Origin of the sequence: Streptomyces sp. SM11 (assembly GCF_002910905.1) — a bacterium.
Lineage (GTDB): Bacteria > Actinomycetota > Actinomycetes > Streptomycetales > Streptomycetaceae > Streptomyces.
In genome coordinates this window covers 2208-59878 of record NZ_NEUE01000138.1, presented here as the reverse complement: position 1 = coordinate 59878, position 57671 = coordinate 2208, and the positions used below count along the sequence as shown (strand labels likewise).

51 protein-coding genes and 2 pseudogenes (1 of these 53 only partly in view) are annotated in these 57671 nt (G+C 71.0%); 35 read left to right on the top strand and 18 right to left on the bottom strand.

From position 1 onward, the window contains the following. Together B9S58_RS11220 and B9S58_RS11215 are read right to left on the bottom strand one after the other, a co-directional pair. Nucleotides 1–779, bottom strand: the 5' portion of a protein-coding gene (locus B9S58_RS11220) for an MIP/aquaporin family protein (RefSeq protein ID WP_103531969.1). Its footprint begins 13 nt before the window's first position; only the first 779 of its 792 coding nucleotides appear in the window; it begins with the start codon at nucleotides 777–779; its stop codon lies off the left edge, out of view. Between the two features lie 299 nt (nucleotides 780–1078). Continuing rightward, a complete protein-coding gene (locus B9S58_RS11215; protein WP_103531985.1) occupies nucleotides 1079–1843 on the bottom strand; it encodes an IclR family transcriptional regulator in 765 nt (254 codons plus the stop codon). A gap of 239 nt (nucleotides 1844–2082) precedes the next feature. On the opposite strand from B9S58_RS11215, the gene metH reads away from it, so the two are divergent. The 3 genes from metH to B9S58_RS11200 all read left to right on the top strand — a co-directional run bounded on the left by metH (nucleotide 2083) and on the right by B9S58_RS11200 (nucleotide 8371). Continuing rightward, the gene (gene metH / locus B9S58_RS11210; protein WP_103531968.1) at nucleotides 2083–5595 is read left to right on the top strand and encodes a methionine synthase; all 3513 of its coding nucleotides are present in this window, start codon (nucleotides 2083–2085) and stop codon (nucleotides 5593–5595) included. A gap of 143 nt (nucleotides 5596–5738) precedes the next feature. Then, the gene (locus tag B9S58_RS11205; RefSeq protein ID WP_103531967.1) at nucleotides 5739–6449 is read left to right on the top strand and encodes an HAD family phosphatase; all 711 of its coding nucleotides are present in this window, start codon (nucleotides 5739–5741) and stop codon (nucleotides 6447–6449) included. 323 nt (nucleotides 6450–6772) lie between these two features. Beyond that, nucleotides 6773–8371 carry an ABC transporter substrate-binding protein gene (locus B9S58_RS11200; RefSeq protein WP_103531966.1) on the top strand — a complete coding sequence of 533 codons (1599 nt, stop codon included), beginning with the start codon at nucleotides 6773–6775 and terminating at the stop codon, nucleotides 8369–8371. Between the two features lie 152 nt (nucleotides 8372–8523). Here the strand turns inward: B9S58_RS11200 and B9S58_RS11195 are convergent, their stop codons facing one another. Next, complete coding sequence (locus tag B9S58_RS11195) at nucleotides 8524–9195, bottom strand: response regulator transcription factor (RefSeq protein ID WP_003970158.1); 672 nt, start codon at nucleotides 9193–9195, stop codon at nucleotides 8524–8526. A gap of 9 nt (nucleotides 9196–9204) precedes the next feature. Next, nucleotides 9205–10050, bottom strand: a complete 846-nt coding sequence (locus B9S58_RS11190; protein WP_258044323.1) for a PD-(D/E)XK nuclease family protein — start codon at nucleotides 10048–10050, stop codon at nucleotides 9205–9207. A gap of 177 nt (nucleotides 10051–10227) precedes the next feature. Here B9S58_RS11190 and B9S58_RS11185 point away from each other — a divergent pair, with 177 nt between their 5' ends. From B9S58_RS11185 to B9S58_RS11175, 3 genes are all read left to right on the top strand, one after another. Next, the gene (locus B9S58_RS11185) at nucleotides 10228–11478 is read left to right on the top strand and encodes a site-2 protease family protein (RefSeq protein ID WP_103531964.1); all 1251 of its coding nucleotides are present in this window, start codon (nucleotides 10228–10230) and stop codon (nucleotides 11476–11478) included. Nucleotides 11479–11550: 72 nt separating this feature from the next. Further along, nucleotides 11551–12462, top strand: coding sequence for a tRNA (adenine-N1)-methyltransferase (locus B9S58_RS11180; RefSeq protein ID WP_103531963.1), 912 nt, complete (start codon nucleotides 11551–11553; stop codon nucleotides 12460–12462). Between the two features lie 124 nt (nucleotides 12463–12586). Further along, a complete protein-coding gene (locus B9S58_RS11175; RefSeq protein WP_103531962.1) occupies nucleotides 12587–13162 on the top strand; it encodes a hypothetical protein in 576 nt (191 codons plus the stop codon). Between the two features lie 50 nt (nucleotides 13163–13212). On the opposite strand, the gene B9S58_RS11170 is transcribed toward B9S58_RS11175, so the two are convergent. Further along, complete coding sequence (locus B9S58_RS11170; RefSeq protein ID WP_103531961.1) at nucleotides 13213–13524, bottom strand: ferredoxin; 312 nt, start codon at nucleotides 13522–13524, stop codon at nucleotides 13213–13215. Nucleotides 13525–13764: 240 nt separating this feature from the next. Between B9S58_RS11170 and arc the strand changes: the two genes are divergently transcribed. The 6 genes and pseudogenes from arc (at nucleotide 13765) to prcA (ending at nucleotide 19593) form a co-directional block, all read left to right on the top strand. Then, nucleotides 13765–15531 carry a proteasome ATPase gene (arc, locus tag B9S58_RS11165; RefSeq protein ID WP_103531960.1) on the top strand — a complete coding sequence of 589 codons (1767 nt, stop codon included), beginning with the start codon at nucleotides 13765–13767 and terminating at the stop codon, nucleotides 15529–15531. 235 nt (nucleotides 15532–15766) lie between these two features. Next, nucleotides 15767–17278 carry a depupylase/deamidase Dop gene (gene dop, locus B9S58_RS11160; protein WP_181009270.1) on the top strand — a complete coding sequence of 504 codons (1512 nt, stop codon included), beginning with the start codon at nucleotides 15767–15769 and terminating at the stop codon, nucleotides 17276–17278. 129 nt (nucleotides 17279–17407) lie between these two features. Next, nucleotides 17408–17626 (top strand): ubiquitin-like protein Pup, encoded by a 219-nt coding sequence (locus B9S58_RS11155; protein ID WP_030114141.1) that lies wholly within the window; start codon nucleotides 17408–17410, stop codon nucleotides 17624–17626. A 126-nt stretch (nucleotides 17627–17752) separates the two neighbouring features. After that, nucleotides 17753–17940 (top strand): annotated as a pseudogene (locus B9S58_RS38945) (endonuclease domain-containing protein); the annotation flags it as partial. After that, nucleotides 17892–18737 (top strand): proteasome subunit beta, encoded by an 846-nt coding sequence (gene prcB, locus B9S58_RS11145; RefSeq protein WP_103531958.1) that lies wholly within the window; start codon nucleotides 17892–17894, stop codon nucleotides 18735–18737. The pseudogene B9S58_RS38945 and the gene prcB, both read left to right, overlap by 49 nt. A 58-nt stretch (nucleotides 18738–18795) precedes the next feature. After that, entirely contained in the window at nucleotides 18796–19593 is a 798-nt protein-coding gene (gene prcA, locus B9S58_RS11140) for a proteasome subunit alpha (protein ID WP_103531957.1), read from the top strand. A 45-nt stretch (nucleotides 19594–19638) separates the two neighbouring features. Here the strand turns inward: prcA and B9S58_RS11135 are convergent, their stop codons facing one another. Further along, nucleotides 19639–20673, bottom strand: a complete 1035-nt coding sequence (locus B9S58_RS11135) for a LacI family DNA-binding transcriptional regulator (protein WP_103531956.1) — start codon at nucleotides 20671–20673, stop codon at nucleotides 19639–19641. 135 nt (nucleotides 20674–20808) lie between these two features. Between B9S58_RS11135 and B9S58_RS11130 the strand changes: the two genes are divergently transcribed. The 12 genes from B9S58_RS11130 (at nucleotide 20809) to B9S58_RS11075 (ending at nucleotide 33124) form a co-directional block, all read left to right on the top strand. Further along, nucleotides 20809–22068 (top strand): MFS transporter, encoded by a 1260-nt coding sequence (locus B9S58_RS11130; protein ID WP_103531955.1) that lies wholly within the window; start codon nucleotides 20809–20811, stop codon nucleotides 22066–22068. Nucleotides 22069–22077: 9 nt separating this feature from the next. After that, on the top strand, nucleotides 22078–23439 hold the full coding sequence (gene pafA, locus B9S58_RS11125; protein WP_030583618.1) for a Pup--protein ligase: 1362 nt from the start codon (nucleotides 22078–22080) through the stop codon (nucleotides 23437–23439). 180 nt (nucleotides 23440–23619) lie between these two features. Continuing rightward, the gene (locus tag B9S58_RS11120; protein WP_103531954.1) at nucleotides 23620–24600 is read left to right on the top strand and encodes an FKBP-type peptidyl-prolyl cis-trans isomerase; all 981 of its coding nucleotides are present in this window, start codon (nucleotides 23620–23622) and stop codon (nucleotides 24598–24600) included. A gap of 64 nt (nucleotides 24601–24664) precedes the next feature. Continuing rightward, entirely contained in the window at nucleotides 24665–25036 is a 372-nt protein-coding gene (locus tag B9S58_RS11115; RefSeq protein WP_103531953.1) for an FKBP-type peptidyl-prolyl cis-trans isomerase, read from the top strand. Between the two features lie 187 nt (nucleotides 25037–25223). Then, on the top strand, nucleotides 25224–26177 hold the full coding sequence (locus B9S58_RS11110; protein WP_103531952.1) for a YafY family protein: 954 nt from the start codon (nucleotides 25224–25226) through the stop codon (nucleotides 26175–26177). A gap of 14 nt (nucleotides 26178–26191) precedes the next feature. Continuing rightward, on the top strand, nucleotides 26192–27148 hold the full coding sequence (locus B9S58_RS11105; RefSeq protein ID WP_103531951.1) for a YafY family protein: 957 nt from the start codon (nucleotides 26192–26194) through the stop codon (nucleotides 27146–27148). A gap of 22 nt (nucleotides 27149–27170) precedes the next feature. Beyond that, nucleotides 27171–27482 carry a hypothetical protein gene (locus B9S58_RS11100; protein ID WP_181009269.1) on the top strand — a complete coding sequence of 104 codons (312 nt, stop codon included), beginning with the start codon at nucleotides 27171–27173 and terminating at the stop codon, nucleotides 27480–27482. Nucleotides 27483–27550: 68 nt separating this feature from the next. Continuing rightward, nucleotides 27551–27748, top strand: a complete 198-nt coding sequence (locus tag B9S58_RS11095) for a hypothetical protein (protein ID WP_103531950.1) — start codon at nucleotides 27551–27553, stop codon at nucleotides 27746–27748. Nucleotides 27749–27965: 217 nt separating this feature from the next. Further along, entirely contained in the window at nucleotides 27966–28262 is a 297-nt protein-coding gene (tatA, locus tag B9S58_RS11090; RefSeq protein ID WP_103531949.1) for a Sec-independent protein translocase subunit TatA, read from the top strand. Between the two features lie 49 nt (nucleotides 28263–28311). Then, on the top strand, nucleotides 28312–29277 hold the full coding sequence (tatC, locus tag B9S58_RS11085) for a twin-arginine translocase subunit TatC (protein ID WP_103531948.1): 966 nt from the start codon (nucleotides 28312–28314) through the stop codon (nucleotides 29275–29277). 19 nt (nucleotides 29278–29296) lie between these two features. Continuing rightward, nucleotides 29297–30190, top strand: a complete 894-nt coding sequence (locus tag B9S58_RS11080; protein WP_103531947.1) for a diacylglycerol kinase — start codon at nucleotides 29297–29299, stop codon at nucleotides 30188–30190. Nucleotides 30191–30283: 93 nt separating this feature from the next. Further along, nucleotides 30284–33124 (top strand): RNA helicase, encoded by a 2841-nt coding sequence (locus B9S58_RS11075; RefSeq protein WP_103531946.1) that lies wholly within the window; start codon nucleotides 30284–30286, stop codon nucleotides 33122–33124. Between the two features lie 231 nt (nucleotides 33125–33355). Here B9S58_RS11075 and B9S58_RS11070 read toward each other — a convergent pair whose 3' ends face one another. The 3 genes from B9S58_RS11070 to B9S58_RS11060 all read right to left on the bottom strand — a co-directional run bounded on the left by B9S58_RS11070 (nucleotide 33356) and on the right by B9S58_RS11060 (nucleotide 35626). Further along, the gene (locus tag B9S58_RS11070; protein WP_103531945.1) at nucleotides 33356–33793 is read right to left on the bottom strand and encodes an SPW repeat protein; all 438 of its coding nucleotides are present in this window, start codon (nucleotides 33791–33793) and stop codon (nucleotides 33356–33358) included. 130 nt (nucleotides 33794–33923) lie between these two features. Further along, a complete protein-coding gene (locus B9S58_RS11065; RefSeq protein WP_103531944.1) occupies nucleotides 33924–34883 on the bottom strand; it encodes an ADP-ribosylglycohydrolase family protein in 960 nt (319 codons plus the stop codon). Nucleotides 34884–34978: 95 nt separating this feature from the next. Continuing rightward, the gene (locus B9S58_RS11060) at nucleotides 34979–35626 is read right to left on the bottom strand and encodes a fasciclin domain-containing protein (protein WP_103531943.1); all 648 of its coding nucleotides are present in this window, start codon (nucleotides 35624–35626) and stop codon (nucleotides 34979–34981) included. A gap of 402 nt (nucleotides 35627–36028) precedes the next feature. On the opposite strand from B9S58_RS11060, the pseudogene B9S58_RS11055 reads away from it, so the two are divergent. From B9S58_RS11055 to B9S58_RS11040, 4 genes and pseudogenes are all read left to right on the top strand, one after another. Then, nucleotides 36029–37302: pseudogene (locus B9S58_RS11055) on the top strand (NAD(P)/FAD-dependent oxidoreductase). Then, entirely contained in the window at nucleotides 37296–38021 is a 726-nt protein-coding gene (locus B9S58_RS11050) for a DUF1365 domain-containing protein (protein ID WP_103531942.1), read from the top strand. The pseudogene B9S58_RS11055 and the gene B9S58_RS11050 overlap by 7 nt, the downstream one beginning before the upstream one ends. Then, nucleotides 38018–39283 carry a cyclopropane-fatty-acyl-phospholipid synthase family protein gene (locus B9S58_RS11045; RefSeq protein ID WP_103531941.1) on the top strand — a complete coding sequence of 422 codons (1266 nt, stop codon included), beginning with the start codon at nucleotides 38018–38020 and terminating at the stop codon, nucleotides 39281–39283. Before B9S58_RS11050 ends, B9S58_RS11045 begins: the two co-directional genes overlap by 4 nt. 147 nt (nucleotides 39284–39430) lie before the next feature. Further along, a complete protein-coding gene (locus tag B9S58_RS11040) occupies nucleotides 39431–40234 on the top strand; it encodes a DUF1295 domain-containing protein (RefSeq protein WP_103531940.1) in 804 nt (267 codons plus the stop codon). Between the two features lie 63 nt (nucleotides 40235–40297). Here the strand turns inward: B9S58_RS11040 and B9S58_RS11035 are convergent, their stop codons facing one another. The 5 genes from B9S58_RS11035 to B9S58_RS11015 form a co-directional block, all read right to left on the bottom strand. Then, a complete protein-coding gene (locus B9S58_RS11035) occupies nucleotides 40298–41650 on the bottom strand; it encodes a deoxyribodipyrimidine photo-lyase (protein ID WP_103531939.1) in 1353 nt (450 codons plus the stop codon). A 38-nt stretch (nucleotides 41651–41688) separates the two neighbouring features. After that, the gene (locus B9S58_RS11030) at nucleotides 41689–42441 is read right to left on the bottom strand and encodes an anti-sigma factor domain-containing protein (RefSeq protein WP_103531938.1); all 753 of its coding nucleotides are present in this window, start codon (nucleotides 42439–42441) and stop codon (nucleotides 41689–41691) included. Continuing rightward, nucleotides 42438–43022: a sigma-70 family RNA polymerase sigma factor gene (locus tag B9S58_RS11025; RefSeq protein ID WP_103531937.1), complete on the bottom strand. Its 585-nt coding sequence runs from the start codon at nucleotides 43020–43022 to the stop codon at nucleotides 42438–42440. Before B9S58_RS11025 ends, B9S58_RS11030 begins: the two co-directional genes overlap by 4 nt. Nucleotides 43023–43112: 90 nt before the next feature. Beyond that, the gene (locus tag B9S58_RS11020; RefSeq protein ID WP_103531936.1) at nucleotides 43113–43574 is read right to left on the bottom strand and encodes an ABA4-like family protein; all 462 of its coding nucleotides are present in this window, start codon (nucleotides 43572–43574) and stop codon (nucleotides 43113–43115) included. After that, nucleotides 43571–44488, bottom strand: a complete 918-nt coding sequence (locus B9S58_RS11015; RefSeq protein WP_181009272.1) for a hypothetical protein — start codon at nucleotides 44486–44488, stop codon at nucleotides 43571–43573. The genes B9S58_RS11020 and B9S58_RS11015 overlap by 4 nt, the downstream gene beginning before the upstream one ends. 167 nt (nucleotides 44489–44655) lie before the next feature. Between B9S58_RS11015 and B9S58_RS11010 the strand changes: the two genes are divergently transcribed. Next, complete coding sequence (locus B9S58_RS11010; RefSeq protein WP_103531934.1) at nucleotides 44656–45390, top strand: MerR family transcriptional regulator; 735 nt, start codon at nucleotides 44656–44658, stop codon at nucleotides 45388–45390. Nucleotides 45391–45560: 170 nt separating this feature from the next. Here B9S58_RS11010 and B9S58_RS11005 read toward each other — a convergent pair whose 3' ends face one another. After that, nucleotides 45561–46412, bottom strand: a complete 852-nt coding sequence (locus B9S58_RS11005; protein WP_103531933.1) for a siderophore-interacting protein — start codon at nucleotides 46410–46412, stop codon at nucleotides 45561–45563. A gap of 54 nt (nucleotides 46413–46466) precedes the next feature. After that, nucleotides 46467–47375 (bottom strand): 5'-3' exonuclease, encoded by a 909-nt coding sequence (locus B9S58_RS11000; RefSeq protein ID WP_181009271.1) that lies wholly within the window; start codon nucleotides 47373–47375, stop codon nucleotides 46467–46469. A gap of 321 nt (nucleotides 47376–47696) precedes the next feature. Between B9S58_RS11000 and B9S58_RS10995 the strand changes: the two genes are divergently transcribed. The 4 genes from B9S58_RS10995 (at nucleotide 47697) to B9S58_RS10980 (ending at nucleotide 52841) form a co-directional block, all read left to right on the top strand. Further along, nucleotides 47697–48773, top strand: coding sequence for a glycine betaine/L-proline ABC transporter ATP-binding protein (locus B9S58_RS10995; protein ID WP_103531931.1), 1077 nt, complete (start codon nucleotides 47697–47699; stop codon nucleotides 48771–48773). Continuing rightward, nucleotides 48766–51393, top strand: a complete 2628-nt coding sequence (locus B9S58_RS10990) for an ABC transporter permease/substrate binding protein (RefSeq protein WP_103531930.1) — start codon at nucleotides 48766–48768, stop codon at nucleotides 51391–51393. The genes B9S58_RS10995 and B9S58_RS10990 overlap by 8 nt, the downstream gene beginning before the upstream one ends. Nucleotides 51394–51554: 161 nt before the next feature. Continuing rightward, nucleotides 51555–52100 carry a helix-turn-helix domain-containing protein gene (locus B9S58_RS10985; protein ID WP_103531929.1) on the top strand — a complete coding sequence of 182 codons (546 nt, stop codon included), beginning with the start codon at nucleotides 51555–51557 and terminating at the stop codon, nucleotides 52098–52100. Nucleotides 52101–52130: 30 nt separating this feature from the next. Beyond that, nucleotides 52131–52841, top strand: a complete 711-nt coding sequence (locus B9S58_RS10980) for a helical backbone metal receptor (RefSeq protein ID WP_103531928.1) — start codon at nucleotides 52131–52133, stop codon at nucleotides 52839–52841. On the opposite strand, the gene B9S58_RS10975 is transcribed toward B9S58_RS10980, so the two are convergent. Further along, complete coding sequence (locus B9S58_RS10975) at nucleotides 52780–53967, bottom strand: TDT family transporter (protein ID WP_181009267.1); 1188 nt, start codon at nucleotides 53965–53967, stop codon at nucleotides 52780–52782. The two genes, B9S58_RS10980 and B9S58_RS10975, sit on opposite strands and share 62 nt — an antisense overlap. A gap of 70 nt (nucleotides 53968–54037) precedes the next feature. Between B9S58_RS10975 and B9S58_RS10970 the strand changes: the two genes are divergently transcribed. Beyond that, nucleotides 54038–54973, top strand: coding sequence for a LysR family transcriptional regulator (locus B9S58_RS10970; RefSeq protein ID WP_103531927.1), 936 nt, complete (start codon nucleotides 54038–54040; stop codon nucleotides 54971–54973). 57 nt (nucleotides 54974–55030) lie between these two features. Further along, nucleotides 55031–55972, top strand: a complete 942-nt coding sequence (locus tag B9S58_RS10965) for a DUF2510 domain-containing protein (protein WP_103531926.1) — start codon at nucleotides 55031–55033, stop codon at nucleotides 55970–55972. A 57-nt stretch (nucleotides 55973–56029) separates the two neighbouring features. On the opposite strand, the gene B9S58_RS10960 is transcribed toward B9S58_RS10965, so the two are convergent. Continuing rightward, nucleotides 56030–57232, bottom strand: coding sequence for an amino acid deaminase/aldolase (locus B9S58_RS10960; RefSeq protein ID WP_103531925.1), 1203 nt, complete (start codon nucleotides 57230–57232; stop codon nucleotides 56030–56032). Nucleotides 57233–57671: the final 439 nt, after the last annotated feature.

Below are 57671 nucleotides of genomic sequence, written 5' to 3'. Positions count from 1 at the left end.
AGGTTGTAGAGCCCGCCGGCGAGCGCGCCGCCGATGAGCGGACCCACGATGGGTACCCACGCGTAGCCCCAGTCCGAACCACCTTTGTTCGGCAGCGGCAGCAGGGAGTGCACGATGCGCGGACCGAGGTCGCGGACCGGGTTGATCGCGTAGCCGGTCGGGCCGCCGAGCGAGAGGCCGATGCCGACGACGACCAGGGCGGTGATCAGCGCGCCGAGGGTGCCGAGACCGGTGCCCTCGTTGTTGAGGCCCTGAGTCAGGATCGCCAGGACCAGCACGGCGGTCGCGATGATCTCGGTGATGACGTTCTGCACGCCGTTGCGGATCTCCGGACCGGTGGAGAAGATCCCGAGCACCGGGCCCGCCTTCGGGGCCGCCTTCTGGTCGACCATGCCGTCCTCGACGGGCTGCAGGTCGACGATCTCCGGATCGGTGAGGTGGGCGTGGAACTGCCCGTAGTACACCGCCCAGACCAGCAGGGCGCCGATCATCGCGCCGCACAGCTGCGAGAAGAGGTAGAGGGGCACGTCGCCCCACGCGGTGCCGCCCTCGATGGCGAGGCCGACCGTGACCGCGGGATTGAGGTGGGCGCCCGATACACCACCGGCGAGATACGCGCCGGTCAGCACGGCGAAGCCCCACCCGAAGGTGATGGCCAGCCAGCCCGCGTCCCGGGCCTTCGAGCTCTTCAGCGTGACGGCGGCACAGACACCGCCGCCGAGCAGGATGAGTACGGCGGTACCTATGGTCTCGCCGATGAAAATGTCGGAGCTGGACACCCGCGACTCCTTTGTCCTTCGTCCAGGGGGAGAGCGGAGCACCGGTCCCGCCGGTGTTCCGCGCCCGAGATGGGTATCCACGAAGCGTGGGCAGCCCACCTGTGAGGGCTTGACCGGCCCTTGGCACTGTCACACCCTAACGCGTATTGCCGTTAGGCGTTCGACAATGCCGACCGTTGAACGGCAGTGTTTCCCCCGAGTGAAGGAAGCGTCAAGGGTTCTGTGGTCCACGACTCGCTGCGCGACGCGATCGTTACCGGCGGGGCGTGCGAGAGGGGAAGGGCCGGTCGTGCGGACCGTCAGAAGCGGCCCGCGCCCAGGTCCCGGGAGACCGCGCGGGCGCAGTCCCGTACGGCCGCGATCAGCTCGGGGCGCAGCGCGCCGCCCGGGGCCACCCGCTCCACCGCACCCGTCACGGCCACCGCGCCCACGGGCATCCCGCGCCGGTCGTGGATCGGGGCGGCCACGGCGGCGACGCCCTCCCACGTCTCCTCGGCGTCGGCGGCCCAGCCCTGGGCCCGGATCAGGTCGAGCATCGCCTCGAACTCGTCGGCGGCGGTGACGGTGCGCCCGGTGAAGGAGCGGCGCTCGGCCTCCATGGCCTCGCTGTGGGCCACCGGGTCGTACGCGGACAGCACCTTGCCCAGCGCCGTGGAGTGCAGCGGCTGCATGGCCCCGACCTCCAGCACCTGGCGGCTGTCGTCGGGCCGGAAGACGTGGTGGACGATCAGTACGCCGTGCTGGTGCAGCACCCCGAGGTGGACGCTCTCGCCGCTGGAGCGGGCCAGGTCGTCCGTCCATACCAGGGCGCGTGCCCGCAGCTCGTGGACGTCCAGATAGCTGTTGCCCAGCCGCAGCAGCTCCGCGCCCAGCTGGTAGCGCCCGGACGCCGTGTCCTGCTCGACGAAGCCCTCCAGCTGGAGGGTGCGCAGAATGCCGTGCGCGGTGCCCTTGGCCAGGCCCAGCGAGGAGGCGATGTCGGAGAGCCCGAGCCGGCGCTCGCCGCCCGCCAGCAGACGCAGCATCGCGGCCGCCCGCTCCAGCGACTGGATGTTCTTGGCCATCGCGCCGTACTCCTCCACCTCGGTTCGACAATGCTGAACACTATCGGTCGATGCCGACCTTCGCCGGACTCCGGGGAAAGTGTCCGTCACCGGGCCGCACACGCCGCACCACGCACAGCATGCAGTCCGTCCCATGGACGCTCCTACGGCCCCGGGCGCCGTCCGGCTACGCTGGCGTGGTGCGCCTTCCCCAAGAAGGACGCAAAGCCGACAGCCGTCGCATCCCTGGGAGATCATCCATGGCCTCGTTGCCGACATCCGCCGCCGACAGCCGGACCCGCGCAGACGCGCTCCGAGAGGCACTAGCCACCCGTGTGGTGGTGGCCGACGGGGCGATGGGAACCATGCTCCAGGCCCAGGACCCCACGCTGGAGGACTTCGAGAACCTCGAAGGCTGCAACGAGATCCTGAACATCACCCGGCCCGACATCGTGCGCTCCGTCCACGAGGAGTACTTCGCGGTCGGCGTCGACTGCGTCGAGACCAACACCTTCGGCGCGAACCACTCCGCCGCCAACGAGTACGAGATCGCCGACCGGATCTTCGAGCTCTCCGAGTCGGGTGCCCGGATCGCCCGCGAGGTCGCGGACGAGTTCGGCGCCAAGGACGGCCGCCAGCGCTGGGTCCTCGGGTCGATCGGCCCCGGCACCAAGCTGCCCTCACTGGGCCACATCACGTACGACGTCCTGCGCGACGGTTATCAGAAGAACGCCGAGGGCCTCCTCGCGGGCGGCTCGGACGCCCTGATCGTCGAGACCACCCAGGACCTGCTGCAGACCAAGTCCAGCATCATCGGCGCGCGCCGGGCGATGGACGCCCTCGGCGTCCACGTACCCCTGATCTGCTCCCTCGCCTTCGAGACGACCGGTGTCATGCTGCTGGGCTCCGAGATCGGCGCCGCCCTGACCGCCCTGGAGCCGCTGGGCATCGACCTGATCGGCCTGAACTGCTCGACCGGCCCGGACGAGATGAGCGAGCACCTGCGCTATCTCGCCCGCCACTCCCGTACGCCCCTGATGTGCATGCCCAACGCCGGACTGCCCGTCCTCACCAAGGACGGCGCGCACTTCCCGCTCGGCCCCGACGGTCTCGCCGACTCCCAGGAGAACTTCGTCCGGGACTACGGCCTGTCCCTCATCGGCGGCTGCTGCGGCACGACCCCCGAGCACCTGCGGGCCGTCGTCGAGCGGGCCCGCGGCCTGACGCCGGCCGAGCGGAACCCGCGCCCCGAGCCCGGCGCGGCCTCCCTGTACCAGACGATCCCCTTCCGTCAGGACACCGCCTATCTGGCGATCGGGGAGCGCACCAACGCCAACGGCTCCAAGAAGTTCCGCGAGGCGATGCTGGAGGCCCGCTGGGACGACTGCGTGGAGATGGCCCGCGACCAGATCCGCGAGGGCGCGCACATGCTCGACCTCTGCGTCGACTACGTGGGCCGCGACGGCGCCGCCGACATGGCGGAGCTGGCCGGACGGTTCGCGACCGCCTCCACCCTCCCGATCGTGCTGGACTCCACCGAGCTGCCCGTCCTGCGCGCCGGCCTGGAGAAGCTCGGCGGCCGGGCCGTGCTGAACTCGGTGAACTACGAGGACGGTGACGGCCCCGAGTCCCGATTCGCGCAGGTCAGCGCCCTGGCCTCGGAGCACGGCGCCGCCCTGATCGCGCTGACGATCGACGAGGAGGGGCAGGCCCGCACGGTCGAGCACAAGGTCGCCATCGCGGAGCGGCTGATCGAGGACCTCACCACCAACTGGGGCATCCACGAGTCCGACATCCTCATCGACACCCTGACCTTCACCATCTGCACCGGCCAGGAGGAGTCCCGCGGCGACGGCATCGCCACCATCGGGGCGATCCGCGAGCTGAAGAAGCGCCACCCCGACGTCCAGACCACGCTGGGCCTGTCGAACATCTCCTTCGGCCTGAACCCGGCCGCCCGGGTCGTGCTGAACTCCGTCTTCCTGGACGAGTGCGTCAAGGCGGGCCTGGACTCCGCGATCGTGCACGCCTCCAAGATCCTGCCGATCGCCCGGCTGGAGGAGGATCAGGTCAAGGTCGCCCTCGACCTGATCCACGACCGCCGCAGCGAGGGCTACGACCCCCTCCAGAAGCTCATGGAGCTCTTCGAGGGCGTCAACATGAAGTCGATGAAGGCGGGCAAGGCCGAGGAGCTGATGGCCCTGCCGCTGGACGAGCGTCTCCAGCGCCGCATCATCGACGGCGAGAAGAACGGCCTGGAGGCCGACCTCGACGAGGCGCTCCAGGACACCCCGGCCCTGGACATCGTCAACAACACGCTGCTGGAAGGCATGAAGGTGGTCGGCGAGCTGTTCGGCTCCGGCCAGATGCAGCTGCCGTTCGTCCTCCAGTCCGCCGAGGTCATGAAGAGCGCGGTGGCCCATCTGGAGCCGCACATGGAGAAGACCGACGACGACGGCAAGGGCACCATCGTGCTCGCCACCGTCCGCGGCGACGTCCACGACATCGGCAAGAACCTCGTCGACATCATCCTCTCCAACAACGGCTACAACGTCGTCAACCTCGGCATCAAGCAGCCCGTCTCCGCGATCCTGGAAGCCGCCGAGGAGCACCGCGCCGACGTCATCGGCATGTCCGGCCTCCTGGTGAAATCCACCGTGATCATGAAGGAGAACCTCCAGGAGCTCAACCAGCGCAAGATGGCCGCAGACTTCCCCGTCATCCTCGGCGGCGCCGCCCTGACCCGCGCCTACGTCGAGCAGGACCTCCACGAGATCTACGAGGGCGAAGTCCGCTACGCCCGCGACGCCTTCGAGGGCCTGCGCCTCATGGACGCACTCATCGGCGTCAAGCGCGGCGTGCCGGGCGCGGTCCTGCCCGAGCTCAAGCAACGCAGGGTCCCCAAGAGGGACGCCCCCGTGCTGGAGGCCGAGGAGCCCGAGGGCTCGGCGCGCTCGGACGTCTCCACCACCAACCCGGTCCCCGAGCCGCCCTTCTGGGGCACCCGCGTCATCAAGGGCATCCCGCTCAAGGACTACGCCTCCTGGCTCGACGAGGGCGCCCTGTTCAAGGGCCAGTGGGGCCTCAAGCAGAACCGTACCGGCGACGGACCGACGTACGAGGAGCTGGTGGAGACCGAGGGACGCCCGCACCTGCGCGGCTGGCTCGACCACCTCCAGTCCAACAACCTCCTGGAAGCCGCCGTCGTCTACGGCTACTTCCCCTGCGTCGCCAAGGGTGACGACCTGGTCCTCCTGCACGACGACGGCTCCGAGCGCACCCGCTTCACCTTCCCGCGCCAGCGCCGTGGCCGCCGCCTCTGCCTCGCCGACTTCTTCCGCCCCGAGGAGTCCGGCGAAAGGGATGTCATCGGCCTCCAGATCGTCACCGTCGGCTCCCGGATCGGCGAAGCCACCGCCGAGCTGTTCGCCGCCAACTCCTACCGCGACTACCTGGAGCTGCACGGCCTGTCCGTCCAGCTCGCCGAGGCGCTCGCCGAGTACTGGCACGCCCGGGTCCGCAGCGAGCTCGGCTTCGCGGGGGAGGACCCGGCGGACGTCGAGGACATGTTCGCACTGAAGTACCGCGGCGCGCGGTTCTCGCTCGGTTACGGAGCGTGCCCGGATCTGGAGGACCGGGCGAAGATCGCCGATCTCCTGCGGCCGGAGCGGATCGGCGTGCACCTCTCTGAGGAGTTCCAGCTCCACCCGGAGCAGTCCACCGACGCCATCGTCATCCACCACCCCGAGGCGAAGTACTTCAACGCCCGGTAGGACGGACTTCGCCCCGCGGTCACGTGCCCTTCGCGCATCGTGGCCGGACACGTCGTACACTGGTCGGTCCAGTGCAGGCCGGTCGCCCTCCCGCTTTCGGGAATGGCGGCCGGCCTTCTCGTCCCTTACGGAAGGTGTGCCGGATGACCAGTACGGTCCCCGCGTCCTTGACCCGCACGGCCGAAGGCGCCGCCCTGCAGGCGGTCCTTCTCGACATGGACGGAACCCTGGTCGATACCGAGGGCTTCTGGTGGGACGTCGAGAAGGAGGTCTTCGCCGGCCTCGGGCACCGGCTGGACGAGTCCTGGCGGGACGTGGTCGTCGGCGGTCCGATGACCCGCAGCGCCGGCTACCTCATCGACGTCACCGGCGCCGACATCCGGCTGGACGAGCTGACCGTGCTGCTCAACGACGGATTCGAGAAGCGCATCGTGCGCGGCGTCCCACTGATGCCGGGGGCCGAGCGGCTGCTCGCCGAACTGGCCGCCTACGAGGTGCCCACCGCCCTCGTCTCGGCCTCCCACCGCCGGATCATCGACCGGGTGCTGGAATCGGTGGGCCGCCACCACTTCGCGCTCACGGTCGCCGGGGACGAGGTCGTCCGCACCAAGCCCCACCCCGAGCCCTACCTCACCGCCGCCGCGGGCTTCGGCGCCGACCCCTGGCGCTGCGCCGTCATCGAGGACACCGCGACCGGCGTGGCCGCCGCCGAGGCCGCCGGATGCCGGGTCGTCGCCGTGCCGTCCGTCGCCCCCATCGCACCCGCGGCCGGACGCGTGGTCGTCGGCTCCCTCGAAGAGGTCGACCTCGCCTTCCTGCGCAAGCTCATCACCGGAGCGGGCGGAACGGGCTGACCCGCGTCGGACGGGCACACGCACCGATGGTCCGTTGGTGAGCGAACAGCGGATTCTCTGCTCCCTTCCGTGTGCGTCCCGGCAACGTTCCGTAGGCGTGAATCAGTCGTGGGGCCTAAATGTGAAGAGGTCGAACAGGTGACCTTCCTCACCTTGGAGCCTCCGGTGGCCCGCCGGGATCGGGTGAGCTGTCCGTAATGATGATCGTATGTCGCCCCCTCCGGTCGCCGGGGGAGCGTGAGCCGCCCTCCGGACGGTCGGAAGGGCCATCCGCGGCTACTAACTTTGATTCCTCACCTGCCGGGATGAGGGAGAACGTCCAGATGAACCGCAAGACCCTGGTGCTGCCGGCCGTCGTCGGCCTGCTCGCCCCCGTGCTCGCCGCCTGCGGCAGCACGGCCGGCGGCGCCGGTGGCGAGGGAGCCATCGTCGTCGGCACCACGGATCAGATCGTGGCCTCCGAGGAGAACCCCGCGCCGCTCGACCCGGCCATCGGCTACGAAGCGGGCGTCTGGAACATCCTGCGGCAGACCGTGCAGACGCTGACCGCGGTGCCCAACGGCGGTGGCGAGCCGGTGCCCGAGGCCGCCCGCAGCTGCACCTTCACCGACACCGCGAACGAGAGCTACCGCTGCACCCTGCGGGCCGGCCTCACGTTCGCCGACGGGACACCCGTCACCGCCGAGGACGTGAAGCACTCCATCCAGCGCGTCATCGACATCGACTCGGACAGCGGGCCGGTCGGCCTGCTCGCCAACATCGACATGGTCGAGACCAAGGGCGACGACCAGGTGATCTTCCACCTGAACGCGCCCGACGCGACCTTCCCGTACAAGCTCGCCACTCCCGCCGCCGGCATCGTCCCGAAGGCGCAGTACCCGGCGAAGGAGGCCCGCACCGGCTTCCAGGTGAACGGCTCCGGCCCCTACACCATGAATCCGCAGGTCGAGGACGGCCGGGTCGTCAGGATCGCCTTCACCAGGAACCCCTCGTACAAGGGCGAGCTGAAGGTGCTCAACGACAAGGTCGAGATGGACCTCTTCCCCGACGCCGAGGCCATGGGCAAGGCGCTCGACGAGAAGAAGATCCACATGATGACCCGGGCGATGTCGCCCGAGCAGGCCCACGACATGCTCGTGGAGCCGAAGGAGGGCATCGAGCTCACCGAGATGCCCGGCCTGGCCATCAGCTACCTCGGGTTCGACACCAAGGACCCCGTGGTCGACAAGCCCGTCCGGCAGGCCATGGCGCAGATCATCGACCGGGGCGAGATCGCGGGCAAGGTGTACGGCACCACCGCCGAACCGCTCTACTCGCTGATCCCGACCAGCATCGCCGGGCACACCAACGCCTTCTTCAACAAGTACGGCGAGCCCAGCACCGCCAAGGCCCGGGAGATCCTCCGTGACGCCGGGACCGAGACGCCGGTGAAGTTCACCCTGCACTACACCAACGACCACTACGGCTCGGCCACCGCCGAGGAGTTCAAGGCGATCCAGCAGCAGCTGAACAGCTCCGGCCTCTTCGAGGTCTCCGTCGAGGGCAAGGAGTGGTCGAAGTACCGCCCCGAGCAGAAGCGCGGCGACTACGCGGCCTACGGCATGGGCTGGTTCCCCGACTTCCCGGACCCGGACAACTACACCGCGCCCTTCCTGGACGAGAACAACTTCCTCAACTCGCCCTACCGGTCGCGCGAGGCGCAGAAGGTCCTCATCCCGCAGTCCCGCCGCCAGGCCGACCGCGCCGCCGCCGCCGCCACCTACGAGAAGCTCCAGGACATCGTCGCCACCGATGTGCCGGTGCTCCCGATCTGGCAGGGCAAGCAGTACGTCGCCTCCCGCGACGGGATCGCCGGAGTGGAGCGGTCCGTCAGCGCCACCTCCGAGCTCCAGCTCTGGGAGCTCAGCCGGCCCGGCGTCTGACCGCCGTACCGCCTCAGGACCGACTACGGACCGACTACGGACCGACTACGGACCACCGAAGCCGTCCGGCCCGTCCCCTCCTGTTGGTCCAGGAGGGGACGGGCCGGACGGCTTCGTCGTATACGGAGGACGGAGAGCCGCCGCCGGGGCCGCTACTGGGCGCCGGGGCGCACCAGCCCGCTCTCGTACGCGTACACCGCGGCCTGTACCCGGTCGCGCAGGCCCAACTTCGTGAGCACATGGCCCACATGCGTCTTGACCGTCGTCTCGCTGACGAACAGATCCGCCGCGATCTCCGCGTTGGACAGCCCCCGCGCCACCAGCTTCAGCACCTCGACCTCACGGTCCGTCAGCGTGTGCAGGGCGTCCGGCACCGGATCCTCACCGGACGGCAGGTGATCCGCGTACTTGTCCAGCAGCCGGCGCGTGATGCTCGGCGCGAGCATCGCCTCGCCCGCCGCCACCACCCGGATCGCCTGCACCAGCTCCGCCGCCGGAGCGTCCTTCAGCAGGAAGCCGCTCGCCCCCGCACGCAGCGCCTCCACCACGTACTCGTCGAGATCGAAGGTGGTCAGGACCAGCACCTTCGCCGGGCCGTCCTTCCCGGGGCCGGTGATCTGACGGGTCGCCTCCACCCCGTCCATCCGCGGCATCCGGATGTCCATCAGCACCACATCGGGCTGCAGCGCCCGCACCTGATCGATGGCCTGCAGACCGTCACCGGCCTCACCGACCACCGCCAGATCGCCTTCGGCCTCCAGAATCATCCGAAAACCGGTGCGCAGCAGAGGCTGGTCATCGACCAGAAGGACGCGGATCGCCACAGGAACTCCTTAAGGGCCCTCAAGGGCCACGGCTCGGCCAGCCTCGGCCTGGACCGGTCCCATTCTGCCCTGACCATCCACACCCGAACCCGCCGGGCGGACCGACAGCGGATAGACCGGGGGAGTACCGCCGAATTCCGGACACACCGACTGGTGGTCGCACCAGCCGCACAGCTTCGTCGGCCGGGGCCGCCAGTCCCCGGTCTCCGTCGCCAGCGCGATCGCGTCCCACAGCGCCAGCAGCTTGCGCTCCACTCGCTCCAGGTCCGCCACCACCGGGTCGTACGTCAGCACGTCCCCGCTGCCCAGATAGACCAGCTGGAGGCGGCGCGGCACGACGCCCTTCAGCCGCCAGATCACCAGCGCGTAGAACGTCATCTGGAACAGTGGCCCCTCGGAATACTCCGGCCGCGGAGCCTTCCCCGTCTTGTAGTCGACGATCCGGACCTCGCCGCTCGGCGCGACGTCCACCCGGTCGATCACCCCGCGCAGCCGCAGCCCCGAATCCAGCTCCGTCTCGACGAACAGCTCGCGCTCCGCCGGCTCAAGACGCGTCGGGTCCTCCAACGAGAACCACCGCTCCACCAACCGCTCCGCCTCGCCCAGCCAGCGCGTCAGGCGCTCGCCCCCGGCTTCCCCCGCGAACAGCTCGGTCAGCTCCGGCTTCGACTCCAGCAGCCGGTCCCACTGGCCGGGAATCAACGCCCGCGCCCGCGGCGCCGTACGGTCGGCCGCCGGGGCGTCGAAGAGCCGCTCCAGCACCGCATGGACCAGCGTGCCGCGGGTAGCCGCCTCGCTGGGCTTCTCCGGCAGCTTGTCGATGACCCGGAAGCGGTAGAGCAAGGGGCACTGCATGAAATCGCTCGCCCGCGACGGCGACAGGGACGAAGGCGGCTGAGGCGGCCGCGGCACGGAAGTCATGTCTCCAGACCCTACGGCCCGCCACTGACAGCCAGCGGCATACCATCGACGGCAGACCCTCGCACACTGCATGATCGTGGCAAAGGCCACTCACCGAACCGAAGGGACCCCGTGGACGAGAGCGGCGACAGCGGGCGGCCGCAGCCCGGCGCAGGGGGAACAGCCCCCGGCACCGACCCCGGCAACGGCCGGCCGAAACGCCCCGCGGAGCCGGGCGGCGGCCTGCTCATGGGGCGGCCCTTCGGCGTGCCCGTCTACGTGGCCCCCAGCTGGTTCGTCGTCGCCGCGCTGATCACCTGGGTGTTCGGTGGCCAGCTCGACCGCGTGCTGCCCGAGCTGGGCGGCGCCCGTTACCTCGTCGCCCTGTTCTTCGCCATGGCCTTCTACGCCTCCGTGCTCGTCCACGAGCTGGCCCACACGGTCGCCGCCCTGCACTACAAGCTTCCGGTCCGCCGTATCCAGCTCCAGTTCTTCGGCGGCGTCTCGGAGATCGAGAAGGAGAGCGAGACGCCCGGCCGCGAGTTCGTCCTCGCCTTCGTCGGACCGCTCCTGTCGCTGGTCCTCGGCGGCGTCTTCTACGGCGCGATGCAGTTCGTCGAGCCCGGCACGGTCCCCGGCGTCCTGCTCGCGGGCCTGATGATCTCCAACCTCATCGTGGCCGCCTTCAACCTGCTGCCCGGCCTGCCCCTGGACGGCGGCCGGATGCTCCGCGCCGTCGTCTGGAAGATCACCGGCAAGCCCATGAGCGGCACGATCGCCGCCGCCTGGGTCGGCCGCGGCCTCGCCGTCGTCGTCCTCGTCGGACTGCCGCTGCTCACCCACACCGGAACGCTCGGCGGCTCCGCCCAGGACATCGGCGGCGTCGAGACCGTCATGGACGCGCTGCTCGCCGCGATTCTCGCCGGCATCATCTGGACCGGCGCAGGGAACAGCCTGCGCATGGCCCGCCTCCGTGAGCACCTGCCCGACCTCCGGGCCCGCACTCTGACCCGCCGCGCCGTCCCCGTCGAGTCCGCCACCCCGCTCTCCGAAGCGCTGCGCCGGGCCAACGAGGCGGGTGCCCGCGCCCTGGTCGTCGTCGACGGGCAGGGCCGGCCCAAGGGCGTCGTCCGTGAGGCCGCCATCGTCGGCGTCCCCGAACACCGCCGCCCCTGGGTCGCCGTCAGCGGCCTTGCCCAGGACCTCACCGACGGTATGAAGGTCCCCGCGGAACTGGCCGGCGAAGCCCTCCTGGACCGGCTCAAGGCCACCCCCGCCACCGAATACCTTGTCGTCGAGGAGACCGGTGAGATCTACGGGGTCCTCTCCACCGCCGACGTGGAGCGCGCCTTCGTCAAGGCCATGGCCCGCCCCGAAACCTGAGCCCCGGCCACGGAGGCGTCACCGCACCGGCCGGGCGGTCGGCGGCCCGGGAATCACCGGTAGGCTGGTCACATGTCTGAACCGACCGGTGCCGCCCGCCGACGTGGGCCCTTCAAGGTCGGGGACCAGGTCCAGCTCACCGACCCCAAGGGACGCCACTACACCTTCACGCTCGAAGCCGGAAAGAACTTCCACACCCACAAGGGTTCTTTCCCGCACGACGAGCTGATCAGTGCTCCCGAGGGCAGTGTTGTCCGAACCACGGGAAACGTCGCCTATCTCGCGCTGCGCCCCCTGCTCCCCGACTACGTCCTGTCCATGCCCCGCGGCGCCGCCGTGGTCTACCCCAAGGACGCCGGCCAGATCCTGGCCTTCGCCGACATCTTCCCCGGCGCCCGCGTCGTGGAGGCCGGCGTCGGATCCGGCTCGCTCAGCACCTTCCTGCTGCGCGCCATCGGTGAGCAGGGCATGCTGCACTCCTACGAGCGCCGCGAGGACTTCGCCGAGATCGCCCAGCAGAACGTCGAGCGCTACTTCGGCTCGCCGCACCCCGCCTGGCAGCTGACCGTCGGCGACCTCCAGGACAACCTCTCCGACACCGACGTCGACCGCGTCGTGCTGGACATGCTCGCCCCCTGGGAGTGCCTGGAGGCCGTCTCCAAGGCCCTGGTGCCCGGCGGCATCCTCTGCGCCTACGTCGCCACCACCACCCAGCTCTCGCGCACCGTCGAGTCCATCCGCGAGATCGGCTGCTTCGCCGAACCGCAGCCCTGGGAGTCGATGATCCGCAACTGGCACGTGGAGGGCCTCGCCGTCCGCCCCGACCACCGGATGATCGGCCACACCGGCTTCCTGGTCACCGCCCGCCGGCTTGCGGACGGCGTCGAGCCGCCGCTGCGCCGCCGCCGCCCGTCCAAGGGCGCCTACGGCGACGACTACGACGGACCCGGCAGCCAGAGCGGCTCCGCCGCCTCCCGTAGCTGATCCGTACAACGCACCGGCGCCGCCGTTCCGCCCCGGTGTGAGGTGTGGCACGATGCTGGCCACCCCTCGGGGGGTGTTCCCCACCCTTCACCGGGCTTCCAGGAACCATCAGGAGACATACCGCGTGCAGACCCCCGCGCTCCCGGATCTCGCCCACACCGCCGCCAAGCCGGTGCACTGGCTCGCCACGGCCGCGGCGATGGCGGGAGTCGTCGCGCTGGCAGGGCTGCTCCAGCCCCGTACGGCCACCGCGACCGCCACGGCCCCCGAGCAGCGGACCACCACGCGGCACGGCGCGCCCGCCCCGGACCCGGCCGGCGTGGACTTTCCGCTGGAGTGCGGCGGCGCCGGGACGACCGTCGCGAAACAGGCGCCTGGGGACCTCGACGGCGACGGGCGGCCGGAAACCGTCGCCGTGGTGCACTGCGCCGCCGGATCGGGGACCCCGCCCGGCGGCATCTACGTCCTGACACGGAGCAGCGGGGCCGCACCCCGGGTCGTGGCGACCCTGGTGGACCCCGCTGACCGGAAGACGGTCGGGGACTTCGCCGTACGCGACGGCGTCGTCTCGGCGACCCTGTTCGGCTACTCCTCGCTCGACGTCCCCCGCTGCTGCCCCGACCAGGAGGAACAAGCCTCCTGGCGGTGGAAGGGGCAGGCGTTCGTCCGCACCTCCGGAGACCTCGCCCGAAGCGTCTGAGCGCCCCTCGTGCCCATCGCCCGCCGAGTCCGGGCGACGGGCCCGACCGGCTAGGCGGCGTCCGGCCCGTACACCTCGACGTTGTCCTTGACGCGCCGCACATGGATGCAGTCCCCGGGGCACTCCTTGGCCGAATCCACGACGTCCTGGAGGAGCGGCAGCGGCACCGGAGTGGTCGCCCCCGGGTTCTGCAGGAGCTCGTCGTCGCCGCTCTTCACATAAGCCAGGCCGTCGATGTCCAGCTCGAAGACGTCGGGGGCGTACTGCACACAGATGCCGTCGCCCGTACAGAGGTCCTGGTCGATCCAGACCTCCAGGTCCTGGGTGTCACTGTCGCCCGGCGAGTCCTGCTGCACGGTCATGTGTCCTGCCGTTCCTGCGTATCTGAACCAATTGGAGCCAGCCCTGACGGGTGTTGAACAGTTCGACGATACAACCGGCGGCTTTCCGGTGCCGCAGGGTGGGTATTCCCTTGACGTGAGGGAGAGCGCAAGGGTGAAGATCGGACACACCCCGCAGTCTTTGTGATCTAGGGGTTTCAATCACCACCCACCCAGGTAGGGTCAGGAAGCGTCCAGCTCCCCATGGAGGAGGTGAGGACCGTGGCAGCCCACGACGACGACATCAACCGCGGCATCCGGCCCGCGCGAGGGTCAGAGGACCCAGCCGGCCAGGTTGCCTATCTCGAGCAGGAAATCGCCGTCCTGCGACGTAAGCTCGCCGACTCGCCGCGTCATACGAGGATTCTCGAAGAGCGGATCGTCGAGTTGCAGACGAACCTGGCAGGAGTGTCCGCGCAGAACGAGCGGCTCGCCAACACGCTCCGTGAGGCGCGTGACCAGATCGTGGCCCTCAAGGAGGAGGTCGACCGGCTCGCACAGCCACCGGCCGGCTTCGGTGTCTTCCTGCAGGCCAACGAGGGCGGCACCTGCGACATCTTCACCGGGGGCCGCAAGCTCCGGGTGAACGTCAGCCCCAGCGTCGAGCTCGACGACCTCCGGCGTGGCCAGGAGGTCATGCTGAACGAAGCGCTCAACGTGGTCGAGGCCATGGAGTACGAGCGGGCCGGGGACATCGTCACCCTCAAGGAGATCCTTGAGGACGGCGAGCGCGCCCTGGTGGTCGGGCACACCGACGAGGAGAGGGTGGTGCGGCTCGCCGAGCCGCTGCTGGACATCACCATCCGCGCCGGCGACGCCCTGCTCCTGGACTCCAGGTCGGGTTACGTCTACGAGGTGGTCCCCAAGAGCGAGGTCGAGGAGCTCGTCCTCGAAGAGGTCCCGGACATCGACTACGACAAGATCGGCGGCCTGGGCGACCAGATCGAGCTGATCCGCGACGCGGTCGAGCTTCCGTATCTGCACCCCGACCTCTTCAAGGAGCACGAGCTGCGGCCGCCGAAGGGCATCCTGCTCTACGGTCCGCCCGGCTGTGGCAAGACCCTCATCGCCAAGGCCGTCGCCAATTCGCTGGCCAAGAAGGTCGCCGAGGTCACCGGGCAGCCCACGGGGAAGAGCTACTTCCTCAATATCAAGGGCCCCGAGCTCCTCAACAAGTACGTCGGCGAGACCGAGCGGCACATCCGCCTGGTCTTCCAGCGTGCGAGGGAGAAGGCGAGCGAGGGTACCCCCGTCATCGTCTTCTTCGACGAGATGGAGTCCCTCTTCCGCACCCGCGGCAGTGGCGTCAGCTCGGACGTGGAGAACACCATCGTCCCGCAGCTGCTCGCCGAGATCGACGGGGTGGAAGGCCTGGAGAACGTCATCGTCATCGGCGCCTCCAACCGCGAGGACATGATCGACCCCGCCATCCTGCGACCCGGCCGTCTCGATGTGAAGATCAAGATCGAGCGTCCGGACGCCGAGGCGGCGAAGGACATCTTCGCGAAGTACCTGACCCCGTCGCTCCCGCTGCACGCGGACGATCTGGCCGAGCACACCGGCTCCCGGCCGGCCGCCGCCCACGCCATGATCCAGTCCGTCGTGGAGCGGATGTACACGGAGTCCGAGGAGAACCGCTTCCTCGAGGTCACGTACGCCAACGGCGACAAGGAAGTCCTGTACTTCAAGGACTTCAACTCCGGCGCGATGATTCAGAACATCGTCGACCGGGCAAAGAAAATGGCCATCAAGGCATTCCTGGAGCAGGGCCAGAAGGGACTGCGGGTCGCTCACCTCCTGCAGGCCTGCGTGGACGAGTTCAAGGAGAACGAGGACCTGCCGAACACCACCAACCCGGACGACTGGGCCAGGATTTCCGGCAAGAAGGGTGAGCGGATCGTCTTCATCCGCACACTCGTCACCGGAAAGCAGGGCGCGGACACCGGACGCTCCATCGACACGGTGGCCAATACCGGCCAGTACCTGTAATACGCGGACCGGCTGCGGAAGCCCCCAGGGGCCTCCGCAGCCGGTTGCATTCCCCCGTTCCGGCCATGTCGGAGCAATGTCGTAATTGATCTCCCCGCCGGCGCAGAGGCGCTCTAGGCTCTGCGGTACCGCCGAGTCGCGCAGTGCGGTGACGGGCACCGCACATGCACCGGACACAGCAGCGGTACTTGAGCGTCGCTCCCGGAGGGGACCGACGCCGGGCAAGGAGGGCCGCATGACCGTACGGCGAGTAATGGGCATCGAGACGGAGTACGGGATCTCCGTCCCCGGCCACCCCAACGCCAATGCCATGCTCACCTCGTCCCAGATCGTGAACGCCTACGCGGCGGCGATGCACCGGGCGCGACGCGCCCGCTGGGACTTCGAGGAGGAGAACCCGCTGCGTGACGCGCGAGGCTTCGACCTCGCCCGTGAGACCGCCGACTCCAGCCAGCTCACCGACGAGGACATCGGCCTGGCCAATGTCATCCTCACCAACGGTGCCCGGCTGTACGTCGACCACGCGCACCCCGAATACAGCTCCCCGGAGATCACCAATCCGCGCGACGCGGTGCTCTGGGACAAGGCCGGCGAACGGATCATGGCGGAGGCCGCCGAGCGGGCGGCCGCCATTCCGGGCGCGCAGCCGATCCACCTCTACAAGAACAACACCGACAACAAGGGCGCCTCCTACGGCACGCACGAGAACTACCTCATGCAGCGGGAGACGTCGTTCTCGGACATCGTGCGCCATCTGACGCCGTTCTTCGTCTCACGCCAGGTCTTCACGGGCGCGGGCCGGGTCGGCATCGGCCAGGACGGCCACGAGCACGGCTTCCAGATCAGCCAGCGCGCCGACTACTTCGAGGTCGAGGTCGGCCTGGAGACCACGCTCAAGCGCCCCATCATCAACACCCGGGACGAGCCCCACTCCGACGCCGAGAAGTACCGCCGGCTGCATGTGATCATCGGCGATGCCAACCTCTCGGAGATCTCCACCTATCTCAAGCTCGGCACCACGTCCCTGGTGCTGTCCATGATCGAGGACACCTTCATCAACGTCGACCTCGCGGTCGACCAGCCCGTACGCACCCTGCACCAGGTCTCGCACGACCCGGACCTGCGGCAGCTGATCACGCTCCGCAGCGGCCGGACACTCACCGCGGTCCAGTTGCAGATGGAGTACTTCGAACTGGCCCGCAAGTACGTCGACGAGCGGTACGGCGCGGACGCCGACGAGCAGACCAAGGACGTCCTGACCCGCTGGGAGGACACCCTCAACCGGCTGGAGACGGACCCGATGAGCCTGTCGGGCGAGCTGGACTGGATCGCCAAGCGGGAGCTCATGGAGGGCTACCGCCGCCGCGACGCGCTGGACTGGGACGCCCCCCGGCTGCATCTGGTGGACCTCCAGTACGCGGACGTACGGCCCGACAAGGGCCTCTACAACCGCCTGGCGGCCCGCGGGAAGATGAAGCGACTCCTGGACGAGGACGAGGTCACCAGGGCCCGCACGAAGCCGCCGGAGGACACCAGGGCCTACTTCCGGGGCCGCTGCCTGGAGCAGTACGCCGACGACGTGGCGGCGGCCTCCTGGGACTCGGTGATCTTCGACCTGCCGGACCGCGACTCCCTGCAGCGGGTGCCCACCCTGGAGCCGCTGCGCGGGACGAAGGAGCACGTGAAGGATCTGCTGGACCGCTGCCGTACGGCGGAGGAACTGGTCCGGACGCTGTCGGGCGGCTGAAAGGCCTCCGGGGTGGGAATCAATCACCCGAGGCCCGGACGTTGAACAACTACCGGGCCAAATGTCGGACCCCGTGGGTAGGGTCTGATCAAGAGCTTCGATTGCTTCGAACCGAGCGGGGTGAGCTACATGGCGACCAAGGACACCGGCGGCGGACAGCAGAAGGCGACGCGTTCCACCGAGGAGGCCGAGGAGCAGGCGCAGGACGCGCAGGCGTCCGAGGACCTCGCGGAACGCCAGGAGAAGCTGAGCGACGACGTCGACTCGGTTCTGGACGAGATCGACGATGTCCTCGAAGAGAACGCCGAGGATTTCGTGAGGTCATTTGTTCAAAAGGGTGGGCAGTAGTCCACCAGCGTGAACGCATGAACGATGGGGAGAAGGGGGTGACGGCGCCCGCCACGGCGTGCGCCGTCACCCCGCCGCCGACCGGGGGCCGGTTCCCGGTCCCGCCGGATCGGTGCGGACAAACTCGCCGAACATGTGGATCACTCCCGCCGGGCGGGTAGGGTCCGGGGCGTACGTACTTGCTCAACTGCAATTCGGCCATCGGCAAGTTGGGGGATGATCCTGACTCCTTGCGCAGGGCCATCGCATACCTGGAGGGAAACGCGTGGAAGCCAACACTCGTAGCACCGGGCGTCTACCAGCTGCCTTCCTGACGCCGGGTTCGTCCTCGTTCATGGACTTCCTGTCCGACCAGTCGCCCGAGATGCTCCCGGGCAACCGGAGCCTGCCGCCGCTCCAGGGGGCCATCGAGGCACCGCACGGGACGACCATCGTCTCGGCGTCCTTCCCCGGTGGTGTCGTCCTGGCCGGCGACCGGCGCGCCACCATGGGCAACATGATCGCGTCGCGCGACATGCAGAAGGTCTTCCCGGCCGACGAGTACTCCGCGGTGGGCATCGCCGGCACCGCCGGACTGGCCGTGGAGATGGTCAAGCTGTTCCAGCTGGAGCTGGAGCACTTCGAGAAGGTCGAGGGCGCCCAGCTCTCCCTGGAGGGCAAGGCCAACCGCCTCTCCACCATGATCCGCAGCAACCTGGCGATGGCCATGCAGGGCCTCGCCGTGGTGCCTCTCTTCGCCGGGTACGACGTCGACCGCGAGAAGGGCCGCATCTTCTCCTACGACGTCACCGGCGGCCGCACCGAGGAGAACGGCTACGCCGCCACCGGCTCCGGGTCGATCTTCGCCCGCAACGCGATGAAGAAGCTCTACCGCGAGGACCTGACGGAGGAGCAGGCCCTCACCCTGGTCGTGCAGGCGCTGTACGACGCAGCGGACGACGATTCGGCGACCGGCGGCCCGGACGTGGCCCGCCGCATCTTCCCGATCGTCACCGTCATCACCGACGAAGGCTTCCGGAGGCTGACCGACCAGGAGTCCTCCGAGATCGCGCGCTCCATCCTGGAACGCCGACTCGAGCAGCCCGACGGCCCGCGCGCCGCGCTGCTCTGACCCGGACCCCGAGCCTCCCCAGACGCACTCGTCACTGACAGAAAGGGACGGATAGCCGGTGTCGACGCCGTTCTATGTCTCACCCCAGCAGGCCATGGCCGACCGGGCGGAATACGCCCGCAAGGGCATCGCCCGTGGTCGCAGCCTCGTTGTGCTGCAGTACGCCGACGGCATTGTGTTCGTCGGCGAGAACCCGTCCCGTGCCCTGCACAAGTTCAGCGAGATCTATGACCGGATCGGCTTCGCCGCCGCCGGCAAGTACAACGAGTACGAGAACCTCCGCATCGGCGGCGTTCGCTACGCCGATCTGCGCGGATACACCTACGACCGGGACGATGTGACGGCCCGTGGGCTGGCCAACGTCTACGCCCAGACGCTCGGTACCATCTTCTCCAGTGCGGCCGAGAAGCCGTACGAGGTGGAGCTGGTGGTCGCCGAGGTCGGCAGCGAGGCCGAGGGCGACCAGATCTACCGGCTGCCGCACGACGGTTCGATCGTGGACGAGCACGGCTCGGTCGCGGTCGGCGGCAACGCCGAACAGATCAGCAGCTTCCTGGATCAGCGCCACCGCGACGGCATGACCCTCGCCGAGGCGCTCAAGCTGGCCGTCCAGGCGCTCTCGCGGGAGCCGGGCGGCGGCGAGCGGGAGATCCCCGCGGAGCGGCTTGAGGTCGCGGTCCTGGACCGCACACGCCCCCAGCAGCGCAAGTTCAAGCGGATCGTCGGCCGCCAGCTGGCCCGGTTGCTGGACACGGAGGCCGCCGGCAGCACGCCGACGGACGCCCCGTCCGACACCGAGGACAACGACAGCACCGACAGCAGCACCCCCGACTCCACGGAGGAGACGGACAAGTAGGCGAGCAGTGCTCCGGTGCCCCGGACCTTTCGGCCCGGGGCACCGTCATGTCAGGCCGGCGGGCGGCGGCGCTGTCGAGCCGCGTACGACGAGCTCCACCGGCAGGCCGCCCGGCTCGGCGGGGCGGCCGTCCAGTACCGCGAGCAGCGCCTCCATGCCCCGCTCCCCGACCTGCTCCGCCGGCAGCCGCACCGTGGTCAGCTCCGGCTCCAGCGCGGTGGCCAGCGCCAGGTCGTCGAATCCGGTGACCGACAGCTCGTCCGGCACCCGCAGCCCGAGCCTGCGGGCGGCCTTGCACGCGCCGGCGGCCAGGATGTCGTCGTCGCAGACGATCGCGGTGGGCCGGTCGGCGGTGACCGCCAGGGCCTGTTGGGCCGCCTCGCGCCCCGCCCGTACGTCCAGCGGGGCCCGCACCGTGCGCACCGTCGCGTCCCCCGCGGCGCCCAGCGCGTCGTGCAGCGCCCCGGCCCGCACCGCGAACGTCCAGGTGTCCACGGCGGACGCCAGATGCAGGAGGCGCCGGTGGCCGAGCCCCAGCAGATGGTCCGTCACCTGCCGCATACCGTCGGCGATGTCGAGGTTCACATGGGCGGCGGGCCCGGTGTCCGAGGGATCGCTGTCCAGCATCACCAGCGGCAGATCCGCCCCGTGCAGCGCCCCCAGCGCGTCGGCGGCCATCGAGGACGCGATGACCCCGTCGAGTGCCGCACGGGCCGAGGCGAACGGGTCCCGGGCCGGCCCCGTGCCGTCCGGTGAGGGATAGAGCACCACGCCGAAGTCGTGCTCGGCGGCGAGGGCCGCCGCCCCGGCGTACACCCGGGCGAAGAACTCGTTGGTGAGCGCGGGCACCACCAGCAGCGCGGTCCTGGTACGGCCGAGGCGCAGACTCCGGGCCGCCAGATTGGGCCGGTAGCCGATCTCCGCCGCGGTGTCCCGGACCCGCTGCGCGGTGGCCTCCGACACCCTGCCCGGCCACTTCCCGCCGAGCACCAGGGAGACCGTCGCCTGGGAGACGCCCGCCGCACGGGCCACGTCGCGGCTCGTGGGCCGGGCGGGGACGGGCTGCTGCGCGCTGGTCACTCGTGCCTCCGTGCGAGATGTCTCGTAACGCCGCGAGGTGGACCCGCGAACTGCGCACATGGTACGTATGAACCTCGACGTTATACGTAACACCTCGGCGGCGGCACGGTCGGCCGGGGGCGGAGAGGGGCGGGAATGGCCGCAGGATATCTGGACATCCTCCGGGCGCGGCATGCCGCCCGGCTGCTGGCGGGCACCCTGGTGGGGCGGCTGCCCAACGGCACCGCGCACATCGCGATCGTGCTGTTCACCCGGGCCGAGGGCGGCAGCTACACGCTGGCCGGCGCGCTCGCCGCCGCCTACGGGCTGGCCACCGCCGTCGGGCAGCCGCTGCTCGGCCGGGCGGTGGACCTGTACGGGCAGCCGCGCGTCCAGCTCCCGGCCGCCGTGCTCTCCGCGCTCGGCATGGCCCTGCTGGCCTTCACCGGCCTCGGATCGCTCCCGCTGGCCTACCTCGCCGTCATCGTCGCCGGAGTCGCCACACCACCGCTGGAGGGCGGCCTGCGGGCCCTGTGGCCCAGCGTCCTCAAGGGTGAGGGGCAGGTGCACCGGGCCTACGCTCTGGACGCCGTGGCGCAGGAGATCATGTTCACCGTCGGACCGCTCCTGGTGACGCTGCTCGTCTCGCTCTGGTCCCCGGCCGCCGCCCTGCTCGTCGTCAACGCCATCGGCGTCCTCGGCGCACTGTCGGTCGTCCTGTCCGAGCCCTCGCGGACCTGGCGCTCCGCACCGCGGGAGGCGCACTGGCTCGGCGCCCTGCGCTCGCCCGGACTCCTCGCCCTGCTCGGCGCGTTCTTCTTCGTCGGGCTCGCCCTCGGCTCCATCACGGTGGCCGGAGTGGCCTACGCGGACGACCACGGCCGGGAGTCGGTGTACGGCTGGCTGATGGCCGCACTCGGTCTCGGCGCGCTGATCGGCGGGCTGGCCTACGGGGCCCGGCAGTGGGCCGGTGTGCCCGAGAAGCGGCTGCGGGTCATCGTCGGACTGCTGGCGCTGGGGTATCTGCCGTTGACGCTCACCCCCTCGGTGCCCGTCATGACCGCCCTCGCCGCCCTTGCCGGAGTGTTCCTCGCGCCGGCCATCGCCTGCTCCTTCATCGTGGTCGACCGGCACGCCCCGCGCGGCACGGTGACGGAGGCGTTCTCCTGGCTCGTCACTACGTTCGGCGTGGGCGCGGCGGTGGGAACGGCCGCCGCGGGACCGGCCGTCGAACTCGGCTCGACCGCCTGGAGCTTCGCCGTCGCGGGGGTCGGGGGAGTGGCGGCTCTGATCGTCCTGCTGGCCACCGGAAGGGTCCTCGCCGCTCCCGTCCGTACGCCCGCCGTGGTGACGGGATCGGAAAATGATCGAAACGGTGCCGTCGAACCCGGTTTCAGCTCAGGCCATAAGGCGTAATGTTCAGTCATGGACCGCCGCATTTTCGGGCTGGAGAACGAGTACGGCGTCACGTGCACGTTCAGGGGACAGCGCCGACTGTCACCTGACGAAGTGGCGCGCTACCTCTTCCGCCGTGTTGTGTCATGGGGCCGCAGCAGCAACGTCTTTCTGCGGAACGGCGCCCGCCTCTACCTCGACGTGGGATCGCATCCGGAATATGCAACCCCCGAATGCGACAACGTGACCGAACTGGTCACGCACGACAAGGCGGGCGAGCGCATTCTCGAAGGCCTGCTCGTCGACGCCGAACGCCGCCTGCACGAGGAGGGAATCGCGGGCGACGTCTATCTCTTCAAGAACAACACCGACTCGGCGGGAAACTCCTACGGCTGCCACGAGAACTACCTTGTGGCCCGGCACGGGGAATTCTCCCGGCTCGCGGACATCCTCATTCCGTTCCTCGTCACCAGGCAGCTGATCTGCGGTGCGGGCAAGGTGCTCCAGACCCCGCGTGGCGCGGTCTACTGCGTCAGCCAGCGTGCCGAGCACATCTGGGAGGGCGTCAGCTCCGCGACCACCCGCTCCCGGCCGATCATCAACACCCGCGACGAACCCCACGCCGACGCCGAGCGGTACCGCCGCCTCCACGTCATCGTCGGTGACTCGAACATGTCCGAGACGACCATGCTGCTCAAGGTCGGGGCCACCGACCTGGTGCTCCGCATGATCGAGGCGGGCACGGTGATGCGCGATCTGACCCTGGAGAACCCGATCCGGGCGATCCGCGAGGTCAGCCACGACCTCACCGGACAGCGCAAGGTGCGCCTGGCCAGCGGCCGGGAGGCCTCGGCCATCGAGGTCCAGCGGGAGTACTACGAGAAGGCCGTGGACTTCGTCGAGCGCCGGGGCATCCGCACCGGCACCGTCGACCAGGTACTGGAGCTGTGGGGCCGCACCCTGGACGCGGTCGAGGCCGAGGACCTCGACCGGATCGACACCGAGATCGACTGGGTCATGAAGTACAAGCTCATCGAGCGGTACCGGGCCAAGCACAACATGACCATGTCGAACCCGCGGGTCGCCCAGATAGACCTCGCCTACCACGACATCCACCGCCGCCGAGGCCTCTTCTACCTCCTGGAACGCAAGGGGCAGACCGCCCGCATCTGCAACGACCTGAAGATCTTCGAGGGCAAGTCGGTGCCCCCGCAGACCACCCGGGCGCGGCTGCGCGGCGACTTCATCCGCAGGGCCCAGGAACAGCGGAGGGACTTCACCGTCGACTGGGTCCACCTCAAGCTCAACGACCAGGCGCAGCGCACGGTGCTGTGCAAGGACCCGTTCCGCTCCGTGGACGAGAGGGTGGAAAAGCTCATCGCGGGCATGTGATCGGTTCGGCTTGTGGGCAGCCGGCCAGGCCCGTGGACAACCGGCCCACGGGAGAAGGGGCACATTGTACGCCGGTGCGGACCAGCCCCGGCGTACAGCCGTGTCGGTACCCGTGGTGCCACTGGGGCGAAGTCGTAGAGTGGCGGGAGTGCCCGGAGCCCCCCTACGCGAGTTGGACTGATGATCCCCACGAAAACTGCCCGGCGTGCCGCCGCCGTACTGGTTGTGCCCGCCCTGCTGTTCACCGCCGCCTGCGGCTCCGATTCCAAGGACGACGCCGCGCCGAAGAAGTCGGGGCCTGTCGCCGAGGTCTCCGGGAAGTTCGGTGCCGAGCCCGAGATCGAGGTTCCCAAGGACGCAAAGGTGGCCGGCGACGTCGTCGTGGGCGACGTCTCGACCGGTGACGGCGCCGAGGTGAAGAAGGGCGACATCGTCCGCCTGGACTTCGCCGGCAACATCGAGGCGCTCGGCTCCACCTGGGCCCAGCGGCAGGGCGCCGACCCGAAGGCCCCCCGCGCCCAGGTCGTGCAGGAGGTCGGCCAGCAGGGACAGATGCTGCCGACCAAGGTCGCGGACGCGCTGGCCGGCCGCAAGGTCGGCAGCCGGGTCCAGGTCGAGGGCACCGCCGAGGCGATCGTCGGCGAGCAGCTGAACCCGCAGTCCGGGATCAAGCCCACCGACCCGCTGGTCTGGGTCGTCGACATCGTCAACGCCAAGAAGGTCGACAAGAAGGGCGAGGCCAAGGGCGCCCAGGCCGCGAGTGAGGCCGGGATGCCCGAGGTGAAGGCCGCCTCGCAGAAGGCCGCGACGATCACCATTCCCAAGGGCGAGAAGGCCCCGAAGGACCTGCGGGAGCAGGTGCTGATCAAGGGCGACGGAGCCACGGTCAAGGCCGGTGAGGGCCTGGTCGTCCAGTACACCGGTGTGAAGTGGGAGGACGGCAAGAAGTTCGACTCCTCCTGGGACCACGGTGGCGCGAGCGCCTTCCCGATCGGCGTCGGCGGTGTCATCTCCGGCTGGGACAAGGGGCTGGTCGGCAAGCACGTCGGCGACCGTGTCCTGCTGGCCATCCCGCCCAACCAGGCCTACGGTGCCGACCCCTCCAGCCAGCTGGCCAAGAACAATCTGGTCTTCGTCGTCGACATCCTCGGTACTGTCTGAGCGACGGGGCGACCCGTGCGAGACTTGTGGGGTTTGCCCCCAAGATTCTTTTAGGAGCAGTTCAGTGAGCATCGAGAAGCCCGAGGTCGACTTCCCGGGCGGTGAGCCGCCGGCCGATCTGGAGATCAAGGACATCTGGGAGGGCGACGGCGCGGTGGCCCAGGCCGGCCAGACCGTCTCCGTCCACTACGTGGGCGTGTCCTTCTCCACCGGCGAGGAGTTCGACGCCTCCTGGAACCGCGGCACCCCGCTGCAGTTCCAGCTCGGTGCCGGCCAGGTCATCTCCGGCTGGGACAAGGGTGTGCAGGGCATGAAGGTCGGCGGCCGTCGCCAGCTGACCATCCCCGCGCACCTCGCCTACGGCGAGCGCGGCGCCGGCGGCAAGATCGCCCCCGGCGAGACGCTGATCTTCGTCTGCGACCTCGTCGCGGTCTGATCCGTTCCGGTTGTGCGAATGAGGGCCCCCGCCACACGGCGGGGGCCCTCACCCGTTCGCCGGCGGCGGCCTTCACCGCGGCCCGGAAGGGGACTTCACCGCTCTCCGGTCCGCGGCCCGGCTTTGATCCCCACACCCCGGGGGCGGTACGGTCGGCGGTCGTAGAGCAACAAGAGAAAGGGCGCCGATGGCGATTGCCAAGGCCGAGCGGTTGATGAACCTCGCGCTGTGCCTGCTGGGGACCCGGCGCCCGCTCAGCAAGCGCGAACTCCGCGGATCCATCGAGGCCTACCTCGAAGCGGGCTCCGACGACTCCTTCAACCGGATGTTCGAGCGCGACAAGGACGATCTGCGCGAGCTCGGCCTCGTCATCGAGACCGTCGAGAACCTCGACGGCGACACCGGATACCTGGCCCGCCGCGACAGCAACCGGCTGCCCCCCATCACCCTGGACGCCGAGGAGGCCGCCGCCCTCGGCCTCGCCGCCAAGGTCTGGCAGCAGGCCCGCCTCGCCGGAGCCGCCAGCGGCGCCCTGCAGAAGCTGCGGGCCGCCGGAATGCCCGAGGCCGAGGACGCCTACGAGGTCCACAGTGCCCTCGAACCCCGTATCCCCGTCCACGAGGCCGCCTTCGAGCCGCTCATGCTGGCCTGTCGCGACCGACGCCCCGTCACCTTCGACTACCGCAAGGCCAACTCCGCCCGTCCCGAGCAGCGCCAGGTCGAACCCTGGACCCTCGAATGCTGGCGCGGCCACTGGTATCTGGCTGGCTGGGACCGCGAGCGGGGCGCCGAACGCGTCTTCCGGCTCTCCCGCATCACCGGCAAGGTCCGCTCCCGCGCCGGAGCCTTCAGCGCCGAGGTGCCCGACGTGGTCACCGTCCGCGAGACCGTCGAGAGCTGGGCCGGCGAGACCGCGACCCGTACCGCCCGGATCAGGCTGCGCGCCGGAGCCGGCTACCCGCTGCGGTCGCGCGCGACCGCCGTGCGGGAACGCGGAGACGGCTGGGACGAGCTGGAGATCCCGTACGGACACGGCCTCGATGCCTGGCTCGTCGAGTTCGGCCCGGACGTCGTCGTGGAGGAACCCGCCGATCTGCGGGCCGATGTGGTGGACCGGCTCCGCGCCGTGGCCAAGGACTAGGGACTAGGGAAACGATGGCCACGAACGCGATCGACCAGACCCGCCGGATGCTGTCCCTCGTGACGTATCTGCGGGAGCGCCCCGGCGCCCACGTCCAGGACGTGGCACGGGCCTTCGGGATCACCGAGGACGAGCTGATCTCGGACCTCGACGTCCTGCCCATGTGCGGCACCAGCTTCCGCGGCGGCGACCTCCTCGACATCGACACCGACGGCGACCGCATCTGGTGGCACAACCCGGACGACGTCGCCGAGCCGCTCCGGCTCGCCGCCGACGAGGCCACCGCGCTGCTCGTCGCCGCCCGCGCCGTCGCCACCCTGCCCGGCCTGCGCGAGAGCGACCGGCTCGCCCTCGTCCGAGCGACCGCCAAGCTGGAGACGGCCGCCGGCGAGTCCGGGGCGGCCAGCTCCCGGCTCTCGGTGACCTTCGAGGCCGAGGGCGGCGTCTTCGCCGACGTCGACCGGGCCATCTCCGAACGCCGCCGGCTCTGGCTGCGCTACTACTCGCCGGCCCGCGACGAACTCACCGAGCGCGAGGTCGACCCGATCCGGCTCTTCGCCGTCGGACACACCTACATGGAGGGCTGGTGCCGGCTCTCCGAGGCCCGCCGGACCTTCCGGCTGGACCGGGTCGCCGAGATCCGCCTCCTCGATGCTCCCGCCGCCCCGCCCGAGCTGGAGCTGCGCGATCTGTCCGCGGGGCTGGTCCAGCCCGCCGTCGAGGACCCGGAAGTCGTGATCGAGGTCGGCACCGGCGGCCGCTGGGTCGCCGAGTACTACCCGCACGACTCCGCCGAGGAACTCCCCGACGGCGGTCTGCGGATCACCCTGCGCACCCCGGACCCGGCCTCGCTGCGCCGGCTCGCCCTGCGCCTCGGCGGCGACGGCCGCATCGTCACCCCGCCGGAGCTCGCGGACAGCGCCCGCACGGCTGCCCGCGAGGCGCTCGCCGCCTACGAGGACGCGGTCTGAGGCCCGGGGAGGGGAGAACACGATGAACCGGACGACCCTGTTTCCGGCCGCCGCCACCGGGATCCGCCCCGCGCCCCTGCCCGGTCCCGGTCCCGTCCCCGTGCCGGTACCCGCCGCCGTGCGCTTCCGGGCCGCCTGCCCCGACTGCCGGGGGCGCTTCGAGCTGGCCGCCGCGGCACTGCGTCTGGCGATCGGCGCCACCAGCCGCACCACCTTCTACACCTTCACCTGCCCCGAGTGCTGCGCCTCGGTCCGCAAGCCCGCCGGGGAGCGCATCATCGAACTGCTCACCGGCGGCGGCGTACGGACTCTGCGCCTGCACACCGCCCTGTAGCGCCCCGATCACAGCGCTCGCTGGAAGCCCGTAGGAACTGGAAGCCCGTAGGAAGAGGCACCCGCCGTATGTTCTGGCCCATGCTCGCCATCGCCCTCGGATTCCTGGGCATCGCCGTGCTCGGTGTGCTCGGCGTCAAGGTCTTCATCGAGGCCCAGCGTCTGGGCCGGCAGGTCACGGTCACCACCGAGCGGATCAACCGGGCGTCGGAGGACCTGGAACGGGCCGGGACCCGCCTCGCGGCCACCGGTGACGGCCTGCGATAACGGTTCCGGGGCCTGATGTTCGACAGCACCGGGGGGTACGCTGCATGGGTCGGCCCAGGCAGGGAGGTGCGGGCCGCAAGCCGGAGTACGCGCGGGCATTGCCTCGCGTTTACTCCCGCGGGTTACGATCGCTGCCAAGCGCAACGATCGGACGTATGCCCGGTCGAACGGGTAGCGAGCCCACCCTCCAGCCGCCTCAGTGAGAAGGAAGTCGCACATGATCGGCAATCTGAAGCCCCTCGAGATCGTTCTGATCATCGCTGTCATCCTGCTGCTCTTCGGTGCCAAGAAGCTTCCTGACATGGCGCGCTCGCTCGGCAAGTCGGCCCGTATCCTCAAGAGCGAGGCCAAGGCGATGAAGAAGGACGACACCGCGGCCGCGACGCCCACGACGGAGACCGTCGAGGACCCGACGCCTCCCCAGTCCACCACCGCGCGCACCATCCAGGCCGCTCCGGGAGACGTCACCAGCTCCCGCCCGGTCAGCGAGGCCAAGCCCACCACCCAGAGCTGACAGCTGACGCGCTCCGCCGACAGCCGCCGCACGAGACGAGGGAAGTGGGTTGCTCAAGTCTGCCCGCAAGCAGGAGAAGGACGACGAGGGGCGGATGCCTCTCCTCGATCACCTGCGTGAGCTGCGAAACCGGCTGCTGAAGGCCGTGCTGGCGATCGTCGTGGTGACGATCGCGGCAGCGTTCTTCCAGAAGGAGATCTACGAATTCCTTCTGCGCCCCCTTCTCGAATCCGTCGGGTGCAAGGACGGCGTGGTCGTCGCCGTCAACGGCAAGCCCTGCGCGCTGCTGAAGACCAACACCCTGCTGGCGCCGTTCACCAACGCCCTCAAGGTCGCCCTGATGTCCGGCGTCCTGCTGGCCACCCCGGTCTGGCTGTACCAGCTGTGGGCCTTCGTGGCCCCCGGGCTGCACAAGGGTGAGAAGCGCTACGCCTACGCCTTCGCCATCGTGGGCGCGCCCCTCTTCGTCTCCGGCGGCTACCTCGCGTACGCGATCCTGCCGCAGACCGCCGAGATCATGCTCGGGTTCAGCCCCGAGAACGTGCAGAACCAGATCGAGCTCGACAGCTATCTGGATCTGCTGGTCCGTATGGTGATCGTCTTCGGCATCGCCTTCGAACTGCCGCTGCTGCTCATCGCGCTCAACATGACCGGTGTCGTCTCCGGCAAGCGGATGCTCGGCTGGTGGCGCGGGATGATCGTGGGCCTCACCGCCTTCGCGGCCATCGCCACCCCCGGCGGCGAACCCATCTCCATGCTGCTCCTCGCCGGCCCGCTCGCTGTCCTCTACTTCATCGCCGTCGGTTTCTCCCTGCTGAACGACAAGCGGCGCAACCGCGGCAATCCCGACGCCGAGCTCAGCGACGACGAGGCATCGGATCTCGATCTGACACCCGAACCCGTCGGGAGCGTCGAACGGGACTCCGGTTCGCGCCCCGCACTTCCGGGGCAGGCGTCCGGCGAGGCGGACGGTCCCGGATCGCACCGGCTGAACGGTTACGACGACGTTACCTGACCTTGTAGGGTCCGGAAGGGTGACCAGCGAGATCACCCTCTTCGTCAATCCCACCGCAGGACGCGGCCGGGGCGCGCACGCCGCGCAGCCGGCCGCTTCCGCTTTGCGGGGCGCCGGATTCTCCGTCCGTACGGTGCTGGGCGAGGATGCCGACGACGCCCTGCGCCGGGCCCGCGAGGCCGTCGCGGCGGGGACCGGGGCGTTGATAGCCGTGGGCGGGGACGGGCTGATGTCCCTCGCCCTCCAGGCCGTCGCCGGGACCGCCACCCCGCTCGGGGTCGTCGCCGTCGGCACCGGCAACGACTTCGCCCGCGCGCTGGGCCTGCCGATCCGCGACCCGGCCGCCGCCGGACGGCTGGCCGCTCGGGCGCTCAAGGAGGGCGGCCACCGCGACGTCGACCTGGGACGGGTCGGTGACCGCTGGTTCGGCTCCGTCCTCGCCTCCGGGTTCGACTCCCGGGTCAACGACCGGGGCAACCGGATGCGCTTCGTCGGCGGACGGTTCAAGTACGACCTCGCGATCCTCGCCGAACTGGCCGCCTTCGAGCCGATCCCGTACCGGATCCGGCTCGACGGGGGAGAGGTCCGCGAGATCGAGGCCACGCTCATCGCGGTGGGAAACGGAACCACGTACGGCGGGGGCATGCGGATCTGTGCCGACGCGGAGATGGACGACGGGCTCTTCGACGTGACCGTGGTGGGGGAGTGCACCCGCACCACGCTCCTCAAGGTCTTCCCGAAGGTCTACCGGGGCACGCACCTGGGCCACCCCGCCGTCACCGTGCACCGGGTCTCCTCGATCGAGCTGGCGGCGGCCGGGGTCACGGCGTACGCGGACGGTGAACCGCTGGGCGCGCTCCCGCTCACCGCCACCTGTGTACCGGGTGCCGTGCGGGTGCTCACCGAGCGCTGACGGGTCGCTGAGCCGGCGTCGAGCGGGGGAAGGGCCAAGGGTATTTAAAGGTCGCGCCGAGTGTCGGAGGCGACGGGTAGGCTCGTACGCAAGATGACAGAGGACCTCTCACCAGCTGAGCGATACCAGGCTTCTCAGGTCCGTGCGGCCGAGATGGCGACGGCCCTCGGGCCCTTCCGAGAGATGTACGAGTTCGGGCTCGACCCGTTCCAGATCGAGGCCTGCCGGGCACTGGAGGCGGGCAAGGGGGTGCTGGTCGCGGCCCCCACCGGGTCGGGCAAGACGATCGTCGGCGAGTTCGCCGTGCATCTGGCCCTGGAGCAGGGCCGCAAGTGCTTCTACACCACACCGATCAAGGCGCTCTCCAACCAGAAGTTCGCCGATCTGGTCAAGCGGTACGGCGCGGACAAGGTCGGCCTGCTGACCGGCGACAACAGCGTCAACTCCGAGGCGCCGGTGGTCGTGATGACCACCGAGGTCCTGCGGAACATGCTGTACGCGGGCTCCCAGTCGCTCTCCGGCCTCGGCTACGTGGTCATGGACGAGGTGCACTACCTCTCCGACCGCTTCCGGGGCGCGGTGTGGGAGGAAGTGATCATTCACCTCCCGGAGTCGGTGACGCTGGTCTCCCTGTCGGCGACCGTCTCCAACGCGGAGGAGTTCGGCGACTGGCTGGACACCGTGCGCGGCGACACCGAGGTGATCGTCTCCGAGCACCGCCCGGTGCCGCTCTGGCAGCACGTGATGGCCGGCCGCAAGATGTACGACCTCTTCGAGGAGGCGACCGACCACGGGGGGCGCGGCGCCGGACGGCGTGAGGTCAACCCGGACCTGGTCCGGCTCGCCCGGCAGGAGAGCCAGAACGTCTACAACCCGCGTGACCGCCGCCGGGGCAAGATGGTGCGCGAGGCCGACCGTGAGCGCGAGAGGCGTCAGCGCGGCCGGATCTGGACGCCCGGCAGGCCCGAGGTCATCGACCGGCTGGACAACGAGGGCCTGCTGCCCGCCATCACCTTCATCTTCAGCAGGGCCGGCTGCGAGGCCGCCGTCCAGCAGTGCCTGTACGCCGGACTCCGGCTCAATGACGAGGACAAGCGACGGCTGGTCCGGGAGATCGTCGAGGAGCGGACCGCGTCCATCCCCGGCGAGGACCTGCACGTCCTGGGCTACTACGAGTGGCTCGAAGGCCTGGAGCGCGGCATCGCCGCGCACCACGCGGGCATGCTCCCGACCTTCAAGGAGGTCGTCGAGGAGCTGTTCGTGCGAGGTCTGGTGAAGGCGGTCTTCGCGACCGAGACCCTGGCGCTCGGCATCAACATGCCCGCGCGCTCCGTGGTGCTGGAGAAGCTCGTCAAGTGGAACGGCGAGCAGCACGCCGACATCACCCCCGGCGAGTACACCCAGCTCACCGGCCGGGCAGGACGCCGCGGCATCGATGTCGAGGGCCATGCGGTGGTCCTGTGGCAGCGCGGCATGGACCCGACGGCGCTGGCCGGCCTCGCCGGGACGCGCACGTATCCGCTGCGCTCCAGCTTCCGCCCCTCGTACAACATGGCGGTCAACCTTGTGCAGCAGTTCGGGCGGCACCGCTCGCGGGAGCTGCTGGAGACCTCGTTCGCCCAGTTCCAGGCGGACAAGTCCGTCGTCGGGATCTCCCGGCAGGTCCAGCGCAACGAGGAGGGCCTGGAGGGCTACCAGGAGGGCATGACCTGCCACCTCGGCGACTTCGAGGAGTACGCGCGGCTGCGGCGCGACCTCAAGGACCGCGAGACGGAGCTGGCCAAGCAGGGCGCGGCGCAGCGCCGGGCGGCGGCGGCCTCCTCACTGGAGAAGCTGAAGCCGGGGGACGTCATCCATGTGCCCACCGGGAAGTTCGCGGGTCTGGCACTCGTGTTGGATCCCGGTCTGCCTGCCGGGCGGGCCAACGGCCACCGCGGATTCGACCACCACGACGGGCCCCGTCCGCTGGTGCTGACCGCCGAACGGCAGGTCAAGCGGCTGGCCTCGATGGACTTCCCGGTGCCCGTGGAGGCGCTGGACCGGATGCGGGTCCCGAAGTCGTTCAACCCGCGCTCGCCGCAGTCCCGGCGCGATCTGGCCTCCGCGCTGCGGACCAAGGCCGGACACATCGTGCCCGACCGGCACCGCAAGGGGCGGGCGCCGGCCGCCGACGACCGCGAGATCGGCCGGCTGCGGACCGAGCTGCGCGCCCACCCGTGCCACGGGTGCGACGAGCGGGAGGACCACGCGCGGTGGGCCGAGCGCTACCACCGGCTTCAGCGGGACACCTGGCAGCTGGAGAAGCGGATCGAGGGGCGGACGAACACGATCGCCCGGACCTTCGACCGGATCGTCGCGCTCCTCACCGAGCTGGACTACCTCCGGGGCAACGAGGTCACCGCGAACGGGCGGCGGCTGGCCCGGCTGTACGGGGAGCTGGATCTGCTCGCCAGTGAATGCCTGCGGGAGGGCGTGTGGGAGGGGCTCAACCCCGCAGAACTCGCCGCGTGTGTCTCGGCGCTGGTGTACGAGGCGCGGCAGGCCGATGACGCGGTCGCGCCCAAACTGCCGTCCGGTCCCGCGAAGCTCGCCATGGGCGAGATGGTGCGGATCTGGGGGCGGCTGGATGCCCTGGAGGAGGACTTCAAGATCAACCAGGCGGAGGGGGTCGGGCAGCGCGAGCCCGATCTCGGCTTCGCCTGGGCGGTCTACATGTGGGCCTCCGGCCGGACGCTGGACGAGGTGCTGCGCGAGGCGGAGATGCCAGCGGGGGACTTCGTACGGTGGTGCAAGCAGGTGATCGATGTGCTGGGGCAGGTGGCCGCGGCGGCTCCTCGGGATACGGGGACGGGTGCCTCCGGCGTGGCGAAGAACGCGCGTAAGGCCGTGGACGCGGTGTTGCGGGGAGTGGTGGCGTACAGCTCGGTGGGGTGACCGGGCGGTGGACCGTGGCGGGGTGGGGCTGTGCCCTGGCGCCTGCGGCGGGCTTGTTCCCCTGCCCGTCCCCAAGCTCTCGACTTCGTTCGAGCGGGGGAGACCCCACTCTTCCCGAAACCGGGGCTCCGCCCCGGACCCCGCTCCTCGAACGCCGGATGGGCTGGGGAACGGCCTCCGGAGGGTTGGGGAGGGGCGGGGCTTTTCGGGGGTCGCGGCTGTGCGTCGTGGTCAGGTGCTGCGGCTCTTGGCCGCGGCTCCCGCGCAGACCATGCCCAGCAGGAACACCAGTCCGCCGACGATGATGTTGTTGATCACGATCCCGGTGTCGGGGCTGCTGCCCACCACCCAGGTCGACACGATCATCCACGCACCGATGGCGCAGAGCGCCCAGCTCAGGCCTGCCATGCGCTCGGGCATCACGGTGAAGCCGAGGGCCAGTACCGCGATGGCGATACCCATCACCAGGTTGTGTGTCACCAGGGCCGGCTGGCTGGCCGTGAAGTGGAGCACCCACGGGGAAACGGCGCAGTAGAGGCCGACGAGGAACACCGGCGCGTCCACCAGCGCCACATCACGACCGCCCATCACGCGGTCGTACCGCGCACGCATCTCGGAGGCATCGGGGTGGCCCGATATGTCGCTCCTCGCGTGTGAGACGTTGCTCATGAGATTTCGTCTCCTTCGTTCCTGCGGGCCCCGTCACCGTGCGGCTGGATGCGGCGGGCGCCCTTTCCTCCATAGTGCTCTTATCTGGCGCTTATGTGTATATACCGGCCGGTATTGCTGGAGGGAATTCTCAGGTGGCTCGGGGGCCCTCGGCGTCCAGCCGGGCGGCCAGGGTGATCAGGTCCCCCGTGGCCAGGCGGCGGTCCCCGTAGCCGGGCAGCGGTACGTGCAGGGTTCTGGTCCAGCGGTCCGGGACTGCCTCGATGCCGTACACCGCTCCCGCCAGGCCGCCCGTCACGGCCGCCACCGTGTCGGTGTCCCCGCCCACGTCGACGGCGGCCGCCAAGGCGCGTTCGAAGGTGTCCGTCGTGCGCAGGGCCCAGAGCGCGGTGCCCAGGCAGGGCCACACCGCACCGTTGAACTCGGTCGCCAGGCCCGGGTGCCAGTCGGGTGCCAGCACCGCCGCCCAGCGGGACCGGTGATCCGTGTGCACCTCGGCGAGCGCCCCGGGGACGGCTGCGAGCGGGTTGTGGCCCGTGAGCGCCACCCGGATCAGTTCGTGGAGGACCGCGGTGCCCTCCCAGGCCGCCCGGTCGCCGTGGGTCAACGCCGCGATCCGGCGGGCCGCCTCCATCGTCGCCGGGCGCCCGGTGTGCGCGAAGTACACCGCCGACGTGGCCGCCCGCATCAGTGAACCGTTGCCCGCGGCCCGCCCGTTGAGCTGGAAGTGCAGGGCCGCGGCCAGGTACCACGGTTCGCCGTTGGTCAGGACGTCCTCGGTCTGCAGGCCGATGTCCTTGGGTCCGCCCGCCGCCCACCGCCGGAACCGGTCGAACATGTCCGGCAGGTCCGGGCCGCCCCGCTCCAGCAGCGACTCCCCGACCAGCACGGCCATCTGCGTGTCGTCCGTCGCCTCGCCCGGATCCCAGCCGCCGCCCCCGCACAGCGTCCCGACGCCGTCCGGGAAGCGGGCGGCGAACACCCCGGCGGGGCCGAACTCGAACGGGGCTCCGAGTGCGTCCCCGGCGGCGGACCCGACCACGGATCCGGCCACGCGGTCGCCACGGCCCACGGATTCACGGTGCGTCATCCGGTCAGGCTAGAGCAGCGCCCGCGCACGACGAGGGGCGGGGAGCCGCTTCGCGATGCGGCTTCCCGCCCCCGTCCGTGGGGATTCCCGTGGGGCTACTTCGGGGGCATCAGGACCGTGTCGACGATGTAGACCGTCGCGTTGGCGGTCGGGACGTTGCCGCAGACGACCTTCGAGGAGTCGTTCACGGTGTACTCGACGCCGGAGCCGGTCGTCGTCAGCTTGCTCTTCTCCAGCGTGTCGAAGGACCCCTTCTCCAGCTGCCGCGGGGTCAGCTTCTCGCCCACCACGTGGTAGGTGAGGACCTTGGTGAGCTCGGCCTTGTCCGCCAGCAGCGCGTCCAGGTCGGCCTTCGGGATCTTCGCGAACGCATCGTTGGTCGGGGCGAACACCGTGATGTTCTCGGCGTTGTTGAGCGTGTCGACCAGGCCGGCCTGCTGCGCGGCGGCCACCAGCGTCGACAGCTCCTCGTTGTTCGAGGCGGCCGTGGCGACCGGGTCCTGCGCCATGCCGTCGAACGAGCCCGCGCCCTCCTTCGGCACCGACGCACAGGCCGGGCCGAACGGCTCGTCCACGGGCATCGAGTCATCGGCCGAGGGGCTCGCCGGCGCGGACGCGCTGGGCGTCGAGCCTGCCGCCGAGTCCTTGGAGGAATCGTCCGACGAGCAGGCGGTCAGCGTCAGAGGCAGCACAGCGGCTGCGGAAACGGCGACGGCCGCGCGGCGGAAGAGGAGCGTGTTCATGGAGTTTCTCCTGGATCGAAGGTTGTGGTGCGAAGAGCGGAGGGTGGGGCGAGGGGCGGGGGACTGCCGCCTGCCGGGCGCCGGCCGGATCCGTACGGCGTACCGGGGCGACGCGGCGGCGCACTCCGCATCCGGCGGCGGGGCCGCCGGGCGCGGTGACCACGGCACGCGCCGAGCGGGACCGCCGGGGCAGCAGCGACCTCCATCCGCGCGTCGTTCCGGTCCGCTCTCACACAGGGGGTTCGACGCCGGTCGGCCGGCGGATTGGTCCCGGGCTCCCCTTCACCCGATCGGATCGGATTCGGCGACCCGACCAATCCTTCCGGGCGTCGGCCACGAATGGACGGTAAGGAGCACTCCATCAGCGCTCCGACCAGCGTGGAAGGACCGGAGGGAGCCGGAATGGCAGGGCAAAGGCGGCGGACGGCCGTGGTGGGAGCCGGAGTGGCGGGACTCACCGCCGCCCACGTTCTCCGGGGCGCCCACGAGGTGACGCTGTACGAAGCGGACGGCCGTGCCGGAGGCCACGCCCACACTCATGATCTGGGCGCTTCCGACGGCCGGGTGCACCGCGTCGACTCCGGGTTCATCGTGCACAACCGGCGGACGTACCCCCATCTGCTGCGGCTCTTCGACGAACTCGGCGTCGCCACGCAGGAGTCCGAGATGTCGATGTCCGTACGGTGCGAGGGATGCGGCCTCGAGTACGCGGGGGCGCGCGGCCCGGCCGGGCTCTTCGCGCAGCCGGGTTCCGTCGTGCGCGGCCGCTATCTGCGGATGCTCGCCGAGGTGCCTCGGTTCCACCGCGCCGCACGGGCCCTGCAGGCGCTGCCGGAGAGCGGTGCGGGCGAGATGACGCTGGGGGAGTTCGCCCGGCGAGGGCGCTTCTCGCCGTACTTCCACGCCCACTTCCTCACCCCCATGGTCTCCGCCGTCTGGTCCTGCGACCCGGTCACCGCCCTGCGCTACCCGGCCCGCTACCTCTTCCGGTTCCTCGCCCACCACGGCATGCTCGCCGTCGGCGGCTCCCCGGTCTGGCGCACCGTCACCGGCGGGTCACGCGATTACGTCGACCGGGTCGTCAAGCAGCTCACCGCCGTGCACAGCGCGGCCCCGGTGCGCGCGATCACCCGGCACACGGACGGCGTCGACGTCACCACCGAGGACGGCACGACCACCCCGTACGACTCCGTCGTCATCGCCACCCACCCCGACCAGGCGCTGCGGCTGCTCGCCGACCCGACCGACGCCGAGCGCGGCACGCTCGGCGCGTTCCGGTACTCCCGCAACCCGACCCTGCTGCACACGGACACCGCCCTGCTGCCCCGTGCCCGGGGGCCCGGGCCTCCTGGAACTACCTGATGCTCTCGTGCGCCGCCGACGCCGACCACGTGACCGTCAGCTACGACATGAACCGGCTCCAACGGCTCGACGCGCCCGAGACCTTCGTGGTCACGCTGAACGGCTCCGACCGGGTCGACCCCGCCTCCGTACGCGCCCGCATGGTCTACGAGCACCCCGTCTACACCCCGGAGTCGGTAGCCGCCCAGGCCCGGCTGCCCGCCCTGTCCGGTCCCGTCACCGCCTACGCGGGGGCGTACCACGGCTGGGGGTTCCACGAGGACGGCTGCCGTTCGGGGGCCGAGGCCGCCGCCGCCCTGGGGGTGAGGTGGTGAACGCCCTTTATCCGTGCACCATCACGCACGTACGGAACCGGCCCACGAAGTACGCGTTCCGGCACCGTACGTATCTGTGGCTGATCGACCCCGACCGGCCGCCCCGGCTGCCGCGCGCCCTGCGGCCGCTGGCCCGGTTCGATGCCCGTGACCACTTCGGCGGTACCGCGCCCACCATCCGGGCCGGGCTCGAACGCTTCCTGCGTGCGCGGGGGGTGGAGCTCGGCGACGGGACCGTCACCATGCTCACCCACGCCCGGGTGTTCGGGTACGTCTTCAACCCGATCACCGTCTACTGGTGCCACCGCGCCGACGGCAGCCCCCTCTGCGTCGTCGCCGAGGTGCACAACACGTACGGCGGACGGCACGGCTACCTGCTGCGTCCCGACGGGGACCACCGAGCCGCGACCGGCAAGGAGTTCTACGTCTCGCCGTTCTTCCCCGTGGACGGCGGCTACCGGATGCGGCTGCCCGAACCCGGGTCCCGTCTCGACCTGAGTGTCTGTCTGGAGCGGGAAGGTCCGCGCCCGTTCACCGCGACCGTACGGGGCCGCCGCCGCCCGGCCACCCCTCGCGAGCTGGTGCGCCTCGCCCTGCGGCACCCCCTCTCCACCGTCCTCGTCTCCGCCGCGATCCGCCTGCACGGCATCCGTCTCCACCTGCGCGGGCTCCCCGTGCAGCCCCGTCCCCCGCACCGCCCGCAGGAAGGCATGCAGTGACCGCGCCCACCTCTGCGCCGCCGGCAGAACACACCCCCGGGACCGACCCGGAACGCTGGCCCGACGTCGTCACCCTCCCCCGGGTCTCCCGCGCCCGGACCGCCGTCGCCGAACGTGTCGTCCGCCGGACGCTGAGCCGGCTCCCCCTGCGCGCCCGCCTCGCGGGCACGCAGGACACAGGCCTCGGCGGGCCGCTCATGGCCATCCACGACCCCGACGCCTTCTTCCGCCGGATCGGCGCGAGCGGGCTCATCGGCTTCGGCGAGTCCTACATGGCGGGGGAGTGGGACGCGCCGGACCTCGTCGGCGTGCTGACCGTGTTCGCCGACAACGCCGCCGCCCTCGTCCCCCGGCCGCTGCAACGCCTGCGCGGGGTCTGGGCGCTGCGCAGGCCCGCCGCGCAGATGAACACCCCCGAAGGCTCCCGGGACAACATCAGTCACCACTACGACCTGTCCAACGAGCTCTTCGCCCTCTTTCTCGACGAGACGCTCTCCTACTCCTCCGCCGTCTTCCGCGGTTTCCCCGCCGAGTACGACCTGCTGCCCGCCGCCCAGCACCGCAAGATCGACCGGCTGCTGGACGCGGCCGGGGTCGGCGAGGGCACCCGCCTTCTGGAGATCGGCACCGGCTGGGGCGAACTGGCCATCCGCGCGGCCGCCCGCGGCGCCCGGGTCGTCACCGTCACCCTCTCCGCCGAACAGCGCGAACTGGCCCGTGCCCGCATCCGCGCGGCCGGGTACGAGGACCGCGTCGAGGTGCGGCTGAGCGACTACCGCCGGGTCACCGGCGACTACGACGCCATCGTCAACGTCGAGATGGTCGAGGCGGTCGGCGAGGAGTTCTGGCCGGTCTACTTCGGGACCCTGGACCGCGTGCTGGCCCCTGGCGGCCGGATCGCCCTCCAGGCCATCACCATGCCCGACGACCGGCTGCGCGCCAGCCGTTCCACGTACACCTGGATCCAGAAGTACATCTTCCCCGGCGGACTGCTGCCCTCCACCGAGGCGGTGGAGCGGATCACCACCGGCCACACCCGCCTGCGCACCACCCAGCGCATCGGCTTCGGCGCGCACTACGCCGAGACGCTCCGGCTGTGGCGGGAGAGGTTCACCGAACGGGCCGCCGAGGCCGACGCCCTCGGCTTCGACGCCGTCTTCCGCCGGATGTGGACCTTCTATCTCGCCTACTCCGAAGCGGGTTTCCGCTCCGGCTATCTCGATGTGCAGCAACTGCTGCTGACCCGCGAGGAGACCGAGTGACCACCGTCGCCACCAGGCCCAGCGAGACCGGACCTCCCGACGCGCCCACCGTCCCTGCGCGAACCCGCAGAGCGCTGGCCGGCCCCGGCCGCCGATGCCGGCCACCCGGCGGGACCGGTACGCACCGGGGGACCCGGGAGCGGACCGGTGAGCGGCTTCGCCTGGGAAGCGTTCGCGAACGGGCTCGCGGGCGCGGCCGTCGCCGCCCTCGGTGTCATGCTCGTCACCTTCGCCGTCGCCCTGAACAAGGGGGTGCACCGGATCGTCGACATCGCCTGGGGCGTCGGGTTCGCCGCCGTCGCCCTGGTCTCCTACGGCCTCTCGGCGGGCGCGGGCGACGACGGCCGCAGGCTCCTGGTGACCGCGCTGACCGTGATCTGGGGGCTGCGCCTCGCCGTCCACATCGGGCGGCGCGGCCGGGGCCACGGGGAGGACCCGCGCTACGCGAAGATGCTGGCCAAGGCCCCCGGTAACCCTGACCTGTACGCCCTGCGCAAGGTGTATCTGCTCCAGGGCGCGCTGGTCTGGCTCGTCTCGCTGCCGGTGCAGGCCGCGCAGTACCTCACCGCGCCCCTGGCCTGGTGGGCCTGGGCCGGGGTGCTCCTGTGGGCGGTCGGGCTCGCCTTCGAGGCGATCGGCGACGCACAGCTGGCCCGGTTCAAGGCCGACCCCGCCAACCAGGGGAAGATCATGGACCGGGGGCTGTGGTCCTGGACCCGCCATCCGAACTACTTCGGCGACTTCTGCGTCTGGTGGGGCCTGTTCCTTCTGGTCTGCCAGTCCCCGGCGGCCGCGGCCGCCACCGTCGTCGCCCCGCTGGTGATGACCTTCCTGCTGACGAAGGGCAGCGGTGCGGCCCTGCTGGAGCGTCATATGGCCGGCCGGCCCGGGTTCGACGCGTACGTCGCGCGGACCAGCGGCTTCTTCCCCCGGCCGCCGCGAAGCACCTGAGCACATTGACAGGGGCCCGTTCCGCGTCCAGCGGTACGGGCCCCTTCGCGTACCGTCGTCCGGTCAGTCCAGGCCGCGGGCGCGCTCGAACCGGGACCGGGCCTCGGCCAGGTCCACCACCGGGTCCGGGTAGTCCAGGCCCGCCAGCTTCCAGGGCTCGTGGATCGCGGCCCCCGTCAGCTCCGCCAGCTCCGGCACCCAACGCCGTACGTAGGCGCCCCGCGGATCGAAGCGTTTGCCCTGGATCACCGGGTTGAGCACCCGGTTGGGCCGGGTGTCCGTGCCGGTTCCCGCCACCCACTGCCAGTTCAGCTGATTGTTCGCCAGGTCGCCGTCGACCAGAAGGTCCAGAAAGTGCCGGGCACCCACCCGCCAGTCCACGTACAGCGTCTTGGTGAGGAAGCTCGCGGCCAGCATCCGGCCCCGGTTGTGCATCCAGCCCTCGTGCGCGAGCTGCCGCATCGCCGCGTCCACCAGCGGATAGCCCGTCCGCCCGGTCCGCCAGGCGTCGATCTCGTCCTCGTCGGAGCGCCAGCGGTCCCGGCGCGGCCGGTAGTCGGACCAGGAGGCGTCGGGGCGGGCCGCGAGGACCTGGTGGTGGAAGTCGCGCCAGGCCAGCTGTCGCACGAACGCCTCGCCGCCGGGCCCGCCCTTCTCCCGCGCGCGGTGGACCAGTTCGGCGGCGGAGACCGTACCGAAGTGCAGATGGGGGGAGAGCCGGGACGTCGCGTCCCCGGCCAGATCGTCGTGGCCATCCTCGTAGCCGGCCATCGGTCCGTTCAGCCAGGACGTGACCAGCTTGCGGGCCACGTCCTCGCCGCCCCGGGCGAGACCGGGAGAGAGGTTCCCGACCGTGTCCCGGTCCGGGAGCGGGTCGCTCGCCACGCGGTCCGGCACCCGGACCGTCCGCGGAGCCGTCAGCGTGCCCCGTACTCCCTCCGCCTCCCAACGGCGGAAGTACGGGGTGAACACCGCGAAGTGGTCCTTGCCGCCGGTCGGGACCACCCGGCCCGGAGCCACCGCGGTGACCACCGCGTCATGGACGCGCAGTTCGCACCCGGTGCCCGCCAGGGCCTCCCGGATCCGCTCCTCGCGCCGCGCCGCGTACCGGCTGACCCCGGCGGCGACGTGCACGGAGGCCGCCCCGGTCTCCTCGGCCACCCGCTTCACCGCGGTGGCCGCCTCTCCCCGGCGGACGACCAGCCGGCCGCCCCGGTGGCGGAGTCCGGCGTCCAGAGCGCCCAGACAGTCGGCGAGGAACGCCAGCCGGTTGGGCGCGTCGAACCCGGCCCGGTGGACGGCGTCGTCCCGCACGAACAGTGGGACGACCTCGTCCGCGTCCCGCAGGGCGGCACGCAGCACCGGGTTGTCGTGGACTCGCAGGTCGGAGGTGAACAGCACCACCGCGACACTCATGGAACGGGTGCTCCCTTGCGGTAATCGTGGGCGAGCGGTCAGGCGGCGGGGAAGTCCATCAGCGCCACCGGCGACGAGGTCGGTTCGGCGGACCCGCCGGCGGGCTCGACCGTGATGCCCATCCCGGACGCCCGGTCCACCGGACCGTCCAGCAGGACCGTGTCGTCGCTCGCCGTCGGGTCCATCAGACCGGCCGAACGCATCGTGCCCTCGTCGTTGAACCAGAGCTGGTAGACCTTGCCGCTCGGCGGCCGTTCCATGCCCGAGGCCAGGAACACCGCACGGTTCCGGCTCTGCGAGACGACAACGGTGCCGTGCGCGCCGCCGGTCAGCTCGCCCGATGCGGTCCTGGCGTCCGGGGCGGAGAGCACCTGTGCCAGCTGCTCGTTCTGCCGCTGTGCCTGATCGGCCTCCTGCCGGGCGTCCTGCGCCACCTGGTTCTGCCAGACCGCGACCCCGCCGAACGCGGCGGCCGCGGCGATGCAGGCGGCGAGCGCGTAGGCCCACCGCCGGCCGGTGCGTCCGCCCCCGCCGGTCCGCTCCCGTCTGCCGGGCGCCGGAGTCTCCTGGCGTACGGTCGTGATCTCCCGCAACACCCTCTCGCGCAGCTCGCGCGGAGGGGGCTCGGCGACGGCGAGGCCGAGCCGGGCGGCGGTGGCCGACAGCTCCCGCACCTCCTGGGCGCAGGCCTCGCAGTCCGCCAGGTGCCGCTCGAACGCCTGCCGTTCGGACTCCGGCAGCGCATGCAGGGCGTAGGCCCCGGTCAGCGTGTGCAGCTCGGCCGTACTCATGCGCTCACCCCCAGGCAGTCGCGAAGGCGGATCAGGCCGTCGCGGAGTCGTGTCTTGATGGTGCCCAGCGGCACGGCGAGGAGTTCGGAAACCTCACGGTAGGTCAGGCCCCGGTAGTAGGCCAGCGTCACCGACTCCCGTTGCAGCGTGGACAGGGTGCGCATACAGCGCCGTACCTGTTCTCTCTCCAACCGGGTCTCGACCTGTTCGGACACCTCGTCGAAAGCGGGCGTCCGGTCCAGCAGCGCCGCCTTGTGCTCCCGGGCTGCCGCGGCCTCGGCCGAGCGGACCCGGTCGACGGCCCGGTGGTGGGCCAGGGTCAGCACCCAGTTCATCGCGCTGCCCCGGGAGGCCTGGAAGCGGGGCGCGGTCCGCCAGACCTCCACCAGCACCTCCTGCGCCACCTCCTCAGACTGCGCCGGATCGCGGAGCACGCTGCGCACCAGGCCGAGCACGGGCCCGCTCACCGCGTCGTACACCGTGGCGAACGCGTCCTGGTCGCCCCGCGCGACCCGCACCAGGAGCTCCTGGAGATCGGGACCGGGCGAGGGCACCCCACTGATGTGTACGGCTTCCTTCACGCGGGTTCCTCCCGGGACGATCGTCGATTCCGGGAGTGATTCGGAGCGGACGGCCGTGCGGATTGGTCAGGTGTTGGCGATCTTTCCAGATCAGGTCCCGGAAGGACGCGCGCCTCGGTCGGCGGGCGCTTCGCGCCGCCGCGGCCGGACGGCGCGGACGGCGAGGAAGATCAGCAGCCCGAACGGCGACAGCAGGATCGTCAGGACCAGCAGCGGCCCCATCAGCCACGGCGGGAGCCCCAGCTTCCGGCTCTGGAGGTACATCCACTGCCCGAGCAGGAGATCCCAGGCGATCACCTGCGCCCAGATCGCGCCCGCTCCGCCGGCCAGCGCCGTCAGCTCACGGAAGGTGTCGATGTCAGGGCTGCTCACCGCCGTCCAGAGCTCCGGGAACACCGGCACGGCCATGACGGCGTAGACGGCGAGCACCGGCAGCACGGTCAGCGGCGAGGCGACGACGCGGGCGGTGCCGGACCAGGTGGGGGCGAAGATCATCAGCAGCCAGAACGGGGCGGCCAGATAGAACGTGACCTCGAAGAGTGCGCCGGTCATGCCACGGGTTCCTTGTCCTCGGGAGCGGTACGGATCCGGTGTGCGGTCGCCGTCGGGCGCAGGGCGGTCCGTATGCCGCTGGCCACCGCCGCGAGGATCGCTCCGGCGGCGAGCAGCGTGGCCCCGTCCGGATGGATCAGCGGCTGGCCCCGGAGCGCCTGCCAGGTGATGAGTACGACGAGTGCCGCGTAGCCGCCGACGGCGACCCGTACGAGGCGCAGACGTGTCCCGGCGTCGCGCAGCGGGGCGAGGCGGGGTGCGAGTGCGACCAGCGCGATCAGCAGGAGCGGTATCAGCTGGAGGGCGTGCATGCCCACGAAGTGCGGGGCACGCAGATCACCGCCGGTCGTCGACCAGCCGGTCAGGGCCATGGACGGGCCGCCGTCGGGTACACCCACGGAGTGCGCGCCGATGATGTCGGCGGTGTCGAGGTTCCCGGCCGCCCGCTGGCCCTCGCTCGGCAGGGTCATCAGGAAGCCGAGGGCCGCACCGGCCATGGCGATCAGCAGGCTGCCCCGGACGGCCAGGGCCGTCGCGCGGTCGGCGATGCGGGTGCGCAGCAGCAGGACGGCTATCACCAGGGTGGCCGTCCACAGGGCGACGATGGTCATCCCCATCGCGTCCCAGAGTGCCGAGTCGAAGGCGGTCGCGGTGTTGAAGTGGCTGCGTTTCCCGCGGACGACCTGCACGGTGATGATCACCATCTCGGCCAGACTCGTCAGCACGACGAGGTGTCCGGCCCACCGGCCGGTCCGCCGCCCGCGCGTGAGGAGCGTCAGCATCCAGGCCAGCGTCAGGCAGTACGCGGCGAAGGACACGGAGAACTTGAACGGCTTCGCCCAGATCGGCGCGCCCACCAGGACCCGGTCGTCGATCACGAGGCCGACGGCGGAGACGACGGCGAATGCGGCCATCGCGGCGGAGAAGACGACTAGTGGGCGATGCCAGGAACGCCATGACGACATGGGGACCCCCTGTGACGACGGTGGAGAAGTATGGATAGCCACACTACCCGCTATCTGATAGAGGGACTATCTATGATGGGTGTGGTTTCTGGCAAGGGCAGAAGGGCGAACGCGCGGTGCGCATCGGTGAATTGAGTCGCAGGTCCGGGGTTTCGGTACCGACGATCAAGTACTACCTCCGTGAAGGGCTGCTGTCCGCAGGGGAGTTGACCAGCCCGAACCAGGCGCACTACGGCCCCGGGCACGAGCGCAGACTGCGCCTCATCCGGGCGCTGCTGGACGTCGGCGGCCTGTCGCTCGCCGCCATCGGCGAGGTCCTGGAAGTCATGGACGACCCCGAGCAGCCGGTGCACAAGGTGCTCGGCATCGCGGCGGACGGCATCACGCCGACCGGCGAGGAGGAACCGGGTCCCGAACTGGAGGACGCGCGCGAGGAGGTGGCCGAGCTGCTGCGGCGGCGCGACTGGCAGGCCGACGAGCAGTGCCCCGCCGCCGAATCCCTGGCGGAGGTGCTGGCCGCGCTGCGCAGGGCCGGGCACGGCGGGTACGCCGAGCTGCTGGACGCCTACGCGGATGCTGCCGAGCCGGTCGCCCGCGCCGACCTCGACTACGTACAGCGGCGGGTCGCCCGGGAGGACCTGGTCGAGAGTGTCGTCGTGGGGACCGTCCTCGGCGAGGCGATGTTCGGCGCGCTGCGGAGGCTGGCGCACATCGACGTGTCCTTCCGGCGCTTCGAGTCCCCGGGGCGCCTCTCCGGCCCGGCGGAGAAGGGCGGGCCGGTGGACGGCCGTGCGGATCCATCGGAGGAAGGTGCTCCGGGAGGCGCTTCGGGCGGCGCTCCTGAGCTCTGAGGCCGACGCGCGGACCCCGCCCGCCGCGCTGTGCGGCGGACGGGGTCCGATGGTCTGCTCGCCGGGCGGCCCGGGGCGGGATGCTCCGGGCGGGGCCGTCGCCGGCCTCCCGGGGCCCGGCTCGGCGGCCCTGGGAGGCCGCTCCGGGCCGCGCCGTCGTCGGGGTGGGGCTACGCGGAGGTCGTCCCGCTCTCCTGCTCGCGCTCCACCTGCTCGTTCCACTCGCGCTTCACGGCGCGCCAGGCGTCGTCGTTCTGGCCGGCGCGCCAGTAGCCCGAGATCGACAGCTGTGCCAGCGGAATCTGCCGCTCCACGCGCAGATGCCGGCGGATCTCCTTCACAAAGCCCGCCTCCCCGTGCACGAACGCCTGGACCTCGCCCTCGGGGAAGTCCAGCCCCTTCACGGCCGCTGTCAGCAGCTCGCCGACGGGCCGGTCGCCGCGGTGCAGCCAGGTCACGGCCACCCCGTCGGGCGTCACGATCTTCTGCTCCTCCGCGGCGTCCGACACCTCCACGAAGGCGTGCACCAGCGCACCCGACGGCATCTGCTCCAGCGCCGCCGCGATCGCTGGCAGTGCGCTCTCGTCGCCGACCAGCAGGTGCCAGTCCGCCGACGCCTCCGGGCCGTAACCGCCGCCGGGGCCGAGGAAGGTCACCTGCTCGCCTACCCGGGCCCGCTGCGCCCACGGTCCTGCGAGGCCCGCGTCGCCGTGCACGACGAAGTCGACGGCCATCTCCCGGGCGACCGGGTCCCACGAGCGCACCGTGTAGGTGCGGGTGGTGGGCCACAGCTCGCGCGGGTAGTTCTCGCGGATGGCGGCCATGTCGAACGGGTGGGCGTAGTCCGCACCCTCGGGCGCGAAGCACAGCTTGATGTAGTGGTCGGTGAAGCCGGAGAGGGTGAAGTCCGCGAGCCCCTCGCCGCCGAGGACCACCCGCACCATGTGCGGGGTGATCTGCTCGGTGCGCACGACCTGCGCCCCCTGGGCCTTGGGTCCCTGCCGGGCCGGCCGCTCTGCCACGAGGTACTCCTCTGGTTCGCACACTGAAGACTTAGGTATACCTAAGCTAGCACCTCAGTGCTGAAGGACGGTCAGCAGTCGCTGAAGTGCTCCGCCCAGCCCCCACTGCTCCGCCAGCGCCTCCAGGGCGGCCGGGTCGTGCGGCTCGCGCGGCAGTGCCGGATCGAAGTCGGGCAGGGGGACGTCCCCGGCCACCCGGACCACCTTCGGCGCGACGGCCACATAGGCGCGCGACTCATCCAGCCGCTTGCGCTGCGACGGGGTCAGCTTCGCCTTCGGGTCGTCCACCGCCGCCATGATCCCGTCGAGATCGCCGTACGCGTCCAGCAGCTTCGCCGCCGTCTTCTCGCCGATGCCGGGGACGCCCGGGAGTCCGTCGCTCGGGTCGCCGCGGAGCAGTGCCAGGTCGACGTACCCCGCGCCGTCCACGCCGTACTTCTCGCGCAGCCACGCCTCGTCGGTCACCTGAAGGGTGCCGACGCCCTTGAGCGGGTAGAGCACGCGCACCTGGCGGGCGTCGTCGACCAGCTGATACAGGTCGCGGTCGCCGGTGACGATGTCCACCGGACCGGTCGCCCGCCCCGTGAGGGTGCCGATGACGTCGTCCGCCTCGTACGGCGTGACGCCGACCCGGGCGATCCCGAGCGCCGCCAGCACGTCCTCGATGATCGGGACCTGCGGGGACAGCGTGTCGGGGATCTCCTCCTCGTCCGCCTGCCCGGCGGGCGTCTCCTCGGCGACCCGGTGCGCCTTGTACGTCGGGATCAGGTCGACCCGCCACTGCGGGCGCCAGTCGTTGTCCCAGCAGGCGACCAGGTCGTCCGGCCGGTGGTCGTGCACCAGGCGGCCGATGAAGTCGAGGAGGCCGCGCACGGCGTTCACGGGCGTCCCGTCCGGCGCGCGCACCGAGTCGGGCACGCCGAAGTAGGCGCGGAAGTACAGGGAAGCGGTGTCGAGGAGCATCAGGCGTCGCGTCACAGACCCGATGATGCCCCACCGCACCCACAGTCGCTCCGGGTAACCGCCTACTGCCCCTCCGTCGCAGGTCGGTGACCTGGGTCACTGTCGCGTTTGGTTCGTGTAAGCGTGGGCATGCGCGCCACCGGAGCGGATCACGTCGCATCTTCAACTAGTGCATGTGCCACGCGGACAGAGCCCGCATTGCTCCACGGTCTCCCGGAGGGGGGTGGCAGACCGTTCTTCGGTTCAACGCGTGAGGTGTATGTGTCCAGGCTGCAAGCCGAACACTTGTACAAAGTCTTTGGCAGACGACCCGACGAAGCCGTGCGGAAGCTCGAGAGCGGTACCGGTCGCGACGAGTTGCGCGCCGACGGCACGACCGCAGCGGTGATCGACGCCTCGTTCACCGTGGAGCCGGGGCAGATCTTTGTCGTCATGGGGTTGTCCGGCTCGGGCAAGTCCACCCTGCTGCGCATGCTGAACGGTCTGCTCGAGCCGACCGCGGGCCGTGTGCTGTTCGACGGCCAGGACCTCACCGCCCTGAGCCCCCGCGACCTGCGGCACGTCCGCTCCACCAAGATCAGCATGGTGTTCCAGCACTTCGCGCTCTTCCCCCACCGGAGCGTCCTGGAGAACGCCGCGTACGGTCTGGAGGTCCAGGGCGTGTCGCGTGAGGAGCGTGAGGTGCGCGCCGCCGAGGCACTGCGGCTGACCGGCCTCGAAGGCTGGGAGAAGTCCTGGCCCGACGAGCTGTCCGGCGGTATGCAGCAGCGCGTGGGTCTCGCCCGCGCCCTGGCCACCGACGCCGACCTGCTGCTCATGGACGAGTCCTTCAGCGCGCTCGACCCGCTGATCCGCCGTGACATGCAGGACCAGCTCCTGGAGCTCCAGAAGCGCCTGAAGAAGACCATCGTCTTCATCACCCACGACCTCAACGAGGCCATGCGCCTGGGCGACCGGATCGCCGTGATGCGTGACGGGGAGATCGTCCAGCTCGGCACCGCCGAGGACATCCTCGTCACCCCGGCCAACGACTACGTCGCCTCCTTCACCCAGGACGTCGACCGCTCCCGGGTGCTCACCGCGGGCGCGATCATGGCCGAGGCGCACACCGTGATGGGCACCAAGGCGGCGGACGGCAAGGAACTCCGCACCCCGCAGGACGTGCTGGCCGCGGCCCCCGCCACGGTCCCGGAGTCCACGCCGATCATCGACCTGTTCACGCCCTGCTCGCAGAGCTCGAACCCGGTCGCCGTGACCGACGCCAAGGGCAAGCTCGTCGGCGTCGTCCCCAGCTCCCGGCTGCTCGCCGTCCTCGGCGAGCCGATGACCCCGGCCGAGGCCCCCCGAGGCACCGAGTCCGCGGCCGCGGACGGCGTGAAGAAGGTGGCCGGTGTTTAGGTTCCCCCTCGGCGAATGGGTCGACTCCGCGGTCGACTGGCTGCAGACCCACCTCGCCTGGCTCTTCGACACCATCAGCACCGTCGTCGGCGGCATGTTCGACGGCATAGCCGCCGTTCTGTCCGCCCCCGCGCCGCTGCTGTTCGCGGGCATCGTCGCCGTCATCGCCTGGTGGCTGCGCGGCCTGCCCGCCGCACTGCTCACCTTCGTCGGGTTCGCCCTCATCGACTCCGTCGAGCTGTGGGACGAGGCGATGGACACCCTCACCCTGGTGCTCGTCGCGACGCTCGTCACCCTGGTCATCGCCGTGCCGCTGGGCATCTGGGCCTCCCGGTCCAGGACGGTCAGCGCGATCACCCGGCCGGTCCTGGACTTCATGCAGACCATGCCCGCCATGGTCTACCTGATCCCCGGCGTCATCTTCTTCGGCGTCGGCGTGGTCCCCGGCATCATCGCCACCATCATCTTCGCGCTGCCCCCGGGCGTCCGGATGACTGAACTCGGCATCCGCCAGGTCGACGGCGAACTGGTCGAGGCGGCCGAGGCCTTCGGCACCACCTCGCGCAACACCCTGCTGCGCGTCCAACTGCCGCTCGCCCTGCCCACGATCATGGCCGGAATCAACCAGGTCATCATGCTCGGCCTCTCCATGGTCGTCATCGCGGGCATGGTCGGCGGCGGCGGCCTCGGCGGCTCCGTCTACCGCGCCATCGGCAACGTCGACGTCGGCCTCGGCTTCGAGGCGGGCATCTCCATCGTCATCCTCGCCATGTACCTGGACCGGATGACCGGCGCGCTGGGCACCGAGGTCTCCCCGCTGGGCCGCCGTGCGGTCGCCAAGGCCCAGGCCATGGCCGACGGCTGGAAGATCTGGACCTACCGTCCGCAGGCCCGCATCGCGGCCGTCGGCGTCGTCGTCCTCGCGCTCGTCGCGGGCAGCATGAGCATCTTCGGCAGCGGCTCCGAGGACGACACCGCCGGAAAGGCCGCCCGGATCGGCGACGGTAAAAAGGTCAGCATCGGCTACATCCCGTGGGACGAGGGCATCGCCTCCACGTTCCTCTGGAAGGAGATGCTGGAGCGGCGCGGCTTCGAGGTCGACGTCAAGCAGTACGAGGCCGGCGCGCTGTACACCGGCATGGCCAACGGGCAGATCGACTTCCAGACCGACTCCTGGCTGCCGGTCACCCACGCCAGCTACTGGGAGAAGTACCAGGACAGCCTGGAGGACCTCGGCGCGTGGTTCGCCCCGACCTCCCTGGAGCTCGCCGTCCCCGCGTACATGAAGGACGTCCAGTCGATGGACGACCTGAAGGGCCGGGCCTCCGAGTTCAAGGACCGGATCGTCGGCATCGAGCCGAGCGCCGGCGAGATGGGCCTGCTCAAGGACAAGCTGCTGCCGGGCTACGGCCTGGACGAGGAGTACAAGCTCATCGACGGCTCCACGCCGTCCATGCTGGCCGAGCTGAAGCGCGCGTACGCCAAGAAGGAACCGATCGTCGTTCCGCTCTGGTCGCCGCACTGGGCGTACAACGAGTACGACCTCACCAAGCTCAAGGACCCCAAGGGTCTCTGGGGCGAGGGTGACGGCGTCCACACCCTGGCGCGCAAGGGCTTCTCCACCGAGAACCCCGTGGTCAGCACCTGGCTGAAGAACTTCAAGATGACCGAGGTCCAGCTCACCAGCCTGGAAGCCCAGATCCAGAAGTCCGGCTCCGGCAAGGAGCAGGAAGCCGTCCGCACCTGGCTCAAGGCCAACCCGGGCGTCGCCGACAAGTGGTCCCCGGTCCCGAAGGACGCCAAGGCGGCCGACGGCAAGGACGAGCGCGACCGTGCCCTGGAGGTCGCCTGGTTCCCGTGGGAGGAGGACATCGCCGCCACGTACCTGTGGAAGGCGGTCCTGGAGGAGCGCGGCTACAAGGTCAACCTCAAGCAGTTCGAGGTGGGTCCCATGTACGCGGCCATGTCACGCGGTCAGATCGACGTGCAGTTCGACGGCTGGCTGCCGTACACCCAGAAGAACTACTGGGACAAGTACGGCGACAAGCTGACCGACATCGGCTCCTGGTACGGGCCGACCTCCGTCGAGGTCGCCGTCCCCGACTACGTCAAGGACGTCAAGTCCCTCGACGACCTCAAGGGCAAGGGCTCCGACTTCAAGGGCCGGATCGTCGGCATCGAGCCCGGCGCCGCCGCCATGGAGAACCTCAAGAAGAACGTCCTGCCGCAGTACGGCCTGGACAAGGAGTTCGAGGTCCTCGACTCCTCCACGCCCGGCATGCTGGCCGAGCTGAAGCGCGCGTACGCCAAGAAGGAGCCCGTCGCGGTCCTGCTGTGGACCCCGCACTGGGCGTACAACGAGTACGGCATGACCAAGCTCAAGGACCCCAAGAAGACGTTCGGTGACGGCGACCGGCTGCACACCATCGCCTCCAAGGAGTTCCCGGAGCAGTACCCGCAGCTGACGAAGTGGTTCAAGGACTTCAAGCTCACCGAGAAGCAGCTCGGCGGTCTGGAGAACGAGATCCAGAGGCACGGCGTGGGGCACGAGGAGGAAGCCGTGAAGGCCTGGATGGACGAAAACCCGGGCATCGCGGACACCATGGCACCCCAGCAGTAGTTCCCGCGGGGACGAAAGCACAGGTCGAAAGGGGTGGCTCCGCCTTCGGGCGGGGCCACCCCTTCCGGCTGCCCGGGGGTCGTTTGCCGGACGTCGTGCACAACCATGTGCGTAAGGTGCTGGCAACCGGGAGGATGGCGGGGGCGGGAGGGAGCTGGGACATGGACGACAAGGACACACCGAGAGTGGGTGCCGCCGTCCGCCGACGGCGCAGAACCCTGGGGCTCACGCTGGCCGCTGTCGCCTCGCGCAGCGGCCTCTCCGTGCCCTTCCTCAGCCAGATCGAGAACGAGCGCGCCCGTCCCAGCGCCCGTTCCCTCGGCCGGGTCGCCGAGGCGCTGGAGACCACCACCGAGCGGCTGCGGGCCGCCGCCGACTCCGCCCGCGCCGTGGACGTCGTCCGGGCCGAGGAGGGCGAGGGCGTACGCCGCCTGGTGCGCGGCCGCCATCAGCTCAGCGCCCTGGAGTTCACCGGCGAGCCGGACCTCGGGCGCGAGTTCCAGCACCGCAACGACGAACTGATGTACGTCGTCGAGGGCGCCGTCGACGTCGAGGCCGAGGGCCAGGTCCACCGCCTGGAGCACGGCGACACCCTGTTCCTCTCCGGCGGGGTCCGCCACCGCTGGCGCGCCACCGTGCCCGGCACCCGGCTCCTGGTCGTCTCGGTGGCCGAACACATCGACGCCACCTTCGACTCGCGCCGCTGAGCCCGTCGTTTCCTTCCCGAAAGGCGTCCCGTGCGCGTCGTCTCCCTGGTCCCCTCGCTCACCGAGGCCGTCGCCCGCACCGCACCCGGGCTGCTCGCTGGCGTCACCGACTGGTGCACGCACCCCGTGGACCTCACCGCCGCCCGGATCGGCGGCACGAAGAACCCGGACGTGGCCGCGATCACCGCCCTCGCCCCCGACCTCGTGATCGCCAACGAGGAGGAGAACCGGGCCCCCGACCTCGACGCGCTCCGGGCCGCCGGGACCGACGTCCTGGTCACCGAGGTCCGCACCCTGGACCAGGCCTTCGCCGAACTGCACCGCGTCCTCGTCGACGGCTGCGGGCTCGCCCGGCCCCGCTGGCTGGACGAGGCCGAGGCCGCCTGGGCCGCCCTGCGCGCGCCCTCCGGGAGCCCGCGCCCCGCCGTCGTGCCGATCTGGCGCAGACCCTGGATGGTCCTCGGCCGCGACACCTTCGCCGGCGACCTCCTCGCCCGCCTCGGCATCCGCAACGTGTACGCGGACCACGCCGAGCGTTACCCGCGCATCCCGCCCGACGAGCTGAACGCCTCCGGGGCCGAGCTGGTCGTGCTGCCCGACGAGCCCTACCGCTTCACCGCGGACGACGGACCCGAGGCCTTCCCCGCCCTGCCCGCCGCACTCGTCGACGGGCGGCTGCTCACCTGGTACGGGCCGTCGCTGGCCGAGGCGGCACGGGTGCTGCCGTCAGCGCTCCGCTGAACACCCCGCGCGCCGTCCGCGTCCCGGCCGCCGCCCACGCCACCACGAGGAGCACGTACAGCGCCACCGCCAGCCAGGTCAGCGCGTCGAGACCGGTGTGCCGCGCCAGACCGGCCGCCCCGGTCACACAGGTACCGACGGGGAAGGTGAACGCCCACCACGTCATCGCGAACCCCATCCCGTTCCGCGCGGCCCGCACCACCATCGCGGTCGCCAGGGCCAGCCACAGCAGCGCGAAGCCCATCACCGGCACCCCGTACAGCACGGCGAACGCGCCGAACGCGGAGGCGTAGGAAGCCCCGACCGCACCCGGGGCCACGTCGGCCAGCTGGTTGACGGCGGTCGTCGACTGCCCGAGCGGCCCCAGCACCAGAAACAGCGTCGGGGTCAGCGCGAGCGGCAGCGGACCGTGGTGGACCAGCCGGGAGAAGACCAGCGGCAGCACGACCAGCGTGGCCAGCAACGACAGGCCGAACATCGCGTAGCAGGCCAGCAGCAGCGCCTCACGCCCCTGCCCGGCGGCGACGTGCGGCACCAGCAGCGCGCCCTGCGAGGCCGACACCATCGGGGCGACCAGCGGCAGCAGCCAGACCGGCGACGCGGACCCGGGCGCGGGACGGTGGCGTACGACCATCAGATACGGCACCACGACGGCGGCCACCAGGCCGATCGCCGTACCCGCCACGAACAGCACGACGTCCACCGCGAGTGCCGCCCGCAAGCCCACCACGTCCGCGCCCACCGTCAGGGTGGCCCCGCCGACGGCCATCAGCGCCATCGACAGACAGCCGTAGAACGGGGCGACGGCCGGGTCCAGCAGGTGGGCGCGCGCCTGGTCGCGGTGGCAGAGCCAGTGCCCGGCCCGCGCGGTGAGCACGGCCAGGAGCAGCACGGCCGACAGCGCCCACACGACGGTGCACGCGGCGCGCAGACCGGGAGCGTCCACCGGGAGCGTCGCGCCGGCGCTCGCCACGATCGCGGTGCCCATCACGCTCGCGTACCAGTTCGGGCCGATGTGCCGCAGGGAAGGCAGCCGTCGTGTGTCCGGCCGCCCGTCCGCCCCACCAGGGAGAAGAGCGGCGACGGGGGGCGGTACAACGGTCCGGGTCTGCGGAAGGATGGCCATGCCACGATCCTTGGCGGTAGGGCCCCCGCCCGCCAGGGACCCCGTTCCTATGAGGTCATAAGCTGGCTTTATGGCCGGCGACGACGCGCACGCACCCCACATCCCCCTCTCCCACCGGGTCCCCGACCTCGGGGCGCTGGAACTGCTGCTCGCCGTCGCCCGGCACGGCAGCCTCGGGCGGGCCGCCCGGGACGTCGGCATCACCCAGCCCGCCGCCTCCAGCCGCGTCCGGTCCATGGAGCGGCAGCTCGGCGTCGCCCTGCTGGACCGCTCCCCGCGCGGCTCCCGGCTCACCGACGCGGGCGCCCTGGTCACCGACTGGGCACGCCGGGTCGTCGAGGCGGCGGAGGCCTTCGACGCGGGCACCCAGGCGCTGCGCGACCGCCGCGACTCCCGGCTGCGGGTCGTCGCCAGCATGACGATCGCCGAATACCTGCTGCCGGGCTGGCTGATCGCCCTGCGCGGCGAGCGGCCGGACACCGCGGTCTCGCTCCTCGTCGGCAACTCCGCGGCCGTCGCCCGCCGCCTGGTCACCGGGGAGGCCGACCTCGGCTTCGTCGAGGGCCTGTCGATACCGGAGGGCCTCGACGGCACCGTCATCGCCCACGACCGCCTCGTCGTCGTGGTCGCCCCCAGCCACGCGTGGGCCCGCCGCCGCACCCCGCTGCTGCCCGGCGAACTCGCCGCCACCCCGCTGATCCTGCGCGAACACGGTTCCGGCACCCGCCAGGTCCTGGACGCGGCGCTCTCCGTGCACGGCGGACTGGCCCAGCCCCTGCTGGAACTCTCCTCCACCACCGCGGTCAAGGGCGCGGCGGAGAGCGGCGCGGGCCCCTGCGTCCTGAGCGAACTGGCCCTGGGTGAGGAGCTGTCGTCCCGCCGCCTGGTCAAGGTCCCCGTCGCGGGCGTACGGCTGCGCCGCCAGCTGCGCGCCGTCTGGCCCGGGGGGCACCGCCCCACCGGTCCCGCCCGCGACCTGCTGTCCCTGACCGGCCGGGACGCCTGACCCGGAGAAGGCCGGAGCCCCGGCGACCGTGCCGGAGCCGGACCCTAGAGTGTGGGCATGAGTTTCGCGACGCCGCCCGGCTGGTATCCGGACACGGGCGCACCCGGCCTTGAGCGCTGGTGGGACGGCGCGTCCTGGACCGCGCACACCCGCCCAGTGGCGGCCGCCCACGCCGCACCGGAGGGGTTCGGACCGCCGTCGTTTCCGCACCAGCGCGACCCCCACGACGGTTCCGGCGGCGGCAGCCGCACGAAGGTCCTGGCGATCACGCTCTGTGGCGTACTGGTCCTGGGCGCGGCCGTCACCGGCGCGGTGCTGCTGGGCCGCGACGACAGCGGGACGCCGGCGGCTCCGCCGACGACCGCCTCGTCCCCGGCCCCCGTCACCACTCCGACGGCCTCCGCCTCCGCCTCCGCCGAGCCCGACCCGGACGAGGACCCCACCGTCCTGGTCGACCAGCTCAACGGGGTCACGCTGCCCGTCCCGAAGGGCTGGGAGAAGCCGGAGAACACCTCCGACGACATCCCTACCATCCGCACCGAGCAGTCCTACGACTGCCCCGGCGCCGCGTCGTTCTGCTACCACGGCACGGTCACCACCCACACGGCCCGGGGTGCCGAGAACGATCCCGAGGCACTGGCCGAGGCCGATATCGTCACCGCCGCCGACCGGGCCTTCGAGGAGGACAGCCTCGGCCGGCGCACCCACGGCGGCATCCGGTCCCACAAGGTGATCGAGGCGCGGGAGCTGACCGTCGCGGGCCGCACCGGCTATCTGGTGCGCTGGCAGGTCACCACCGGCAAGGGGCCCGGCGGGTACGTGCAGTCCGTCGCCTTCCCGTCCTCGGTGGGCACCGAGACCCCGGTGATCGTCCGCTTCGCCTTCGACGCGGACATCCCCGACCTGCCACTCTCCCTGATGGACACGATCACCCGGGGCATCCGTCCGCTCGGCGGGAGCGGGGCGAGCAGCGGCGTGGGCGCGTCGATCGGCCCCTGAACCCCACACGCCGCAGACCCCGTCGGGCCGGGCTGGGCCGGGCTGGGCCGGGTCAGGTCAGAGGAAGGTCTGCCCCTCGCCCCGGTACGTCGGAACGCTCGCCGTGACCCGGTCGCCCTCGATCAGGTACAGCGCGTCGAAGCGCTCGCACAGCTCCCCGGCCTTGGCGTGCCGGAACCAGACCTTGTCGCCGATCAGCAGGTCGTCGGCGGGGGAGCCCAGCAGCGGCGTCTGCACCTCGCCCGCGCCCTCCTGCACGTCGTAGCGCAGCCCCTCCGGCAGATACGGCACCGGCGAGCGGTCCGCCCCGGCCGCGCCGGACGCCGGATAGCCGCCCCCGAGCACCGTCACGACGCCCACGCCGGGCCGGCGGACCACGGGCTGTGCGAACAGGGCCGCCGGGCGGCCGGTGAACGACGTGTAGTTGTCGAACAGCCGGGGCACGTACAGCCCCGAACCGGCCGCGATCTCCGTCACCGAGGCCTCGGCAGCCGTGTGCTGCACGCTGCCCGTGCCGCCGCCGTTCACGAACTCCAGGTCCGGCACGACCGCCCGGACCGCCCGCACGACCTCGGCCCGGCGCACCGCCAGCTCCTTGCGGGCGGCGGACTGCATCAGCCGGATCGCCCGGGACCGCAGCGGCCGCCCCGCCAGCGCGTCGCCGACCCCGGCGACATGCCCCTCGTACGCCATCAGACCCACCAGCCGGAAGCCCGGCCGCCGGGCCACCGAGCGGGCCAGCTCGGCGAGCTGCGCGGGGGAGCGCAGCGGGGAGCGCAGCGCCCCGATCCGGACCCGGCCGCCCAGCATCCGCAGCGAGGTGTCCAGCTCCAGGCAGACCCGGATCTCCTCCTGTCCGCCCGCCCGGGAGGCGTCGATGAGCTCCAGCTGGGCGTGGTCGTCGACCATCACGGTCACGGCCCCGGCGAGCTTCGGATCGGCGGCCAGCTCGGCGAACGCGGCCCGGTCGGCCGACGGGTAGGCCAGCAGGACGTCGTCGAACCCGGCCCGCGCCAGCCACAGCGACTCCGCCAGCGTGTACGACATGATCCCGGCGAACCCGGGACGCGCGAGCACCCGCTCCAGCAGGGCCCGGCACCGCACCGACTTGCTCGCCACCCGGACAGGTTTCCCGCCCGCCCGCCGCACCAGATCGTCGGCGTTTGCGTCGAACGCGTCCAGATCGACGATCGCGATCGGGGCGTCGAGATGGGCGGTGGCCCGGTTGTACCGGGTCCGGTCAGCGGCGCGGGCAGTCATGGCCGCAGCTTGCCAGAGAGCCGCTACGGCTGGGTAGGGGGACGATCAGGACAGATCCTCCGCCGACCGGGGCGTCCCGTTCCCCGCCGTTCGCCCGCAGCCCGTAGAGTGACGTGCACGCGAGCACCAACGGGCCTGTCAGCGGCGGTGATCCGTGGTCGGTACGAGGACGTGTAAGCAGGGGGCCGGATGAGTACCGAAGCGCAGCGCGCCCCTGTGCCGCCCCGCCCCACCACCCCTCCGACGGCCCCGGCTTCCGCCCCCACGACTTCCGCCCGCACCGCCGAGTCAGCGCCCCCGGTCCGTCCGGCGGCTTCGGCCCCACAAAAAGCACCCGCCGCACCGGCTCCGGCCCCGGTTCGTCCGGTCGCGCCGGCAGCTCCGGCCCAGCAGGTCCCACCGGTCCGTCCGGCTCCGTCAGCCACTCCCAGGCCGCAGG

Coding starts and splice junctions, on each gene's coding strand:
- B9S58_RS11100 (WP_181009269.1), top strand. CDS start 27,171: ATGAACCGGACGACCCTGTTTCCGGCCGCCGCCACCGGGATCCGCCCC.
- B9S58_RS11205 (WP_103531967.1), top strand. CDS start 5,739: ATGACCAGTACGGTCCCCGCGTCCTTGACCCGCACGGCCGAAGGCGCC.
- B9S58_RS11060 (WP_103531943.1), bottom strand. CDS start 35,626: ATGAACACGCTCCTCTTCCGCCGCGCGGCCGTCGCCGTTTCCGCAGCC.
- B9S58_RS10975 (WP_181009267.1), bottom strand. CDS start 53,967: ATGGCCATCCTTCCGCAGACCCGGACCGTTGTACCGCCCCCCGTCGCC.
- B9S58_RS11120 (WP_103531954.1), top strand. CDS start 23,620: ATGATCCCCACGAAAACTGCCCGGCGTGCCGCCGCCGTACTGGTTGTG.
- B9S58_RS11170 (WP_103531961.1), bottom strand. CDS start 13,524: ATGACCGTGCAGCAGGACTCGCCGGGCGACAGTGACACCCAGGACCTG.
- B9S58_RS10960 (WP_103531925.1), bottom strand. CDS start 57,232: ATGACTGCCCGCGCCGCTGACCGGACCCGGTACAACCGGGCCACCGCC.
- B9S58_RS11155 (WP_030114141.1), top strand. CDS start 17,408: ATGGCGACCAAGGACACCGGCGGCGGACAGCAGAAGGCGACGCGTTCC.
- B9S58_RS11000 (WP_181009271.1), bottom strand. CDS start 47,375: ATGCTCCTCGACACCGCTTCCCTGTACTTCCGCGCCTACTTCGGCGTG.
- tatA (WP_103531949.1), top strand. CDS start 27,966: ATGATCGGCAATCTGAAGCCCCTCGAGATCGTTCTGATCATCGCTGTC.
- B9S58_RS11110 (WP_103531952.1), top strand. CDS start 25,224: ATGGCGATTGCCAAGGCCGAGCGGTTGATGAACCTCGCGCTGTGCCTG.
- pafA (WP_030583618.1), top strand. CDS start 22,078: ATGGACCGCCGCATTTTCGGGCTGGAGAACGAGTACGGCGTCACGTGC.
- B9S58_RS11075 (WP_103531946.1), top strand. CDS start 30,284: ATGACAGAGGACCTCTCACCAGCTGAGCGATACCAGGCTTCTCAGGTC.
- B9S58_RS11105 (WP_103531951.1), top strand. CDS start 26,192: ATGGCCACGAACGCGATCGACCAGACCCGCCGGATGCTGTCCCTCGTG.
- dop (WP_181009270.1), top strand. CDS start 15,767: ATGACCGTACGGCGAGTAATGGGCATCGAGACGGAGTACGGGATCTCC.
- B9S58_RS11015 (WP_181009272.1), bottom strand. CDS start 44,488: ATGGCCGCATTCGCCGTCGTCTCCGCCGTCGGCCTCGTGATCGACGAC.
- B9S58_RS10970 (WP_103531927.1), top strand. CDS start 54,038: ATGGCCGGCGACGACGCGCACGCACCCCACATCCCCCTCTCCCACCGG.
- B9S58_RS10965 (WP_103531926.1), top strand. CDS start 55,031: ATGAGTTTCGCGACGCCGCCCGGCTGGTATCCGGACACGGGCGCACCC.
- B9S58_RS10985 (WP_103531929.1), top strand. CDS start 51,555: ATGGACGACAAGGACACACCGAGAGTGGGTGCCGCCGTCCGCCGACGG.
- B9S58_RS11030 (WP_103531938.1), bottom strand. CDS start 42,441: ATGAGTACGGCCGAGCTGCACACGCTGACCGGGGCCTACGCCCTGCAT.
- metH (WP_103531968.1), top strand. CDS start 2,083: ATGGCCTCGTTGCCGACATCCGCCGCCGACAGCCGGACCCGCGCAGAC.
- B9S58_RS11190 (WP_258044323.1), bottom strand. CDS start 10,050: ATGCAGTGCCCCTTGCTCTACCGCTTCCGGGTCATCGACAAGCTGCCG.
- B9S58_RS11035 (WP_103531939.1), bottom strand. CDS start 41,650: ATGAGTGTCGCGGTGGTGCTGTTCACCTCCGACCTGCGAGTCCACGAC.
- B9S58_RS11095 (WP_103531950.1), top strand. CDS start 27,551: ATGTTCTGGCCCATGCTCGCCATCGCCCTCGGATTCCTGGGCATCGCC.
- B9S58_RS11065 (WP_103531944.1), bottom strand. CDS start 34,883: ATGACGCACCGTGAATCCGTGGGCCGTGGCGACCGCGTGGCCGGATCC.
- B9S58_RS11070 (WP_103531945.1), bottom strand. CDS start 33,793: ATGAGCAACGTCTCACACGCGAGGAGCGACATATCGGGCCACCCCGAT.
- B9S58_RS11200 (WP_103531966.1), top strand. CDS start 6,773: ATGAACCGCAAGACCCTGGTGCTGCCGGCCGTCGTCGGCCTGCTCGCC.
- B9S58_RS11180 (WP_103531963.1), top strand. CDS start 11,551: ATGTCTGAACCGACCGGTGCCGCCCGCCGACGTGGGCCCTTCAAGGTC.
- B9S58_RS11020 (WP_103531936.1), bottom strand. CDS start 43,574: ATGACCGGCGCACTCTTCGAGGTCACGTTCTATCTGGCCGCCCCGTTC.
- B9S58_RS11215 (WP_103531985.1), bottom strand. CDS start 1,843: ATGGCCAAGAACATCCAGTCGCTGGAGCGGGCGGCCGCGATGCTGCGT.
- B9S58_RS11130 (WP_103531955.1), top strand. CDS start 20,809: ATGGCCGCAGGATATCTGGACATCCTCCGGGCGCGGCATGCCGCCCGG.